55 protein-coding genes and 1 other annotated feature (2 of these 56 running past the window's edge) are annotated in these 57,671 nt (G+C 34.0%); of the genes, 14 read left to right on the top strand and 41 right to left on the bottom strand.

Translation table 11 applies throughout. The features are described 5' to 3' along the window. The 13 genes from C240_RS10340 to C240_RS10280 form a co-directional block, all read right to left on the bottom strand. A protein-coding gene (locus C240_RS10340) for an oligosaccharide flippase family protein (protein WP_271495150.1) crosses the window boundary here: on the bottom strand, positions 1-1,253 show its 5' portion. 211 nt of this gene lie to the left of the window's left edge; only the first 1,253 of its 1,464 coding nucleotides appear in the window; it begins with the start codon at positions 1,251-1,253; its stop codon lies off the left edge, out of view. Positions 1,254-1,266: 13 nt separating this feature from the next. Further along, a complete protein-coding gene (locus C240_RS10335) occupies positions 1,267-2,421 on the bottom strand; it encodes a hypothetical protein (protein WP_271495147.1) in 1,155 nt (384 codons plus the stop codon). Beyond that, a complete protein-coding gene (locus C240_RS10330; protein ID WP_271495144.1) occupies positions 2,405-3,565 on the bottom strand; it encodes a glycosyltransferase family 4 protein in 1,161 nt (386 codons plus the stop codon). Before C240_RS10330 ends, C240_RS10335 begins: the two co-directional genes overlap by 17 nt. A 13-nt stretch (positions 3,566-3,578) precedes the next feature. Beyond that, positions 3,579-4,514: a glycosyltransferase family 2 protein gene (locus C240_RS10325; RefSeq protein ID WP_271495141.1), complete on the bottom strand. Its 936-nt coding sequence runs from the start codon at positions 4,512-4,514 to the stop codon at positions 3,579-3,581. Between the two features lie 26 nt (positions 4,515-4,540). Then, a complete protein-coding gene (locus C240_RS10320; protein ID WP_271495139.1) occupies positions 4,541-5,617 on the bottom strand; it encodes a glycosyltransferase family 2 protein in 1,077 nt (358 codons plus the stop codon). Between the two features lie 13 nt (positions 5,618-5,630). After that, positions 5,631-6,416, bottom strand: a complete 786-nt coding sequence (locus tag C240_RS10315) for a DUF4422 domain-containing protein (protein ID WP_271495136.1) — start codon at positions 6,414-6,416, stop codon at positions 5,631-5,633. Positions 6,417-6,442: 26 nt separating this feature from the next. Further along, positions 6,443-7,153: a sugar transferase gene (locus C240_RS10310; protein ID WP_271495133.1), complete on the bottom strand. Its 711-nt coding sequence runs from the start codon at positions 7,151-7,153 to the stop codon at positions 6,443-6,445. A 125-nt stretch (positions 7,154-7,278) separates the two neighbouring features. After that, on the bottom strand, positions 7,279-8,046 hold the full coding sequence (locus C240_RS10305; RefSeq protein ID WP_271495220.1) for a tyrosine-protein phosphatase: 768 nt from the start codon (positions 8,044-8,046) through the stop codon (positions 7,279-7,281). A 19-nt stretch (positions 8,047-8,065) separates the two neighbouring features. Next, positions 8,066-8,767: a CpsD/CapB family tyrosine-protein kinase gene (locus C240_RS10300; RefSeq protein WP_271495130.1), complete on the bottom strand. Its 702-nt coding sequence runs from the start codon at positions 8,765-8,767 to the stop codon at positions 8,066-8,068. Positions 8,768-8,778: 11 nt separating this feature from the next. Further along, entirely contained in the window at positions 8,779-9,606 is an 828-nt protein-coding gene (locus C240_RS10295) for a YveK family protein (protein ID WP_271495127.1), read from the bottom strand. Between the two features lie 143 nt (positions 9,607-9,749). Beyond that, positions 9,750-10,580 (bottom strand): hypothetical protein, encoded by an 831-nt coding sequence (locus C240_RS10290; protein WP_271495124.1) that lies wholly within the window; start codon positions 10,578-10,580, stop codon positions 9,750-9,752. A 51-nt stretch (positions 10,581-10,631) separates the two neighbouring features. Beyond that, entirely contained in the window at positions 10,632-11,606 is a 975-nt protein-coding gene (gene dapF, locus C240_RS10285) for a diaminopimelate epimerase (RefSeq protein ID WP_271495121.1), read from the bottom strand. Positions 11,607-11,732: 126 nt separating this feature from the next. Further along, positions 11,733-12,341 carry a superoxide dismutase gene (locus C240_RS10280; protein WP_271495118.1) on the bottom strand — a complete coding sequence of 203 codons (609 nt, stop codon included), beginning with the start codon at positions 12,339-12,341 and terminating at the stop codon, positions 11,733-11,735. Positions 12,342-12,507: 166 nt separating this feature from the next. On the opposite strand from C240_RS10280, the gene C240_RS10275 reads away from it, so the two are divergent. The 3 genes from C240_RS10275 (at position 12,508) to C240_RS10265 (ending at position 15,621) form a co-directional block, all read left to right on the top strand. Continuing rightward, entirely contained in the window at positions 12,508-13,320 is an 813-nt protein-coding gene (locus C240_RS10275; RefSeq protein WP_271495114.1) for a DUF1189 domain-containing protein, read from the top strand. Between the two features lie 153 nt (positions 13,321-13,473). Then, positions 13,474-14,565 (top strand): flavodoxin-dependent (E)-4-hydroxy-3-methylbut-2-enyl-diphosphate synthase, encoded by a 1,092-nt coding sequence (gene ispG / locus C240_RS10270; RefSeq protein WP_271495111.1) that lies wholly within the window; start codon positions 13,474-13,476, stop codon positions 14,563-14,565. 93 nt (positions 14,566-14,658) lie between these two features. Then, positions 14,659-15,621, top strand: coding sequence for a phosphoglycerate dehydrogenase (locus C240_RS10265; RefSeq protein WP_271495108.1), 963 nt, complete (start codon positions 14,659-14,661; stop codon positions 15,619-15,621). A gap of 57 nt (positions 15,622-15,678) precedes the next feature. On the opposite strand, the gene C240_RS10260 is transcribed toward C240_RS10265, so the two are convergent. Further along, the gene (locus C240_RS10260) at positions 15,679-16,617 is read right to left on the bottom strand and encodes a glycosyltransferase family 2 protein (RefSeq protein WP_271495105.1); all 939 of its coding nucleotides are present in this window, start codon (positions 16,615-16,617) and stop codon (positions 15,679-15,681) included. A gap of 346 nt (positions 16,618-16,963) precedes the next feature. On the opposite strand from C240_RS10260, the gene C240_RS10255 reads away from it, so the two are divergent. Next, complete coding sequence (locus C240_RS10255) at positions 16,964-18,511, top strand: helix-turn-helix domain-containing protein (protein WP_271495103.1); 1,548 nt, start codon at positions 16,964-16,966, stop codon at positions 18,509-18,511. Between the two features lie 118 nt (positions 18,512-18,629). On the opposite strand, the gene C240_RS10250 is transcribed toward C240_RS10255, so the two are convergent. From C240_RS10250 to nox, 8 genes are all read right to left on the bottom strand, one after another. Beyond that, positions 18,630-18,941, bottom strand: a complete 312-nt coding sequence (locus C240_RS10250) for a HesB/YadR/YfhF family protein (RefSeq protein ID WP_271495100.1) — start codon at positions 18,939-18,941, stop codon at positions 18,630-18,632. 78 nt (positions 18,942-19,019) lie between these two features. Further along, positions 19,020-19,685 carry a potassium channel family protein gene (locus tag C240_RS10245; protein ID WP_271495097.1) on the bottom strand — a complete coding sequence of 222 codons (666 nt, stop codon included), beginning with the start codon at positions 19,683-19,685 and terminating at the stop codon, positions 19,020-19,022. Positions 19,686-19,914: 229 nt separating this feature from the next. After that, on the bottom strand, positions 19,915-20,547 hold the full coding sequence (locus tag C240_RS10240; protein ID WP_271495094.1) for a response regulator: 633 nt from the start codon (positions 20,545-20,547) through the stop codon (positions 19,915-19,917). Between the two features lie 48 nt (positions 20,548-20,595). Beyond that, on the bottom strand, positions 20,596-21,660 hold the full coding sequence (locus tag C240_RS10235) for a sensor histidine kinase (RefSeq protein ID WP_271495091.1): 1,065 nt from the start codon (positions 21,658-21,660) through the stop codon (positions 20,596-20,598). Then, a complete protein-coding gene (gene liaF, locus C240_RS10230; RefSeq protein ID WP_271495088.1) occupies positions 21,657-22,388 on the bottom strand; it encodes a cell wall-active antibiotics response protein LiaF in 732 nt (243 codons plus the stop codon). The genes C240_RS10235 and liaF overlap by 4 nt, the downstream gene beginning before the upstream one ends. Positions 22,389-22,554: 166 nt before the next feature. Then, positions 22,555-23,028, bottom strand: a complete 474-nt coding sequence (gene greA / locus C240_RS10225) for a transcription elongation factor GreA (protein WP_271495084.1) — start codon at positions 23,026-23,028, stop codon at positions 22,555-22,557. 248 nt (positions 23,029-23,276) lie between these two features. Further along, complete coding sequence (mltG, locus tag C240_RS10220; protein ID WP_271495081.1) at positions 23,277-24,713, bottom strand: endolytic transglycosylase MltG; 1,437 nt, start codon at positions 24,711-24,713, stop codon at positions 23,277-23,279. 202 nt (positions 24,714-24,915) lie between these two features. Beyond that, a complete protein-coding gene (gene nox, locus C240_RS10215; protein WP_271495078.1) occupies positions 24,916-26,253 on the bottom strand; it encodes a H2O-forming NADH oxidase in 1,338 nt (445 codons plus the stop codon). A 226-nt stretch (positions 26,254-26,479) separates the two neighbouring features. On the opposite strand from nox, the gene C240_RS10210 reads away from it, so the two are divergent. Then, positions 26,480-26,983 (top strand): cupin domain-containing protein, encoded by a 504-nt coding sequence (locus C240_RS10210; protein ID WP_271495075.1) that lies wholly within the window; start codon positions 26,480-26,482, stop codon positions 26,981-26,983. 67 nt (positions 26,984-27,050) lie between these two features. Here C240_RS10210 and C240_RS10205 read toward each other — a convergent pair whose 3' ends face one another. Both C240_RS10205 and C240_RS10200 read right to left on the bottom strand, forming a co-directional pair. Further along, positions 27,051-27,695: an HAD family hydrolase gene (locus tag C240_RS10205; RefSeq protein WP_271495216.1), complete on the bottom strand. Its 645-nt coding sequence runs from the start codon at positions 27,693-27,695 to the stop codon at positions 27,051-27,053. 98 nt (positions 27,696-27,793) lie between these two features. Beyond that, positions 27,794-28,663 carry an SPFH domain-containing protein gene (locus tag C240_RS10200; protein WP_271495072.1) on the bottom strand — a complete coding sequence of 290 codons (870 nt, stop codon included), beginning with the start codon at positions 28,661-28,663 and terminating at the stop codon, positions 27,794-27,796. A 168-nt stretch (positions 28,664-28,831) separates the two neighbouring features. Between C240_RS10200 and C240_RS10195 the strand changes: the two genes are divergently transcribed. Together C240_RS10195 and C240_RS10190 are read left to right on the top strand one after the other, a co-directional pair. Beyond that, the gene (locus tag C240_RS10195) at positions 28,832-29,803 is read left to right on the top strand and encodes a ring-cleaving dioxygenase (RefSeq protein WP_271495069.1); all 972 of its coding nucleotides are present in this window, start codon (positions 28,832-28,834) and stop codon (positions 29,801-29,803) included. Positions 29,804-29,826: 23 nt separating this feature from the next. After that, complete coding sequence (locus C240_RS10190) at positions 29,827-30,447, top strand: flavin reductase family protein (protein WP_271495066.1); 621 nt, start codon at positions 29,827-29,829, stop codon at positions 30,445-30,447. A 69-nt stretch (positions 30,448-30,516) separates the two neighbouring features. Here the strand turns inward: C240_RS10190 and C240_RS10185 are convergent, their stop codons facing one another. From C240_RS10185 to C240_RS10170, 4 genes are all read right to left on the bottom strand, one after another. Next, a complete protein-coding gene (locus C240_RS10185; RefSeq protein ID WP_271495063.1) occupies positions 30,517-30,867 on the bottom strand; it encodes an iron-sulfur cluster biosynthesis family protein in 351 nt (116 codons plus the stop codon). A gap of 47 nt (positions 30,868-30,914) precedes the next feature. Continuing rightward, positions 30,915-31,406, bottom strand: coding sequence for a gamma carbonic anhydrase family protein (locus C240_RS10180; RefSeq protein WP_271495060.1), 492 nt, complete (start codon positions 31,404-31,406; stop codon positions 30,915-30,917). Between the two features lie 146 nt (positions 31,407-31,552). Continuing rightward, the gene (gene efrB / locus C240_RS10175; protein ID WP_271495058.1) at positions 31,553-33,319 is read right to left on the bottom strand and encodes a multidrug efflux ABC transporter subunit EfrB; all 1,767 of its coding nucleotides are present in this window, start codon (positions 33,317-33,319) and stop codon (positions 31,553-31,555) included. Then, a complete protein-coding gene (locus tag C240_RS10170) occupies positions 33,316-35,046 on the bottom strand; it encodes an ABC transporter ATP-binding protein (RefSeq protein WP_271495055.1) in 1,731 nt (576 codons plus the stop codon). Before C240_RS10170 ends, efrB begins: the two co-directional genes overlap by 4 nt. A gap of 528 nt (positions 35,047-35,574) precedes the next feature. On the opposite strand from C240_RS10170, the gene C240_RS10165 reads away from it, so the two are divergent. Continuing rightward, a complete protein-coding gene (locus tag C240_RS10165; protein ID WP_025871555.1) occupies positions 35,575-35,787 on the top strand; it encodes a DNA-directed RNA polymerase subunit epsilon in 213 nt (70 codons plus the stop codon). Position 35,788: 1 nt separating this feature from the next. Continuing rightward, positions 35,789-37,459 (top strand): ribonuclease J1, encoded by a 1,671-nt coding sequence (rnjA, locus tag C240_RS10160; RefSeq protein WP_271495045.1) that lies wholly within the window; start codon positions 35,789-35,791, stop codon positions 37,457-37,459. A 55-nt stretch (positions 37,460-37,514) separates the two neighbouring features. On the opposite strand, the gene C240_RS10155 is transcribed toward rnjA, so the two are convergent. Continuing rightward, positions 37,515-40,235, bottom strand: a complete 2,721-nt coding sequence (locus C240_RS10155) for an FtsX-like permease family protein (RefSeq protein ID WP_271495042.1) — start codon at positions 40,233-40,235, stop codon at positions 37,515-37,517. Positions 40,236-40,246: 11 nt separating this feature from the next. Next, on the bottom strand, positions 40,247-40,948 hold the full coding sequence (locus tag C240_RS10150; protein WP_271495039.1) for an ABC transporter ATP-binding protein: 702 nt from the start codon (positions 40,946-40,948) through the stop codon (positions 40,247-40,249). 157 nt (positions 40,949-41,105) lie between these two features. Between C240_RS10150 and C240_RS10145 the strand changes: the two genes are divergently transcribed. Next, positions 41,106-41,660 carry a TetR/AcrR family transcriptional regulator gene (locus C240_RS10145; protein WP_271495036.1) on the top strand — a complete coding sequence of 185 codons (555 nt, stop codon included), beginning with the start codon at positions 41,106-41,108 and terminating at the stop codon, positions 41,658-41,660. Between the two features lie 97 nt (positions 41,661-41,757). On the opposite strand, the gene C240_RS10140 is transcribed toward C240_RS10145, so the two are convergent. Then, the gene (locus C240_RS10140; protein ID WP_271495033.1) at positions 41,758-42,210 is read right to left on the bottom strand and encodes a universal stress protein; all 453 of its coding nucleotides are present in this window, start codon (positions 42,208-42,210) and stop codon (positions 41,758-41,760) included. Positions 42,211-42,387: 177 nt separating this feature from the next. Between C240_RS10140 and C240_RS10135 the strand changes: the two genes are divergently transcribed. Continuing rightward, positions 42,388-42,537: a hypothetical protein gene (locus C240_RS10135; protein WP_271495030.1), complete on the top strand. Its 150-nt coding sequence runs from the start codon at positions 42,388-42,390 to the stop codon at positions 42,535-42,537. A 219-nt stretch (positions 42,538-42,756) separates the two neighbouring features. On the opposite strand, the gene C240_RS10130 is transcribed toward C240_RS10135, so the two are convergent. From C240_RS10130 to C240_RS10115, 4 genes are all read right to left on the bottom strand, one after another. Next, positions 42,757-42,957: a cold-shock protein gene (locus tag C240_RS10130; protein WP_069636133.1), complete on the bottom strand. Its 201-nt coding sequence runs from the start codon at positions 42,955-42,957 to the stop codon at positions 42,757-42,759. A 148-nt stretch (positions 42,958-43,105) separates the two neighbouring features. Continuing rightward, on the bottom strand, positions 43,106-43,774 hold the full coding sequence (radC, locus tag C240_RS10125; protein WP_442896591.1) for a RadC family protein: 669 nt from the start codon (positions 43,772-43,774) through the stop codon (positions 43,106-43,108). Positions 43,775-43,865: 91 nt separating this feature from the next. Beyond that, positions 43,866-44,528: an HAD family hydrolase gene (locus C240_RS10120; RefSeq protein WP_271495015.1), complete on the bottom strand. Its 663-nt coding sequence runs from the start codon at positions 44,526-44,528 to the stop codon at positions 43,866-43,868. Then, positions 44,512-45,834 (bottom strand): bifunctional folylpolyglutamate synthase/dihydrofolate synthase, encoded by a 1,323-nt coding sequence (locus C240_RS10115; protein WP_271495012.1) that lies wholly within the window; start codon positions 45,832-45,834, stop codon positions 44,512-44,514. Before C240_RS10115 ends, C240_RS10120 begins: the two co-directional genes overlap by 17 nt. Before the next feature lie 353 nt (positions 45,835-46,187). On the opposite strand from C240_RS10115, the gene C240_RS10110 reads away from it, so the two are divergent. Both C240_RS10110 and C240_RS10105 read left to right on the top strand, forming a co-directional pair. Next, a complete protein-coding gene (locus C240_RS10110; RefSeq protein ID WP_271495009.1) occupies positions 46,188-48,746 on the top strand; it encodes a YfhO family protein in 2,559 nt (852 codons plus the stop codon). A 21-nt stretch (positions 48,747-48,767) separates the two neighbouring features. Continuing rightward, on the top strand, positions 48,768-49,361 hold the full coding sequence (locus C240_RS10105; protein WP_271495006.1) for a TVP38/TMEM64 family protein: 594 nt from the start codon (positions 48,768-48,770) through the stop codon (positions 49,359-49,361). Positions 49,362-49,414: 53 nt separating this feature from the next. Here C240_RS10105 and C240_RS10100 read toward each other — a convergent pair whose 3' ends face one another. The 5 genes from C240_RS10100 to C240_RS10080 form a co-directional block, all read right to left on the bottom strand. After that, positions 49,415-52,060 (bottom strand): valine--tRNA ligase, encoded by a 2,646-nt coding sequence (locus C240_RS10100; RefSeq protein WP_271495003.1) that lies wholly within the window; start codon positions 52,058-52,060, stop codon positions 49,415-49,417. 83 nt (positions 52,061-52,143) lie between these two features. Beyond that, positions 52,144-52,362, bottom strand: a binding site (T-box leader). Positions 52,363-52,408: 46 nt separating this feature from the next. Further along, positions 52,409-52,900 carry a thiol peroxidase gene (gene tpx, locus C240_RS10095; protein WP_271495000.1) on the bottom strand — a complete coding sequence of 164 codons (492 nt, stop codon included), beginning with the start codon at positions 52,898-52,900 and terminating at the stop codon, positions 52,409-52,411. An 83-nt stretch (positions 52,901-52,983) separates the two neighbouring features. Next, positions 52,984-53,637 carry a redox-sensing transcriptional repressor Rex gene (locus tag C240_RS10090; RefSeq protein ID WP_271494996.1) on the bottom strand — a complete coding sequence of 218 codons (654 nt, stop codon included), beginning with the start codon at positions 53,635-53,637 and terminating at the stop codon, positions 52,984-52,986. A 152-nt stretch (positions 53,638-53,789) separates the two neighbouring features. Continuing rightward, the gene (gene thiI, locus C240_RS10085) at positions 53,790-54,995 is read right to left on the bottom strand and encodes a tRNA uracil 4-sulfurtransferase ThiI (protein ID WP_271494993.1); all 1,206 of its coding nucleotides are present in this window, start codon (positions 54,993-54,995) and stop codon (positions 53,790-53,792) included. Positions 54,996-54,999: 4 nt separating this feature from the next. Next, a complete protein-coding gene (locus C240_RS10080) occupies positions 55,000-56,148 on the bottom strand; it encodes a cysteine desulfurase family protein (RefSeq protein ID WP_271494991.1) in 1,149 nt (382 codons plus the stop codon). 274 nt (positions 56,149-56,422) lie between these two features. Between C240_RS10080 and C240_RS10075 the strand changes: the two genes are divergently transcribed. Then, positions 56,423-57,280, top strand: a complete 858-nt coding sequence (locus C240_RS10075; RefSeq protein WP_271494987.1) for a PhzF family phenazine biosynthesis protein — start codon at positions 56,423-56,425, stop codon at positions 57,278-57,280. Positions 57,281-57,337: 57 nt separating this feature from the next. Here the strand turns inward: C240_RS10075 and ezrA are convergent, their stop codons facing one another. Continuing rightward, positions 57,338-57,671 carry the final stretch of a septation ring formation regulator EzrA gene (ezrA, locus tag C240_RS10070; protein WP_271494984.1) on the bottom strand. 1,388 nt of this gene lie beyond the right edge of the window, so the window shows 334 of its 1,722 coding nt (coding positions 1,389-1,722); the start codon falls outside the window, past its right edge — the gene reads right to left on this strand; it ends in the stop codon at positions 57,338-57,340.

Raw genomic sequence — 57,671 nt, 5'->3', positions numbered from 1 at the left:
ACAGCAGGAATTAAGAATATGGAATTGTTTTTAATATACTCTTTAACTGGCAAATATTTTCTTACTGCATAGGTTTGATACGCACAGACAAAGAATTCTGTAAGAAGAGTGGCAGTTAACGAACCATAAATTCCAAAATAAGTAATCAATACAACATTACTAAGTAAATTAACACCCGCCCCTAACATTATTGAAACAATGTAATCTTTATCTTTCTCTAATGGAATCAGATACTGTGTCCGTAAAACACTTGCCCATGCAACAAATGGAATGGTCAGCCCTAAAAAAGGTAGGACATATTTTAGTTCTTTGAACTTTTCTCCAAAAAACCAAAGTGGGAAAGTACTAGACACACAAAATAACCCAGCAGAGATTCCTAATGATAATAGAAAAGTAATATTTAATGTGCGATGGGTTATCTTTTTTATTTTTTCCGTCTCACCATTTACTGCCATATTAGATAACCTTGGCAACATCACTGCTCCAACCGAAGTAATTAATCCAGTGATAATCATAACAATTTTGTCTGCATTCTCGAACAAACCCAAATCATACATTGAGCCCATACTACCTAAAAGTATTTTAGATAATAATTTGTAAATGCTAACTCCAATAACTGGAATGAATAATAATAAATTCGGTTTTAAATGCTTCAGAATACCATTCAAAGTCACCTTATGAACCATAACTTTTTTAAACAATACACTCCATAGAGATAACGAACTAATTAACATACTTAGAGACATTATAAGTATATATACATAAAAATCTTCACTACTTTTTACAAATAAAAATATGAATCCTACAGTTATTACCTTAATGATTGTATTTCTAAAAATTGTAAATTTAAATTGCTCAATACCGTAAAAAAACCAACTTATATCAAACAGGTAAGAAAATAGAACGATAACCTGAAGTAATGAGATAGTCGTATATTTCGAAGAAACAGTAAGAAAATAGCCTAGATAAACAATTAAAGTAATCAAAAAGCAAACGGATTGCAGAATATAGATTTCAAAAAAGGTTTTACTTAACTGTTCTTTATTATTTCTGGTCTGAGCGATAGCTCTATTACCGTAGTTTTTGAGTCCCAGCATAACAAATAACGAAAAGTAATTCACAATTGAAAACGTATAAGAGTACACCCCTTGCAACTCGGGACCAAAAATTCTAGAAATGTACGGTGCGGTTATTATTGGTAATATTGCCAATAATAATTGATAAACAAAATTGTAAATAATATTTTTTTTCATTGCTTTCCTCTACTTAAGAATCTTCAACCAAAGATTTTTTATTAATTTTTTGAATGATTAGGAAGAATAACAGTATTGTAAAATTGTATTGAAAATAAATATAGTAGGTTTCGAAAAAACCAAATATAATAAATAATATCAAGAATACACATTCATACAACATATTTTTTTCTTTTAAAATTTTTGATAGTAGCATGTTAGCGAACACAATGACAATAAATAAAACTAAACCAAACCTTAAAATAATGGAAATATAAGAATTGTCCAAAATTTCAGCCTTCACAAATTGATTAAGTGCCACCTCTTTCGAATTAACAAATAACAGCTTTTGTCCAAATGGTTTTATAGGATATAGATTCAAAAACCAATTAATAAAATAGAGGCGTCTAGAAAAAAGCCTATCCAACGCTAGAATCAATGTATTTTGTTTTCCATATAAAATTCCAAGATAGTAACTTATAAAAGTAGCTACTGGAAATGAAAATGCATAAATCATAAAAATTTTACGACTTATTTTAAAATTTTTGCTTATTTTAATTACTAATAGAACTGTAATACTGATAAATAAACAAACTGCACTAGTTCTTGAGCCAGTAATTTCACTGATTAGATAAACAAATAAGTAACTGGAGAATATCTCGACAAAGCTCAGTTTATTTCTTCTTAAATAAAAATATGCCATTGTCATAGAAAATAGCAACGTTCCTAGAACATTCGGATGAGTAAAGCCTAAAGAATGTCTAACTTTACTATCTCTAATCAACTGAAACTCTTCAATATAATTAAATGCATAAAGTAATATCACTACAAGTAGTGACTGGATTTGCCCAATTAACGAAACTTTAACCAATCGATTAAACTCTTTTAGATTAGCAATTGAAAAAATCATTGTTACTAGCAAAATAAAGTAATAAACATCTGATTTAAGATAGATTACCAGACCCAATGATATTAATAAGGCATAAAAAATATAGTTAAACACACTATTTTTACGAGATATAAATGACACTAGACAAGCCCCGCATAAAAATACTTCCGTAAATGTTGTTAATATTTTTACATTCCAAACCTCACTCAACATGCTAGAACCAAAAGTAAAATATACAACAATATATATGTACATTGCTATACATAGCAACCATTCTCTATAGCTAAGCTCTTTTTTCATCTTCTACGACTCTTTCATAAATTTTAAATACTTCATTTGCCGTTTTATTGGCTGAATAATTTTGATACGCATAACTTTGAATATCAGTTAATTTTTGTTTCACACTTTTTCTATTATCATAAACAAGCTTAATTTTTTTAGCTAAATCAGTAAATTCTCCTTGATTGTATAATGTTCCATATTTCCCATTATCAAGAATTTCCTTAGTCCCTTCTGTATTAGAACCTATAACAGGAATTCCCAGTATCATAGCTTCCACAGTTACCCTTCCAAATGCTTCTGCTTTTGAACAAATTAAGGCAATATCTGTTTGATCCCAAATAGCACTCAGATTATTTTTAACACCTGTAAATTCAACATATTGATCGAGTTTTTTGAGCTTTACTAACTCTTTCATTTCAGTAGCAAAAGTGCTCGTATCATCGCCTACGATCCTCAGCCTAAAATCAGTCTGTTGTTTGTTGTTCACCAATTCATCGATTGCTAAGATTGCCTCTTTTTGACCTTTATGTTCGGCTACAACTCCTGCAATAGTCAAAACGCATATTCTATTTTCTAAAGGATTAATGTTCATGTCTACTTGGTTATCTATAGCCAAACCATTGTAAATCATTTTCTTTCGACTATGATTAATTAAATTACTATAATAGCAATCAATTGAATGAGAAATAGTAATAAGAAAATCTGCATCTTCTAATTCTGCCAATGATTTTTGCTTATTCCAGAAGAGATTCCCTTGATCTTTTTCTACGAATTCTCTCAAATGCCAAATTACTGGAATTTTCCCCCACTTTGCAGCTTTATAGCCTAAATTTCCACCGAAACTATTAATATGAACGATGTCGAACTTTTGCGTTTTAAGTATGAAAAAAAGGGCGATTTCATGATAAAAATTCAGTACTTTTTTCAGAACCTTTTTCATTCTCATGATCTTACTTCGATTTCCTTTTTGATAGATCCATTGATAACCAATAATTTTGACAAAGTTTATCTGGTTTTGGATTAAGAAGTCTTTTAAGGGACCTTCACTTGGGACGACAACTAAAAATTCTATATCTTGATTTTTCAGTTGTTGAATTAGTGAAATCATGGATTGGTTTGCTCCAGTCATGTTTACATAAGTTGGTTCTAGTAATACCTTCATTTTGCCCTCCAATTTATTTCATCCTGTTATTAAAGATTCTCCGCAATTTGTAGTTAAACAGAAATGACCATAAGCCTTTTTGAATCACTAAAAATTTTGAAAATCTAAATTTTACTCGAGAAAATAAAATACTAATCGATTGAACAAAGAATGATCCCCACAACAAACATACTCCTATTTTTTTGTCATACGCTTTTCTGTTTAGTAGATTGTTCCTTACGAAATAAAAATATAATGGAATTCTATTTTTTAGTTCTTCATCTTTAATACTTAAAGCTTTAGCATTATATCGTTTATGTAGAACTTTGCTGTTCCCGCTAAAATAGCCAGGCCCAAAATACTTATTTAAGCGCTGTGTATACTCTTCGTCATCCCCCCAAATAAAATACTCTTTTAGAGGTAGCCCAACAGTATTAATCGCTTCCCGCTTAATTAACAACGAAACAAACGTAGCACTCTTAATTTCCACCAGCCCTTGATCAAGATATTTATACCAAAAAGGATAACCGTTTTGTTCCTTTCTATCAGAAATTTTAGGAACATTCATGGGCTCTCCTTCCACACCATAAACATAGCTGGCTAGAAAACTAGCTTTTTCTTTAATAGTTTGCATATCATCAACTAAGTTTTCTAACGAATCTTTATTGGGAATTGTATCATCGTCCATCAACCATAAAAAATCATAGTCATTTTCCAAAGACTTTTTGATTCCTTCATAAAAACCTCCTGCTCCACCGAGATTTTCATTTAATTTGAAATAATTTATTTTATCAACTTGCTCGCATAATTGAGTAACATACTCATCAGTTCCATCTGTGGAATCATTATCAATTACAATTATTTTGTCTAAACTGTAAGTTTGCTCTATTAATGCCGTTAAACACTCTTTGAGCAGTTCTTTTCTATTATATGTGACAACCAGAGCAGTCACTTTTTTTTCTAAATTCACCAACAAGACCTCTCATTATCTAAAATTTACTCTATTTCTTTTTTATTAAGCTTTTTTAAAGCTTTTTCCATTTGTTGTAGTAATTTCATCATTTTTAAACTCTTTGTTTTCAAAACAGAAACAAAAACTTTTTCTTTTAATGTCAAATTTGTATATTTAATCTTCTTAAGACATTGATGATAGTCATTCTTATTCAATAAGTTTCTGTATTCAGTAGCTTTTGTTTTAAACTCTGCTTTTGTCTGTACGTTAAGAAAGTATAAATTACAATATGAATTTATTCCCACTAACTTTTTCACAGTGAGAGCTTGATTAAAGTAGTCATCTTTTTTAAATTTCTCAATAAATATCTCGACTTCTTTATTAACACGTTCAAAATAGTCAATGACATTTTTATTTACTTTGTTTGTAGCACTGTTCACATTTTTATTATAATGATAGAATTTACTATCCGAATAACTCACACTCTCAGCGTATTCAAATAGGTACATGTTAAAAATATTATCTTGCATTCTAGTTAGTTTCACGTCAAAAAGAAGATTATTTTCTTCAATTGTATTTTTTTTATAGAGTTTTGCCCAAGGCACCCCTATTCCAATTTCAGCTGGAAAAAACTCGGACATTTTTTTCGACATTAACTGAATCTGTAATTTTTCTTTTTCCTTACCAACAAACTGCTTCTCTGTACTATTCCAAAAATCATTAATTACTTCTTTGTTTTTATAATTGACAAATGATGAAAAAATATATAGGTCAGCGTTCCTCTGGTAAACAGCTTTTGTCATCTGCTCAATCATATCTTCTTCAACCCAGTCATCCGGATCTACAAAACAAATATAATTGCCCTTTGATTCCTCCATACCTCTGTTTCTTGCAGCGGAAACACCACTATTTTCTTGATGTATTACTTTAATTTTATCTTCTGTCTCAGCAAATTCATCACAAATAGTGCCACAATAATCGCCATAATTGTTATCATCAACTAATAAAATTTCGTAATTTTCATAAGTTTGTTTGCATAGAGAATGTAAACATCGTCTCAAATCTTTCTCTTCTATTCCAAAAACCGGAACAATTATACTTATAAATAAATTCTCTATCATTCTAGACCTTTCATTAAAAGCTTCTGTCAAACTTTTTCTTTTGAAACTTAGCTCTTAAAAAGCTAATTCCTTTACTAAAAACTTTTACTTTTCCAAGATATAAGTACGGCAGCTCTTTTACCTCAATAGTATTTTCTTTTAACCAGACATTAAATAAAATTTCGCTAACTCTACCTAAATAACGTTTTTGAAAATCAGAATATTCACTAATATCTACAACGTTTTCTAATTCAAATAAAATATCGAATAGCCACTGACAGTATAAGTCTAAATTTTCCTTACTCATTATAAACATATTAAACATGTGCGCACTTGTCGATTTCATCACAGATTCAAAAGATGCTTCATATTTCGGATATTTTTTCTTGATAATTTCTAAACTCTTATCTAAATGTTCAGCATAATGGGTGTGCGCGTAATGAGAATAAATTGACTCTATATAATAATTTCTCTTTTTAGGGACAATTACTTTATTTTCTGCTAAAAAACTAGTGATATCAGAGTCTGAAATAATATGATCATATTTATTTTTTGCAAACATAGGAAAACTACTTTTAGAAAAATATCTACGGTAATGAACCAAACCTATATAGTCAGAATCTAAGTTTTTCCATGCCCAATAGAGTGCTGTTAGCTCGCAGTACAAACTATTTTTTTCAGATATGTTCTTCCCTGTATCATCTGTCTCATAGCCTAAATACTCTTTACCTGCCTTTCCTACTTGTAGTGGTAAATATAGTTGATTTTTAGGCATTTCGTATTTCTTGTGTGTAGCAACAATAACTTTTATTTCCTTCAATTTTTTAGCTCCCTTTTTTCTATCTTTTAGTGACCGTTTGAGTTATTTAAGCACAACACCACTGTAACTGTCTTTAATAAAATGACTATGTCCTGAGTCAAAGATTGATTTTTTATATAATATAAATCTAATTCAACCATCTCTTTAAATCCAATATTATTACGCCCACTTATTTGCCACAACCCAGTACACCCTGGCTTAACTAATAACCGCTGCATATCGTATTCTGTATACTCAGCGACTTCTCTTAATAATGGAGGTCTAGGACCGACTAAAGACATTTCTCCTTTTAATACATTTAAAAGTTGAGGCAACTCATCTATGCTTGTCCGACGGATTAGTTTTCCGATTTTAGTCACTCGAGGATCATCTTTCATTTTAAACATTGCACCTTCAATTTCGTTTAATTCAATCAAATCAGAAAGCTTATCTTCAGCATCCGGACACATTGAACGAAATTTATACATGGTAAAGAGACCCCCATTTTTTCCAACTCGCTGCTGAGAAAAAAATACGGAGCCTTTTTTATTTTCTTTCTTTATTAAAAAAGCTACAACTAAAAAGACTGGACTTAAAATAATCAGCCCAAATAGACTACAAAAAATATCGATTCCACGTTTGATTATTTGGAAAAACACTGACTTTTTTTGAGTCTCATAATTTACTACAGTTTCCAAATCATCATTCTCTGACTTAACAAGTTTATCTTTTGACCGCACACTTCTACCAACATCCATAAACTTACCCTCCAATTTTTTTCACTCCTTTTAACAATAAATAGTACTTACCAACAATTTAATACTATGTTATAACCAACAACTGTACTATGTAGTAAAGATACACCAACAAATACATCTTTACTTTAAAAAAATAAATTAAATTTCCGCGCTTTAATTGGACTAAAATTAGGGCGGTTTACATCATCACCATTCAAAATATCTTTAGCCATTTGCTGCATTGCATTAACCGATTCTTCTCCAACATCATGCGCAATAGCATCGTAAGCTTTTTTCATAAAAAAACCACGTTTTTCAACATTATGAGCATCAGATGCCATCATATAAACAAGATTATTCTCAACCATTTTTTTAGCTGTTTGTTCAATTTTTTTCCCAAAGACACCAACATAACTAGGAGCAGTTAATTGTGTCAACACACCCATTTCTAAAAACGGCAGCAGCTTATTCGGATCTTCGATAAACTTGCTGTTTCTTTCCGGATGAACAATAATAGGAACATGTCCTTGTTCAATAAATTTTTGAAACAGTGGTTGTGCATACGCAGGGATTTCATTTGTAGGAAACTCTATTAAAATATAACGGTTAGCTAAATCTACAAATAATATATCATTTGATTGAATCTGCTCTAAAAGATTTCCACCGATTCGTACTTCTTGTCCTTCAAAAAGTGTGAGCGGAATATTTCTTTGATCCAATTCCCCCTGTAATGCTGCAACACAAGAAATTACTTTTTCTGCTGAGTTATCGTACTTACCATTATTATGATGCGGGGTGCAAAGAATATGGGTAATTCCTTGCTTGACGGCCATCTTAGCCATGTCAATTGAATGATCAATTGTTTTGGCCCCATCATCAATTCCTGGTAAAATATGACAGTGCAAGTCTACGATTGTTTTGTCTTTTTCAGCTTTATGATCCATAATAGTAGCCTTGATCTGTAATATTTTTGGAACCATTGTAAACAACACCTAAAATATTAGCATCTACCAGCTCAAGTAAATTTTTTGCCTTCATTAACGAATCTCTTTTGGAAACATTTTCCCGAACTACCAGGATTGTTCCATCTGATTTTGATGAGACAATTTGTGCATCCGTAACAGCAACGACCGGAGGCATATCAAATACCACTAAATCATATTGATGTTTCAACTCCACCAAGAGTTCTTCCATTCTTCTAGAATCCAATAACTCAGATGGATTAGGCGGCTTTGGTCCACTAGTCATCAAGAATAAATTATCTACACCAGACGGTTGCACTACTTGATGTAAAACTGTTTCTCTGCTGCCCAACAAAGTACTTAAACCACGGACATTGTCGATTGAGAAAGTTTTCGCAACAGTCGGTTTACGCATATCCGCGTCCACCAACAAGACACGTTTACCTGAATTAGCAAAAACAATAGCTAGATTTGCAGAAGTAGTTGATTTCCCTTCACTTGGTCCAGATGAGGTAATTACCAGTGTTTTTAGATCTCGATCAACCATTGCATACTGAATATTCGTCCGAATCGTACGGTACTGTTCTGAAATTGGTGAAGATTTATCAGCCAAAGTAATTAAGCTGACTGCTTTTGTTTTTTGTTTTTTTTGATTTCTTATTTTTTCACTCATTTTATACTCCTTTAAACTCGCGGACGACTTCTACGGATAGGAGCAGAAGTATCTGTCTTAGCTTTTTCCTTTGTTGTAACTCTAGAAGACAAGTCCGGCGTTTTGTCTAATGGCTCAACTACTTTTGTAGAAGGTGTACGAATAACTTTGGCATTTAACTCTTTTAATGTCATATTAGGGACTATACCTAATACAGTAAATCCAAGTTCATCTTCTACGAAACTATCATCTTTAATTGTTTTATCAAACAGCTCTAAGATAAAGGCCGCTCCTATTCCTAATACTATTCCTAGCGCTATACCAATCACTAAGTTTATTTTATCATTAGGTGATACTGGCGTTACATTAGCTGTTGCAGAAGATATAATCGTAATCTTGTCTACATTAACCATATCTTTTGCCTGTTCTTGAAAGACCAAAGCAGTTTGATTGGCAATATTTTGAGCCACAATTGGATCTGTCATCTTAGATATGATGGAAAACATTTGAGAATTTGGCGACTGATTAACAGAAACACTTGCACTTAGAGCTTCTACTGACACATCACTGTCATACTCTGTTTTCAATCTTTGTTGTACTTCATTCATTACAGTGTCACTTTTGATTAAATCCTTATACGTATTAATCATCTGTAGATTACCATTGATATCGTTAACGTTTGTTGTTTCATTTTGAGGTAAACGAACAATTAATTGTGCCTGTGAACTGAATTTAGGGGTAATGACAAAAAATGTTACTATACCAGCAACTCCTAATCCTAAAAACATGCAGACAATAATTAAACCAATCCGTTTTTTTAATACTCCGATTAACTCTTGTAAACTGATAGTCTCTTCCATTTTTTCCTCCATTAATTACATATAAATAACTCTTAAATTGCAAATAAACATGTGTTACTTTCCTTTTAGAAAAATCCCTTTACAGTAAACTACTTACTTGTTATTAGTCAAATGGTGACTTAATTTACGATAACTTGCAGTAGTTACTCCGCAGGCAATACTTCTTCTGAAGGTATTTCTTCATGATTCATAGCTTGTTCATTCAAAAGCTGATCGATCGTTTCCAACTTGCTATTTAATCTATTTCTCAATGTTTCATTTTTAATAAGTTCAAGTTGGTTATAGCTTGAGATAAAGTTTTCAAGATTCGCTTCAGTTGTTAATTCTTCACCAACAATCATTGCATCAATAGATTGTTTCAAAGCATTATATTGCGTGACTTGCATTTCTATTTCTTTTAATAAAGCCATCATTGATACATTCCAAGATTTTTCAGATTTAGTAATTTTACCACTTATCGACGTGATTTTTTCTAAAGTTGTATCTTCACTAATGACAATATCTAAATTTTCCTTCGTCCACTTTGTAGGCGATTGGACAAGTAAGGCTGATATTTCCCCTTGAATAGCTTGCTTATTTTTAATATCACTGATTTTGTCTACCAAGGCTTTTTTTTCTTTACTAACTTCAGAATTATCTATCGAAAAATCCTCATCTTTTAAACCAAAATCTGAAGCTGTCGTTTTTAAGGACGCTATATCTTTTTCAACAGCTTCCACTGAAGACATATCTATGGGATCAATCAAAAATTCCTCTTGCCCATCCTGGTAGAAATGAATAATTTTCGTATCTAATCGTTTAATTTTTACAGCTTCATTTTCTATTGTTGCTTTAGCATATTCAATTTTTCGCTGCTGCCTTTGGTTTGCACTAGAATCTATACCAACAAAACAAATGCCTACCGAACCAACAATTACGGCTAAATAAATAACCTTTTTGACATTACTACTATTACTCCAACAACCTTTTATCACTTTTACACCCCTTTAAATCATTCCTTTTTATTTATTTTTTTCACCTTTGACTTACCGGATTGTTTCTAAAAAAGCTATGTACGCATTTTGTTCATTAGTCTGGTTGATTGTTATCGCATCAAAATTACCTGTAGAAAAATCAGCTAATTCACCTTGTAAATAATGGGTAATCGTAGCATTGCCAATCAATTCCATCCAATAACCATCTGCATCTTCTTCATGAACAACCGTTTTTACCATACCACCTGTATTTTTAACTGTGATTGTTTCACCAAAATTGCCATCATTCAATAACACATACATTAAACTGCTCGCACACATCGCTGTCCCACAAGCACTCGTAAAACCAACACCACGTTCAAATGTCCGGACAAACAATTGATTTTCCCCTAAAATTTCTACAAAACTTACATTGATTCCATCAGGAAAAATCGGATTAACTCCATTTACGTATGTTGCAATACGCTCAAATTCATCACTCATTAATGTTTCATGATCGACAAAAGTAATCAAATGAGGATTGGGCACTGCTACAGCTGAAAATTTTAAAGTTTCAGACAATTCTGGAATTGTCTCGTTAATGATTGTTTTGCTTGAAGTATTCATAGGAATTGCTTCTGCTTCAAACCGAACTGGTGAAATTTCAACCTGATAAGATGCTACATTATTTGCAAATTCTGCTGATCGACGCACTTTTAAGTCAGCAAACATAGTTTCCACAGTGAAAAAATCTTTTGTGTACTTTTCAGACAGGTATCGTGCAACAGTGCGTAGTCCATTACCGCACATGCTCGCTTCACTACCATCACTATTAATTACACGCATTTTTGCTACAGAATCACCTTTTGCTACATCTTCCACAAGTAAAAGACCGTCTGCTCCTTTAAGTAGTCCATGCTCTCTATTACATAAATGAATACGTAAATCATCTATTTCTTTACTAGTAAAGGGCCGCTCCAACTGTGTTTCATCTATTAAAAAGAAATCATTTTCTGATCCATGAACTTTTTGCATTGAGATATTCATTGTAAAAACTCCTTTACTTAAAAAAATTTTCTCCCTAACTATTAGTATGCCACAAACAAAAAGAGGAAAACAGTGTATTTTACTGTTTTCCTCAAAAAAGTTTAGAAAAATTCTAATTTTGTTTGATTATTTAGCTGCAGAGAAGCGTTTGTTCACTTCATCCCAGTTTACCAAATTCCAAAATGCTTCAATGTAATCTGGACGAACATTTTTGTATTTCAAGTAATAAGCGTGTTCCCAAACGTCTAGGCCTAAAACTGGTGTTTTGCCTTCCATTAAAGGAGAATCTTGGTTAGCTGTTGAAGTGATTTCTAATTTGCCATTATTCAAAACTAACCATGCCCAACCAGAACCAAAACGTCCAGTAGCAGCTGTTTTGAATTCTTCTTTCAATTTGTCAAAGCTGCCGAATGCTGCATCAATTGCATCTTTGATATCACCAGTTGGTGCGCCGCCAGCATTAGGAGCCATAATTTGCCAGAAGAATGAATGGTTAGCATGTCCGCCACCATTATTGCGTACAGCAGTACGGATATCTTCAGGAATACTATCCATATCAGCAATTAAATCTTCAACTGATTTTTCACCTAGTTCAGGGTGTTTCTCAATTGCTGCATTTAAGTTCGTCACATAAGTGTTGTGGTGTTTGTCATGGTGTAAGTGCATTGTTTCCACGTCAATATAAGGTTCTAATGCATTATATGCATATGGTAAATCTGGTAAAGTGTAAGTCATAAAAAATTCCCTCCAATTAAGTATATAATTTCATACAACCATAGCATACCAGAATAAGCAGCAATATTCAAAGTACTTGCTTAAGATCTTTTTCACTAAACTTGTGTTTCCATAGTAACTCATTTAAAATTACGAGTGTACTTACTTTCAAGTCAGGAGAGAAGCTATGAAGACTTTTACACTATTCAAATACTCACTTTTTAATTTTTCTGAATTACATACAGCAAAAAAAATGCCTTTTTGGAAAGTAATTTTTTATGTAATTTTTTTAAGCATTATTTTAGCCTTACCCATTACAAAGCAAATTTTTTCAGTCATGCAAGACGTAAAACATGATGGACAAATGATCGCTGAAAAACTACCTGATTTCAAAATCGCTGATGGGCAATTTCAAGTAGCTGAAAATACTGAAGGCTTTATTTATCAAACAAATTCAATTATTTTTACTTTTGATCCGGAAGGAAAACGCTCTTCTAATGATATTACTGCAGATTCTGTAGGAAATGCTGTTGCTGTAGGTTTTTTACAAAATGAATTTGTCGTGGCCCTCCCTAATTCTAGTACAGCAGATTCTTTATTTGGTACTAGTCAATTTGAAATTCCTTATTCTAAAGGTTCCTTAGATGGTCTAAACAGTCAAGATTTAAAACAAGGCTTGAATGAAGCCAGCGTACCATTTTGGATAAAATTAATCATTTTTGCTTTTACTCTGTACCCGATTTTCATTAATTTGATCATAAATATTTTTCTTATTACTATTGGGGCCAATCTTTACAGTAAAATTCGTTTATATGATTTGCGAATTTTCGATTGTTTAAAAATTGTAACCTACTGTACAACGCTACCTGTTATTTTAAGTGGAATCCTACATTTTATTAATCATTCTTTTGATGATAGCTTTTTAATTATTTTTCTATCACTAGTGATCTTTTTCTTTGCTGTTCGAAAAGAAAAGAAACGAGAACTGCCTTTAAACTAAGTATCACAAGCTAATCAAATATAAGAGTTACGGAATAGCTTTAACCTTTTCTTACATTCTCAGTTTTAATATTCTGTGTTAAGATAAGCATGAATTATACTTGCTAAAAAAATTAAGTTAATCAATCATACAACTATAAGGAGAGAGCTCATTATGGGAGAATTAACCCATCGTAAAAATACGCGTCCAGTGAAAATTGGCGATTTAACTATTGGTGGAAATGATGAATTAATTATTCAAAGTATGTGTACTACCAAAACACATGATGTTGAAGCAACAGTTGAACAAATTAAACGTTTAGAAGAAGCTGGCTGTCAAATCGTTCGTGTTGCTGTTCCAGATGATGCAGCGGCAGACGCTCTAGGTGCTATTAAAAAGCAAATTTCAATTCCGTTAGTTGCTGATATTCATTTTGATTACCGTTTAGCGCTAAAAGCGATCGAACAAGGCGTTGATAAAATTCGGATTAATCCTGGAAATATCGGTCGTAAGGATCGTGTAGAAAAAGTTGTAACAGCCTGCAAATCCAAAGACATCCCCATTCGAATTGGGGTAAATGCTGGTTCATTAGAAAAGAAATTTTTGCAGCAATATGGCTATCCAACGGCTGAAGCAATGGTTGCCAGTGCAGTTGAACATATAAAAATTCTTGAAGACTTGGACTTTTATGACATCATTGTTTCGCTAAAAGCTAGTGATGTAAATTTGGCAATTGAGGCTTATACTTTAGCCGCTCAAACATTTGATTACCCTCTACATCTAGGTATCACAGAAGCTGGAACAAAATTTTCTGGCGGACTGAAATCAGCTGCCGGACTTGGCGCATTGCTTTCCCGCGGTATCGGGAATACTTGTCGTGTATCGTTGTCTGCTGATCCTGTAGAAGAAATCAAAGTTGCAAAAGAGGTCTTAAAAGCATTTGGTTTAGCCAGTAATGCAGCAACATTGATTTCTTGCCCTACTTGCGGACGAATTGAAATTGATCTGATTCCAATCGCAAATGAAATCGAAGAATATATTGAAAAAATTAAAGCGCCGATCAAAGTTGCTGTTTTAGGGTGCGCAGTCAATGGACCTGGTGAAGCTAGAGAAGCCGATATTGGAATTGCTGGCGGCAATGGTAAAGGTATGCTGTTTAAAAAAGGGAAAATCATTCGAACTGTTCCAGAAGAAATTATGGTTGAAGAATTAAAAAAAGAAGTCGATATCCTTGCTGCTGCATATGCTGGCGGTGAACAAATTTAATCAGATATTTTAAAGGTTGAACCATACAACGGTTCAATCTTTTTTAGTTAATTGGCTTTTTTTGTTACAATTAATAAATAGGGGGAATTCAACATGGCAAAACCAATTATCTATCTTTATGAAGAAATGAAAGAGGATCAAGTTGCAACGATCAAACAAACAGCTTCTGAATACATTGTTTTTGATGCAGCAAGAACCAGTATGACTATAGACGAAAATGATATCGAAATCATGTTGGGCTGGAACAACGAATTAGGTCAACGTTTGCTAAATTCACCAACAAGTCGTTTAAAATGGGTGCAATCTATTTCAGCTGGAGTTGACACATATGATCTAAACCGTTTCTCAGAAAAAGGTATCTTACTCTCTAACGCTAGCGGTATCCATAGCATTTCCATTTCAGAACATGTTCTTGGTGTTTTATTGACTGAATTCCGTGGTATTCGAACGAGTATCAAAAACCAATCCAAAAAAGAATGGTCACGAAACAATATCTCCTACCAACAATTATCAACAAAAAAAATGTTAGTTGTTGGAACTGGCCATATTGGACAACAACTTGGAAAATTTGCCCAAGGTCTAGATATCCAAACCTACGGCGTGAACACTTCTGGACATGTTACTGATGGTTTTATAGAATGTTATGCACACAAAAATATGAGCAGGATAATTAATGAGATGGATATCGTTGTAAATATTCTTCCGTTAACAGACCAAACATATCATTTATACAATGAACAACTATTTAGCGCAATGAAACCCGGAACGGTCTTTATCAATGTTGGTCGCGGACCATCTGTTAACACAGCAGATTTAGTGCAAGCATTAGAAAATAAACAGCTAAGTTTCGCAGCTTTAGATGTATTTGAAGACGAACCTTTATCTGAAAATAGCCCATTATGGAATCTAGACAATGTTTTAATTACACCGCATATTTCTGGTTTAACACCGGAATTCAAAGGAAAATTACTAACTATATTTATCCAAAATCTTAGAAAGTTTTTAGTAGATGGTACTTTAGCTAAAAATGAAATATCTTTAGAACAAGGATATTAAACTATTCCTTATAATAAAAACGCCAAAGAACCTTTTCAGTTCCTTGACGTTTTTTTGTTAGTCCTTCTGATCTTTTTCAGTTTCTTTTACCAGATAAATCGGCCGTTTTTTTGTTTCCAAAAATATTTTCCCTATATATTTCCCTATAATTCCTAGGCAAAGTAATTGCAGTCCACCAACAAATAAAATAATACAAACCATCGATGGCCAACCACTAGTCGGATCACCTTTAATGATTGTTCTAAAGAAAATTATAAACATCGCAAGTACAGAGCCAATACATGAAAATGCGCCCACATAAGAAGCGATATTTAATGGTGCTTCTGAAAAGTTTACAATACCATCAATAGAATAACTAAGCAAGCTCCAAAAAGACCACGAAGTAGCTCCTGCCACGCGCTCTCGATTTTCGTAAGATAGATATTCGGTGTTAAAACCAACCCAACTAAAAATCCCTTTTGAAAAACGGTTATATTCTGTTAATTCTAAAATCCCATCAACCATTTGACGAGTCATTAGACGAAAATCTCTAGCTCCATCAACCATTTCAGTATCACCAATTTTATTAACCAAGCGATAAAACAGCTTAGCAAAAAAACTACGGATAGCTGGCTCTCCTTCACGATCGCCACGTCTTGTTCCAATACAATCTAAGTCTTTATTTTCCTCTAACATCTTAATCATTTTTGGTAATAATTCTGGAGGATCTTGTAAATCGACATCCATTACTGTTACTAAACTACCTTTGGCTTCTTTCAATCCGGCATACAGTCCAGCTTCTTTGCCAAAATTTCTTGAAAAAGAAAGATAACGAACTTTGTCAGGATGTTCTTTATAAAGTTTTCTTAAGGTATCTAAGGTACGGTCTTTCGATCCGTCATTAATAAAAATATACTCCACAGTATGTGAAATTTGTGAGCTTACTTTTTCCACTTCTTCAAAAAATAATGGAATTGACTCCTCTTCATTATAACAAGGAACAACAATTGATAACATAAAATTTCCTCCAAAAAGTATTCTTTCTGATTATAACACATAACCCTGACATAATAATAAAAATAGATATATTTCAATTAAAATATTTACAGGTTAGTTAATAAGTCAATAATAGCTACTTAAAGAAACTAAAGATATAAATAACATACGCAATTTTAAATAAAGAACATCTGTTACTAATTTTTAATTAGGCTAATTTATTTATTTTCCACGGAAAATTATAATTAACTAAACCACTAATTACAACAACAATTTTATTTTTATTTTAATTTGTAATTGAAATTAATCACAGAAATGGTTATTATAAATAAGTAAAATTAATTTAATAAATAACTTGTATCTATTTGTGAATATTTTTACTTTAATCAAAAAGAAATTTACATCTAACTATAGAAGGAGACTAAATATGCTAGAAGACATTTTGTTAGACGATCTTGCTCAACGTAAGCTCAGTGTTTTTAATCACTTGTTGACCACCTCAGAAGGGACTTATAGTATTCATTATTTTGAGCAATTTACAGATTTTTCTTATGCTCGCTTAAACTCATTATTCTCTGAGTTGAATGATGATCTTTTAGAATTACAAGGAATTGAACTATTGAATGAGCAAGGGAAAGTAGCGATTGATCCAGCAAAATTAAGAAATGTTCCTTATTTACAGTTTTTATTTCGAAAAAGTTTGCCTTACAAATTTTTGCTTGCAACAATTTTAGAAAGAAATTATAGGATAGACAAATTCTGTAAAGACCATTTTATTAGTCGAGCATCTATTATCAGACGGCTGCAACCACTGATTAACTATTTAAAAGATTTTGATATCCAGCTTAACTGCTCAAAGCTACAGCTTTCCGGTAAAGAAAATCTGATTCGTATTGCTTATTTGAATATTTTTTGGCTTGCCTCATATGGAGAAGATCTTTTTCTAGCTCTAGGTGAAACGAAACGAGGGGTGGACCTATTTGATTCAGAGTATCATCCTTGGATGACCTACATTGAGCCTAGGGAATGGTATTTATTAAAAACAATTTCTCGATTAAGAATCAAAAAGAAACATTATATTATCGAACCGCCATTTGAACAATTGGTTTTTCCAAAAGTTAATGATTCGTTTATTAAAGAACTGGAACAATCAAAACTGACTCAGTGTCATATAGATCGAGAAGCTGAATTTCTCTCTTTTATGATGTTTTATTGGAGTATTTATATTTACGCTGATGATCCAAGACTTACATATGTAGAAAACTATATGGAAAGTGAGCAACAACCTTTAGGTGACTTAATGAAGCATTTTGAAAATTTCTATTCACCTTTATTTGCAGAAAAAGCACTCACTTTAGATGAAAAAAAAGTTTTAAATATTAATCTGTTTACGACTTGTTTAAACCATTTTGTTACTGAAGATTCACTGCCTTTAGCGATTAATTTCATGGATACTCTTATAAAAGAACAAAAACCCCTATATGAACACCTTTCTTCAAAAGTTGGGGCATTCTTTAATGAGCTTACTTTGCATGCAGAATTTTCTTGGATAAAAAATTGTTTGGACGATCTTGTGCGCATTTGTTCATTTTTATTACTTCCCTTTTATGAAAGAAGTAATAGAAAATACCAGCTAAATGTAGGAATTATTTTATCATCCAACGCGATTTTTTTACAATCATTATTTAATTTTTTAGAACAGATTTCATTTATATCTGTTTCATTTGTCACTTCAACTTCTGATGAAAACTGTGATTTTTACATAGCTTCATCCAAGCTTTTAATACCGGAAAAAAGTTTAAAAAAGAAAAATTTCCAAATCATTCCACTATCACCAACACTGGATTATCAGATTAATCTTCTTGATATTTTACATAGCTGGTATACAAAAAAATCTTCTTCTTTTAGAATCTAGTCGAAAACCAGTTGGATTTTATTGATCTTCGACCGTGACGCAGATATAACGCTCTGAGTTATATCTGCGTCAGCGAAAATCCGAATAAACGATGTGCAGTTGATATCCTCACTATTCTTTACTGTTTTAAATCTTCTTTATTTCCTTCAAAAACATACTTTGGTTCGTCATTTTTTTTATCATAATCCACGACTAAATCATATCCTTTGAAGAACCAATCATCTGTTTCTTCAATAAAATATGTAATCCCATCGATTTTTTCTTCTACTAATGGTTGATCTGGCGATTCTACTGACATCGCAATGGAAAATCCATCATGTACATCTGTTTTACCGTAGATTTTACCATAAAAGCGAATACCACTTTCTGCAGTAACGCCGACTTCTGTTTTAAACCATTGTTGAGCTTGCGGTGTAATTGTTAATTTCATCTTTATTTTCCTCCCTACTCACACTTGTCATTTTAGCATAGAGTCTAATTTTCAGAGAATAAAGTGCTTATAGATAGATCATTCATTCATTTTTTCATCCAGTAAATCTACATCTGCTGTTTCTCCAACAACTAATAAACTATCATTTTCTCTAACCATTTCTTCTGCAGCTGGTGAAGTGATTACATCTGATTTCGAACGGCGAATTGCTACAACTGTTAAGCCAAAACGTTGACGGAAATTTAATTGACCCAATGTTTTTCCATAAAATTTAGGATTAGACACACGAACTTCAGCTATCGAAACTTCACTGGATAATTCAATATAATCCAATATATTTCTAGATACCATTTTATGAGCTACTCTAATCCCCATATCTCGTTCTGGATGTACTACTAAGTCCGCACCAATTTTATCTAATACTCTAGCATGGTATTCGTTCACAGCTTTTGCTAGTACGTTTGGCACACCCATTTCTTTAACCATTAATGTTACTAAAATACTGGCTTGAATATCCTCACCAATAGCTACCACAACATGGTCAAAATTACGGATACCTAATGAACGTAAAGTTGACTCATCCTGTGCATTTGCCACCACAGCGTGAGTTGCAATATTCATATATTCATTGACTCGATCTTCATTACTATCAATCGCTAAAACTTCTTGCCCCGACTCAATTAACGTCTGACAAATACTCCCGCCAAACCGACCTAAACCGATAATTGCAAAATTTTGTTTCATCACTACTTCTCCTACTCATTATTTAATCCAAGTATAACAAACACACAAGTTCTTGAACAAGAACAATAATCTTCTTTAAATAATTTTTCTTATAAATTAAAAAAAGAGTGGGATAAAACTAACGATCAGTTTTGCTCCACTCACTATATCTAGATAACCGGCGAGAAAAAAGTAACTCCCTCTTATTTCTCAGAGCTAAACACTTTTATCTCGACCTACTATTGATTTATTATTTAGCTAGACCATGCTGAAATGCGTAGATAGCTGCTTGCGTACGGTCTTCTACGTCTAATTTAGCAAGAATATTAGATACATGAGTTTTCACTGTTTTAAGCGTAATAAACAGCTCGTCAGCTATCTCTTGGTTACTGCGACCTTTTGCGATCAGCATCAAAATTTCATGTTCTCGATTTGTTAAGTCTTCATGAAGAACTGGTTCATGCTTTTTAGTTAAACGTTCCATCATTTTTGTTGTTACTTCAGGTTCTAAAACTCTTTCACCTCTAGAAGTAGCTCGAATTGCGTCTGCAATTTCATGGGCTGTTGATGTTTTTAAAAGATAACCTGCTGCTCCAGCTTCGATTGCCGGATAAACTTTTTCATCATCAATAAAACTTGTTACAATGATAATTCGCGCTTGCGGCCAATCTTTCAAGATTGCCTTTGTTGATTCAATCCCGTCCATTTCATCCATTACTAAATCCATTAAAATGACATCTGGACGCAAATCCAGCGCTTTTTCATAACCAATTCGGCCATTTTCCGCTTCTCCAACTACTTCAATATCTTCTTGAATTGATAGATACGAGGACACTCCTAATCGAACCATTTCATGGTCATCCACTAACATTACTTTGATCACTTGTCATTTCCTCCTTAACTTAAAAGCTAAACAAATTGGTATATGAAACTAAATTACAGGCACTTTGATTTCTACACTTGTTCCTTGCCCTTTAAAGCTGATAATCTTAACTGTACCGCCCATACCTGCCACTCGTTCACGGATATTTTTCAATCCATAGCTGCCGGCTTTATTATCGTTCTCACTCATATCAAAACCAACACCATCATCGACTAGACGAAGTAAAACATTTTTATCCACTTGGTGCAAATAAACTTCGAGTTCTTGTGCCTTAGCGTGACGTAGAGTATTGGAAAGCAGTTCTTGAACAATCCTAAATAAATGATCTTCTATACTATTGTTCAAATGAACATCTTCAACATCCCAAGTCAATTCAATCTTAATTTTTGTTTGTAACTCTTTTAATAATTGCTCAATTCCTTTACGTAAACTTTTTCCTTCTAAACTAACTGGACGTAAATGTAATAATAAAGCACGCATTTCAGATTGAGAAGCATTTATAATATCTGTTACGGTTACTAATTGTTTACGGAAAAGTTCAGGTGTTTCACTTTTTTGCGCTTGTTCATTTAGTGCTGACATCATCATCATTGCTGCAAATAATTGCTGACTAACTGAATCATGTAGTTCTCTAGCTAAACGATGTCGTTCAGCTTCTAAAATCTCTTCTTTGGTTTCCCCATCCATCATTTGTGGACGGCTGTTTAACAATTGAAGTTCTTTCGACATATCCAATAATTTCATTCTGATTTTCAAAATGTCCTGGTCTACTTCACCTATATACTGGTCATTGCTTGCATGAGGAACACTTTTGGCAATTACCGGATTGTCATAGCTGCCTCGAGCTAGTAAACGAAGTTTTTCTTCAATTTTACCATATTGTGCCCGTTGTACAATAGATACGAGTAAAAAGGTAGATAAACCAACTAAAAGTGAAATTAAAACCATATGGAAAATCAAAGGAATATAAAAAACTTTCCTTTGAATTAATTCTAAGAGCCAATTTTTTTGTTTAATCGAGTAAAAATATGAAAACAATGTTAGTAAGACGACAATAAATGTACTACAAGCCGCGTATAGAGACAGCATCTGTCGAGAAATCTTACCCATCATACGCGAATCACCTCAACGTCTCCCACCAATGTATTTGTGAGGATTTTCAATCGGCGATTATTTGTATCAAAGTCATTACTGTATATCTTTAATGATTCATTTTTCAAGTGATATTTTTCTTCTTCAAAGTTTACATTACCATAGAAAGTTGAATGTTCTAACGTTACGGCAACCCCAAGAGGGACTAAAATTCTCGTACGCCCAAAACCTTTTCGAATAATGATAATGCTGTCATCTTTAGGTAGTAGTGTATTACCTAAATCAACAATTGTATCACCAGAAAGAATGTCGATATTAATATCATCCCATTCGTAAACATTACTGCCGATACGCTCATTTGCAAACCAAGGTCGTTTATAACGTCGACCGCTTTTTGGTTCTGTATTGGTTGTTTCTACCATAATCATTTGCTTTTTGCGCCATGGTGCACGCTGGGTAATATCTACCCCAGCAACTTCTACGCCTTTCAAACCAATAAATACAACAGCGAAAACTATGATCAGCCAAAACGCCGGACTGTTCATTACGCCTATTAAAATTAGGATAATACCTAATACTAGTTGAAAATTATTAAAATTACTGCGCTGTGTTTTTTTCATTGCATATACCACGCTCAAAATACCCAACACTAGTAAAACTGCCAGTCCTGGGTTATGTAAAATTTGCCATAAGGCCAAAATAAATAATAATGCTTCTACTACAATAAAAAAACGCCATGGGTTATTCATAATAATCCCCCTTCCTATGAATTTAGTATACCTTGATGCCCCTATTAATGTTAGTTGCTAAAGCCTTATTTGACTATAGGACTTTAGCCCTAATTTTCAACAAAACGAGGACGGGACGCGTTTGTCCAATCCTCGTACATCATTTCACTGTCTAAAAAAACTGTTGTTAGCTAACTTTGGTAATCTTCACTTGCATGTCGCCGCCAGGTGTGGCGATAGCAACTTGATCGTTTAAATGCTTGCCAATTAATGCTTGAGCAATTGGTGAATCATTTGAAATCTTACCAGAAAAAGGATCTGCTTCCGCACTTCCCACAATCGTATATTCCTCTTCTTCACCGTCAGGCAATTCAATAAATGTTACTGTTTTTCCGATTGAAACCTCATCAGAATCAACCCCATCATTATCGATAATTTGCGCAAAACGAATCATGTTTTCTAATGTAGTGATTTTTCCTTCAACAAACGCTTGCTCGTCTTTAGCTGATTCGTACTCTGAGTTTTCCGACAAATCACCAAAGCTTCTTGCAATTTTTATACGTTCAACGATTTCTTTACGTTTAACCGTTTTTAGTTCTTCTAATTCTTGTTCTAATTTTTCTTTTCCTTCAAGTGTCATAGGAAATACTTTTTCTACCATGTTAATTTCTCCTTCTTAGCTTACTACAATGTATTATTTTATTTCATTGAAAAATTCCGCTTTCAATCCAGAAAAGAGTACCACTCTTTGAGCAAATTGTAAATAATATTCGCTCGATTTTTAAAAATCTGTAGAAAACTTGATTTTAAAAGTGGACTATTTTGTGTTGAAATTCACGTATTAACGTAAAGCGAAACGAGCCGCCTAAAGTTTAGGTTGGCTCGTAATAAGTTACGCAAAATAAAACATTATTCACTTTCTTCCGTTGTACTATTGTTGACATATTTGTCGACAAGCACTTGATGTTCCTCATATGTCTCAGCAAAATAAACATTGCCTGTTGAAATATCAGCTACAAAATAAAGATAGTTATTAGGTGTAGGATTTAATACTGCATTAATTGCTTGCTCACTAGGACTATCCATCGGACCTGGTCCATAACCAGCATTAGTGTAAAGATTATAAGGTGAATCTACTTCTAAATCTTTATAGCTAACTAATTCTTTATGTTCGCCTAACGCATACAGTATTGAAATATCAGATTGTAATGGCATATTAGCAACAATTCGATTAATAAAGACTTGTGCTATTTTTTTACGATCATCTTCTTTAATTCCTTCTTTTTCAACAAGAGAAGCTAAAGTCAATACTTGCTGAACGGTCATACCTTTTGCATGAACCATAGGCATATATGGTTCCATCACACTATTCATTTTTGTAATCATTTGTTCTACAAAGTCGTTTAATTTCATATCTTTGTAGTAATCATAGGTTGCTGGGAACAGATAACCTTCTAAGCGGTAACGAACGCCTTGGGCTTCAGCCGCACTTCCCAACAGTTCAGGATATTTTTGATTCATCGTATTGAAAAATTCTTCATTTTTCATTAACTCGATAAAATCAGCTTTTTTGAACTCAGTATTTTCCTCAATCGCATCACCAATTTTATCAATGTCATATCCTTCAGGAATAGTTACTTTTCCATCTGCAATTTTTGTTGGTTCTGCTGTACCGCCTTCTCTAAGCAATGCACCTATCTCATCCAATGTCATATTGGGCGACATTTGATAATAACCTGCTTGGAAATCAGTTAAGTTTTTAAATTTTATATAATAATTGAAAACCATTGCACTTTTAATCACCTTACTCTCTTCGAGTATATTGGCGATTTGTTTATTAGAAGAATCTTCTGGAACATGGACTTGTACTAAGTTTGTATCATTTTTATCCAAAGGCTGTAGACCAGAATTGACATAATTGTAAAAAGTAAAACCAAAAATTGCAATTACTAATAATAAAACCGATGCAACAATCAATACGATTCTACTGACAATACGATCTTCTTTTTTTCTGGTGCGTTTTTTTGACTCTTCATTTTCTGGTGACTGTGATTCATGATTCTCTTGTTTTTTTAATATTTGCTCTTCTAATTTTGAATGATGCTCTACACTTCGTGAACCAACGGATTCCATTTCTTTAAACGGTTCTATTTCATCTTGATTATTATACTCTGAATTGTTAGTTCTATTATAATCTGTCTCATTATGTTGTGATAAGTTCTGAGCGTCTTTTTCAAAGGAAGTCGAATCTTCATTACCAATTTCTTCTCCTCGCAAAGAACGCAAGACCTGATCTTTAAATGAAGACGTGGAATGATCTTGATTATTTTGGTTATCTTCTGCCAAAACAAATCCTCCTTACTTTCTATGTATCTTCTTTAACTTAAACTATTATACATGAAAGCTTTTTAAATTTAAACTTTTTTAGAGAAAAGTCACCAACTTGTAAGAATTCTTCTTGCCGTTTAATTTAAAAAGAGACCGTGATATCAACCATGGTCTCAAAGCGAAACATTCTTTTTTTAGTAATATTACAATACTGATCTCTCTATTCAGCACTAAGTGCAGCCATTGTAATGTAATTATACGGCTGATTGAAATGTGGTAAGAAGAAAATATCTAGTAATTTTAATTTATCGATAGTTACTTTTTCACCTATCGCTAGAGAAAACATATGAATTCCCATTGATACGTCTTCATAAGATGCCATTTGAGCACCTACAATCCGACGACTCTCTTCTTCATAGACGATTCTAATTTTCACTTGATTATTTTCTTTCATAAATCCAGGTTTTTGTAGATCTTCGAATTCGGTATGCTTAACTTTTAAACCTAATTTTTCTGACTCTTGTACAGTCAATCCTGTAGAGACCATATGATAACCAAAAATTGAGATACCGTTAGATCCTTGTACACCAATTGACTCTAAAACGGTACCGCCAATATTGTGGGCTGCAATGATTCCTGAACGTACTGCATTTGTTGCTAAAGCAATATAGGTGGTTTGTTGTACTGCATTTGAATAAATAGTTGAGCAATCACCTACTGCATAAACATCGGGATCGCTAGTTTGTTGGTGTAAGTCAACTAAATAAGCACCATTAGTGAATAATTTTAAATGGTCTTTTCCTAATTGATTATTTGGTCTAAAGCCAATTGCGTTAATAACTAAATCTACTGCATACTCTCCTTTATCTGTAACAATAGATTCTACTTTATCCGTTCCTTTGTACTCTTTCGCTAACTCACCATAATGTAATTCAATACCATTTTCCGCTAAAACCTTGTCCATATCATCCGTAAACCATTTATCATAGTAGTTCGGCAAACATCTTTCAGCTGCATCGAAAAGTAAAACATTTTTCCCCCGACGCTTAGCTGCTTCAGCGATTTCAACACCAATATAACCTGCACCAATTACGGCAACTGTTTTAATTTCAGCTTTTGCCATTGCAGCATCTACCGTTTGTCCATCTTGGAATAATTTCAGAAACTCAACATTTTTTAAATCTCTGCCAGGAATATCTGGGTTAATCGGAGCAGAACCTGTTGCTAAAATTAATTTATCATAGGTTTCTACGAATTCTTCACCGTTATTTTTCTTACAGTGAACCGACTTTTTATTGAAATCAATTTTCTCTACTGTAGTTTCCATATAGATTTGTGCACCTTTTGCTTCAAAGGCTTCTTTATTCGTATAAAATAAATTTTCATAGGATTCAATCTGACGACCTACCCATAGTGCTGTTCCACAACCTAAATAACTAAGATTCGTATTTCGATCGATCATTACAACTTCTTGATCAGGGTAAGTATCCAACAATGTGTTTGCAGCAGCGATTCCAGCATGATTAGCTCCAACGATAACTGTTTTTGTTTTGTTCATAAGATTCTCCTTCATGTGATTTAGTGAACTTAATTATACCTAAAGAAAGGGGTTTCTTTTCTCAATTTATGCAGTTTTTGTTAAAACATTTGAGAATTTCTCATTTTTTTCATCAAATAGCAATTTTTTTGGATCGTTCACTCTTTTTCTTTTACTTGGTGAGCGGTACAATAACGATAAACATTCACTTGCTTATTTTTCAACAATAAAATTTGGGAGGAACATCATGGAAAAAAATAAACAATACTGGATTGACCACTTAAAATTGGAACCACATCCTGAAGGTGGGTATTTTAAACAAGTTTTGCGATCCGATCAGTCCATTCAAACAGCACCTGCTATCACTCGGCCCTATTACTCTAGTATTTATTTTTTGCTAACTTATGGAAATCCTTCGCATTTTCATCGACTAAAATCTGATGAAGTCTGGTACTATCATGGTGGAGCATCATTAACCGTTCATTTACTGCATTCTGATGGTCACTATGAAAAAATTCACTTAGGTGACCAACTCGAAAAAGGACAGGTTTTACAAGCGGTTGTACCTAAAAATGTTATTTTTGGTTCTACTGTTGATGAATTAGATCAATTTGCTTTGGTTAGCTGTATGGTTTCACCTGGTTTTGATTTTGCAGACTTTGAGCTATTCACTAAGAATGAATTGGTTTCTCTTTATCCAGATCATCAAGAAATTATTACCAAATTAGCTTACGATCAATTACCAAAATAAAACTTAAATTCATGTAAAAAAGACCAAGCGAATTGGTCTTTTTTCATGCATCATAACAATATAAGCACTAAAGCAAGCTTATAATTTCTGTCGGTGTACTCACAATATAGGACGCCCCTGCTATTTCCAGCTCAGATTGGTTTCCAAAACCATATAATACTCCTATACTAGCCAAATCATTTTCTTTTGCTCCTAGGATATCATGGCTACGATCACCAATCATGATGGTTTCTTTTAAGTTAAGTATATTTGCCTCTTTTAAAGCGTACTGAATTACGTCACCTTTTTTCGAGCGTTTTCCATCAAGGCTAGCTCCATAGATCCCTTTAAAATAATGGGTTAGGTTAAAATGATTCAAGATTTGTTTAGCATAAATTTCTGGTTTAGAGGTTGCTAAATATAACTGACAGCCCTTTTCTTTTAGAGATGCTAAAACTTCTGGAATCCCTTTATATACATGGCTCTCAAAGATCCCTTTTTTTTGATAATATTCACGATAATAGGCAACAGCCTTTTCAACTTCTTGATCATTTAAACCATATAATTTTTCAAATGAGTCCGCTAACGGCGGGCCTATAAAAGAGTATAATTGTTCTTCATTTGGCGTCTTTAGCCCAAGTTGTTTTACCGCAAATAGTACCGCCTGAATAATCCCTTCAGCAGAATTTGTGATCGTACCATCTAAGTCAAATAGTATTGATTTATATAACACCACTATTCCACACTCCTTTTTATTGTTCTAGCATAAAATAGAGCGGAGTAGAAATTTAATTAGAAAGTTTCTACTCCTCAAAATAATTTTCTATGAGACTATCTTTCTTTTATATCACCAGTATTAATTACTGGCTGTGTTCCTTTGTCAGTAATAATTGAAACTAAAAGATTGTTGATTAGCTGCACTTTTCGATCATCAGTGAAATTGATTTCTTGACCATCTTCAATTTGTTCCAAAGCCATTTGGGTCATTGAAACAGCTCCTTCAACGATAATTTGTCTTGCTGAAAGAATTGCTTTAGCTTGCTGTCTTTGTAGCATTGCACTAGCAATTTCAGTAGCATAAGCCAAATGATTTAAACGTGTTTCGATAATTTCAACACCAGCCACGGATAGACGGTCTTGCAATTCTTTTGCTAATTCTTCAGATACTTCACTAGTATTTCCACGTAAAGTTAGGTCATCATCATTAAATGTATCATAAGGATATTGAGTTGCAATATGACGAATCGCAGTTTCACTTTGAATTTCTATAAATTCTTGATAACGATCTACGTCAAACAACGCTTTCGCTGTATCAACAACTTTAAATACCACAACAGCCGAAATTTCTATCGGATTTCCATCTGAATCATTGACCTTTAATAACGAACTATTAAAATTTCGAACTTTCAATGAGACATTAATTTTTTGTGTCAACGGTGTAGTAACAAATAAACCATTTTCTTTGATTGTGCCTAAATATTGACCGAAAAATAAAATAGCTTTAGCCTGATTCGGACTGACAATAGTTAAAGAACTTAAGAAAAGAGCAGAGACCACCCATAAAATTAAGCTAATCGTAATCATGACAAAACTTTCATCGACTACGCCAAAATAAAAACTATAACCTCCGATAATAATCAAAATAACTAATACCACTAAAGCAATGTACCCATTCACATGAAACGTTTTTTTCTCTTCCATCGTTTCCCCTTCTTTCCCAACTTAATAAGTCTTATCTTACTCTTATTTATTCTATCTATCAATAGTTAGGAAAAGTCAAAACAGTTGCTAAATTATTGAATCAGCTTTATACTTACTTTTAGTAAGTTAATTATTAAGTAACTATTATATATTTGGAGGGTTCAAATTATGGATACAGAAATTCGCGGCATTCATCATGTAACAGCAATGACATCAAGTGCAGAAAAAATTTACCGTTTTTTCACTGACACTTTAGGTTTGCGCTTAATAAAAAAAACAGTTAACCAAGACGATATTGAAACCTATCACCTTTTTTTCGCTGACGATCTTGGATCTGCCGGAACAGATATGACCTTTTTTGATTTTCCCGGAATCCCTAAAGGAACAAAAGGTACAAATACAATTTCCCGTACGTCTTTTCGGGTAAAAAATGATGCTTCTTTAGCTTATTGGGTGGATCGTTTCAATGAACATAATATTGATCACGGTGAAATTCAAGAACGTTTCGGTAAAAAATATTTGGAGTTTAAAGACTTTGACGATCAACAATATCAATTAATTTCAGATGAAAATAATCATGGGGTTTTAGCTGGAACTCCTTGGAAAAAAACGGATGTACCAGCAGAACATGCCTTAACTGGGTTAGGACCAGTGTTTGTAACAGTTGCAAACTATGAACATATGCAGCGTGTTTTAGTTGAAGTTTTAGGTTTTCATTTAGTAGATGCACAAGGAAGTTTTCATTTATTTGAAGTTGGTGCGGGCGGTAATGGAGCTAGCATCATTGTTGAACATCGAGATGATTTGCCTGATGCGCAAGAAGGTTTTGGAAATGTTCATCATTTAGCCCTTAGAGTAGCAGACCAAGACGCTTTACGTTTTTGGATTGAAAAAATTAATCAGCTACATTTCCCCAATTCTGGTTTTGTTGAACGTTTTTATTTTAAATCTGATTATTTCAGAGCAGCTCCGCATATTTTATTTGAATTAGCAACAGATGGTCCTGGTTTCTTGGAAGACGAAACTTATGAAGCAGCCGGTGAAAAGTTAGCATTACCGCCATTTTTAGAGCCAAAACGTAAAGAAATAGAAGAATTTGTGCGGCCTTTTGACACTTCTGATGCAAATAAAGCGCGTTAGTCAAAAAGAATTGGAGAGTTGTTATGCGACATTATGCGACAAAAGATCTTTCACAAAAACAAGCGTATAAATTTTTATCCGGCAGTATTATTCCAAGACCAATTGCTTGGATTACAACATTTAACAAAGATCAAACTGTTATTAATGCCGCTCCGTTTAGCTTTTTTAACGCTGCTGCTGCGGATATTCCACTAGTGACAGTTTCAATTCTAAGGCAAAATGGTGCTATCAAAGACACTGCCCGAAATATTTTAGATACAAAAGAAGTGGTCATTCATCTAGTAGATGAGCACGTTGTTGAAGCTATGAACCAAACAGCTGCTACTTTACCAAGTGAACAAAGTGAAATTGAATTAAATCAATTGGAAACAACGCCAAGTAAGTCAGTCCAAGTTCCTGGAATCAAAGCAGCTCGTATCCGAATGGAAGGTCGATTACATCAATATGTTCCTATCAAAAATCATAATGATGAAACAATCTCTGATTTATTTATCTTGGAAATAACTGATTTCTATTTTGCTGAAACACTCATTGACCAACAAAAAGAATATATTTTACCTGATCGCTTCAAACCAATTGCTCGTTTAGCAGGTCAGACTTATGCACAAATTGATGGATTATTTGATTTACAACGACCAAAATAATCCTGAGGTAAACAAAAAGATACGATCCAGCCCATTTAAGCAGCTGATCGTATCTTTTTTAATCTACTTCTATGTTCTTAAATCAATCAACGGTACATTTCCGTCTAAAACACCACTAGGACTTTTAAGTTTAAACGTCTGTAAACGCGGATCAATTTCCAGCATCATCTGTTCATCTAAATATCTTTTGGAATAGTCCTTAATAAAAATTTCACCAATCGTCGAATCCAATGTTAAATCAAAATCAGAGCGATCTTGCAAACGATTCAGAATTAGCAAACGAAAACTAGTATCTAGAGAACATACGCCCATTTTTGAATACTTCCCGACACCATCATCCAAATCTAAAATAACTACTGCATCACTTTCAAGAAAAGGCAGCAATTTAACTTGAGCTTCATCGCTTATTTTTAAGAACATTTTCTCCTTCGCCATCCTTTCATAATCATTTAAACAAACAATTCAACTTAGGTTAGCTTTTGGTAGTTTCCTGCAGCAAATTCTTTAGATAACTCAACATAATGCTGTGCATTTTCTTTATTTTTACGAATTTCTTCTCTCGTTAATGGACGAATCACGCGTGCCGGGCGACCAAAAGCTAAAACATTTGGCGGAATTTCAGTTCCTTCAGTTACAAGAGAACCAGCTCCTATTAAACTATTTTTGCCAATTTTTGCATGGTTTAAGATAGTCGAACTCATACCAATTAAGGCACCATCCTCAATAGTGCAGCCATGAAGCATACAAGCATGTCCAACCGTTACATTTTCTCCAATAAAAACTGGTGCATCGTGATCGACATGGATAACGCTACCATCTTGGATGTTCGTCCCTGCACTAATTGTGATTGAATTGCTATCTCCTCTAAGAACTGATTGAAACCAAATACTTGTGTCTTTGGCTAATTTTACATTTCCAAATACGTCGGCACTTGCTGCAATATAATATTCTTTTGTCAAATTCTTCACCTCTTTTAATACCCTTAGTATATCAAATTAGCAAAAATCTCCTGTATAATACGCACAGATCTATAGGAAATTTTATTATTTGAAAATAATACAAAAGAAAGAAGCAAGCCAAGTATCAGCCTACTTCTTTTTTGGTATTATTCGTAATCGCCATCCTCAGCAAATTGGCTATTATATAGTTTTTCATAAAAGCCGCCTTGATCCAAGAGTTCGTTATGCGTACCTTTTTCAATAATTTCACCTTGGTTCATAACTAAAATCAAGTCTGCTTCACGAATTGTTGATAGACGATGGGCAATCACAAAGCTTGTTCGCCCTTCCATCACTCGATCCATCGCTTTTTGAATTAATGCTTCTAAACGAGTATCAACTGAACTAGTTGCCTCATCTAAAATCAAAATTCTTGGATCGGAAATAACTGCTCTGGCAATCGTTAACAATTGTTTTTGTCCAAGCGAAACATTATCACCTTCAGAGTTAATTTCCATCTCATAACCATCCGGCATTGTCCGAATAAAATGGTCGACATTTGCCGTTTTAGCCGCATCTACAACTTCATAGTCAGTCGCATCTAACTTACCAAAACGAATATTATCTGCGATAGTTCCTTCATAGAGCCAAGCATCTTGCAATACCATACCAAATACTGAACGAACATCACTTCGATCCATTTTCTTCGTATCAATTCCGTCGATCTTAATTGCACCTTCATTAACGTCATAAAAACGCATCAATAAATTAATCAACGTTGTCTTTCCAGCTCCAGTCGGACCAACAATCGCTACAGTCTGACCTGCTTTAACTTCAAAATTCAAGTTTTTAATTAACGGTTTTTTAGGATCGTAACTAAAGCTAACGTTATCAAATACTACTGAACCATGAACTGTTTCAGGTAATGGAACATCTTGCTCATTTAACTCTTCTTCTGGCTCGTCTAAAATTTCAAAAACCCGTTTTGTCGCAGCTGATGCACTTTGCAAAGCAGCAGACAACTGCGTGATATTCCCCATTGGCTGACTAACTTGCCAAATATATTGGATAAAGGCTTGTAACTGACCGACAACGATTACACCCGTAATGACGTAATAACTTCCTAAAACAGCCATCCCGATATACGTACCATATGCAGTCATTTGTACTAACGGCAACATTAATCCTGAAATAAACGAAGCTTTAAAACCAAAGTTATTCAAGTTATGGTTTACGTTTTTAAAACCTTGTAGTGTCTCTTTCTCACGACCATATAGTTTTAATACACTGAAACCAGTCATGTTTTCCTGTACGTAGCCATTTAGATCACCCAAAGCATTTTGCATATTTTGGAAGTATTTTTGCGAGATTCCGACAATTGTTTTTGAAATAAATAAAGATAGTGGAATCATCACAAGTGAAATTAGTGCCATCAGCCAATTAATATAAAACATCATGGCCACAGCCATTACTATTCCCAAAACAGCTGAAACAATATTGATAAAACTTTGCTGCATCGCGTTACTTACAGCATCCACGTCATTAGTTACTCTGGATAAAATATTTCCTTGTTGATTTTTATCAAAATAAGAAACTGGCAAGCGATTAATTTTTTCATCGATATCCCGACGTAAGTCACGCATAGAATGCTGAACAACAGTCGTCATTAAAAATCCTGATAAAAATTGGGCTACACAATAACCTAATCCAACAATCAAAATCCAAATTAAGCACTTAATAATATATGGGAAATTTAATTCCTCACCAGCAGCAATATTTTTAGTGATCTCAGTCGTCGGTAGCCCTGAAACGTATGGCATTGCTGCGTTGAATGCTACGGTTAAAACAGTAAAGATAATTACTAGAATAAATGTTCCTCTGTAAGGATCAATATATTTACCTAAACGTCTAATAGAAGAAAGGGCGTTTTTCATGCTAGTTCCTCCTCTGACAATTGAGAAGCCGCAATATCATAATAAATTGGACAAGTCTCAAGTAATTCACGATGGGTGCCGATTCCGACAACATCTCCTTCGTTTAAAACAACAATTTTATCCGCCTGCATAATTGTACCGACACGTTGAGCGACAATTAATACCGTTGATTCCATTGTTTCTTTTTTCAAACGAGCGCGTAAATTGGCATCTGTTTGATAATCTAATGCAGAAAAACTATCATCAAAAATATAAACTTCCGGACGACGAATCACTGCTCTTGCAATAGCAAGACGTTGTTTTTGACCACCAGAGAAATTTGTTCCACCTTCTGATAAAAGTTCATCAAAACCATCTGGCTTTTGCGAAATAAAATCTGAAGCTTGTGCAATTTCAGCCGCTAATTCCATTTCTTCTACCGTCGCATCTTGTTTACCATATCGCATATTGTCAGCAATTGTTCCGGTAAATAATAATGCTTTTTGCGGAATATAACCGATTTTATTACGCAAAGCACTCAACTTGTAATCTCTAACGTCAACACCATCCAGCAAAACTTGACCTTCTGAAACGTCATAAAAACGCGGAATCAATTGAATCAAAGTAGATTTCCCACTACCTGTACTCCCGATAAACGCCACCGTTTCTCCAGGCGAAGCTGTAAAACTAACATTACGAATGACTGGACTCTCAGCATGTCCTGGATAAGCAAAAGTAACATTTTTAAATTCTAAGTAGCCTTTTGTTTTAGCTTCAGTTAGTCCAGTTTCATTTTCACGAATGACAGGTTCCATATCAAAGGCTTCTTGAATACGGCGGGCAGAAACAGCCGCACGTGGATACATCATAAAGACGCTGGCAAAAAGCATAAATGAAAACAGTGCATGGAAAATGTATTCAATAAATGCAATCAGGTCCCCAACTAATAAATTACCATCCTGAATTTGCAAAGAACCATTCCAAATAATTAAAACCATTACAATATTAAATAGGAAGAAAAATCCTGGTTGAGCCGCAGCCATTAAACGAAACAAGCTCTTTGAACTATTTGTATAGTCTTCATTAACTTTACTAAATCGTTTTTCTTCAAATTTTTCGTTAACAAAAGCACGGATTACACGCAATCCTGAAAGATTTTCTCTTAAAATTCCATTAATTCCATCTAAATTTTTCTGTTGCTTAGTTGATAATGGATCAGAAATTTTAGCAATTGCCACTACTGCAATCAGTAGAAACGGCAGTGCACCCAACACAAACCAACCTAAAGTTGGGCTTGTACGCATAACCATGTATAAACTGACAAAAAACATCATTGGTGTCATAAAACCGATTCTTAATAGATTTCCCATAAACAACATGATTTGATAGGCATCATTAGTCGTTCTAGTAATCAGTGAAGAAACGCCAATTGTTTCATACTCACGATGGGAAAAAGTCTGTACTTTTTCAAAAAGATCATCACGAATATCTCTTACAATATTTGTTGTTATACGGGCACCAAAATATCCAAGCATAATATTCATAATCACACCGATAACCGTAATCCCAATCATCAACAAACCTTGCTGCTTTACATAGTCAAAGTCATTATTTTTAATCCCAACATCAATCATCTTAGCTAGGATTGTCGGCAACCCCAGTTCTATTAATATAAATCCAAAAACACAAATAAAGTCCAAGAACAGTAATTTCTTGTATCTCATCGTGTAATGCCACATCAATTTCACGTTATCATCTCCTGTCCCATTTTTTAATCCAGTACTTCCACTATAGCATAAAAGCAACAGTCAGGTAAATTATATTTAAACGAAATTTTCGATATTTTTATTTCCTAAAAAACAATTTGTGTTCTTAATTATATTAAAGTTTTATTTATCTATATTTCACACAAATTTTCTCGAAACCAATGGTTAAAAGACGGCTTTTTACTTCTTTCGCTTGACCATTATTTTAATTTGTAACTTTCATATTTTCTTTAAAGCCGCAAGTCTGTTTCTATACTTATTCTCCATTCTATGATAAAATACTTTTAATTGTTGTTCTACACAACACAAGGGACGGTTGAACGTAAGTAAAGTTTCCATAAAACAAGGAACGTGAAGCAAAGTCGAGGCTTCATTTCATCATTAACTGCTGTTTTTGATGGCGATTGTTTTTAAGGTGGTCAGCCACCTCACTTTGTTGTGTTCAAAATTACAGTAAGATAATAAAAAAATAAATAACTAACTGCCTTGGCAGATGAAGGAGAAAAAACTATGATCTATAAAGTTTATTACCAAGAAACAAAAACAAGAAACCCAAAAAGAGAAGATACAAAATCGATTTACGTTGAAGCAGAAGACGATGTTATCGTACGTCAGCAAGTAGAAGAAAATACCCCATATAATATCGAATACATTCAAGCACTTGATGAAAATCATTTAGCTTATGAACAAGAACATGCGGAATTCTCTTTAACGGAGTTTTAACATGAAAGTAAATATAAAAAATAATGAAACCGGCGTTTTTGCGATAGGTGGATTAGGTGAAATCGGAAAGAACACTTATGGGGTTCAATTTCAAGATGAAATCATCATTATTGATGCTGGAATCAAGTTCCCAGAAGATGACCTACTTGGAATTGACTATGTTATTCCCGATTATAGCTATATTGTGCAAAATCTGCACAAAGTTAAAGCCTTAGTCATCACCCACGGACATGAAGATCACATCGGCGGCGTTCCTTACCTATTAAAACAAGCGAACATTCCGATTTATGCCGGACCTTTGGCATTGGCGCTCATTACCAATAAATTAGATGAACATGGACTTTTACGTGACGCACAATTACATGAAATCAATGAAGATACTGTGATTCGTTTCCGTAAAACTTCCGTTAGTTTCTTTAGAACGACACATAGTATTCCAGATGCGTTAGGTGTTGTTGTTAAGACTCCATCTGGTAATATTGTTGCAACTGGAGATTTCAAGTTTGACTTTACACCAGTTGGTGAACCTGCAAATTTACATCGTATGGCAAAACTAGGTGAAGAAGGTGTCTTATGCTTACTTTCTGATAGTACAAATGCTGAAATTCCAACATTTACCAAGTCAGAAAAAACTATTGGCTCTTCTATTTTGAAGATCTTTGAAAAAATTGAAGGTCGAATCATCTTTGCCAGCTTTGCATCTAATATTTTCCGTCTGCAGCAAGCCGCTGATGCTGCTGTCAAAACTGGGCGAAAAATTGCTGTTTTTGGTCGCAGTATGGAAAATGCAATTGTTAATGGCGAACAGCTTGGTTACATCAATGTGCCAAAAGGAACTTTTGTAGATGCATCTGAGTTAAATCAATTACCAGCAAATGAAACAATGATTTTATGTACAGGTTCTCAAGGTGAACCGATGGCAGCATTGAGCCGAATTGCCAATGGAACCCATCGCCAGATTTCAATTCAGCCAGGTGATACAGTAATCTTTTCAAGTTCACCAATTCCAGGAAACACAACGAGTGTCAATCGATTGATTAACTTGCTTTCCGAAGCAGGCGCTGAAGTTATTCATGGAAAAATCAACAATATTCATACTTCTGGTCATGGTGGTCAAGAAGAACAAAAATTAATGTTACGCTTAATGAAACCTAAATATTTCGTTCCTGTTCACGGGGAATTTAGAATGTTGAAAATACACGCATCACTTGCACAGGATGTCGGTGTTCCTGCTGAAAATTGTTTCATTATGGAAAATGGTGATGTCCTAGCTTTAACTGCTGATGATGCCCATATTGCTGGTCATTTCAAAGCCAATGATGTTTATGTTGATGGTAACGGTGTTGGTGATATTGGTAATGTCGTTTTACGGGATCGCCGGATTCTTTCAGAAGAAGGTTTGGTTCTTGCCGTAGCTACCGTTGATATAAAAAATAAAGAAATTTTAGCCGGTCCAGACATTTTATCTCGTGGTTTTGTTTACATGAGGGAATCTGGGGAAATGATCCATGAAGGACAACGCTTATTGTTTAATGCAATACGTGAAGCTCTACGCGATGACAATTGCACCGAAGCAAAATTATGCGATGCAATTTCAAGTGCATTACAACCATTTTTATTTGAGAAAACAGAACGTCATCCAATGATTTTACCAATGATTATGACGTCTTAAAATTTTAACAAAGCAAAAACCGAGATAGATAATTATCTCGGTTTTTGCTTTGTTTTTATTCATTTGATTTTAGAGCATCGATCATATCAATATGTTTCAATTTAAAATGAGTAACAGCCATCACAATAATTGTAAAGATTATCGTCATTCCTCCCGAAACTACGTAAGCTGGCCAATGAATAACTAGCGGAAAAATCACATTTTCCATGGAAGCTTGCTGTAAAATAAATTCCGTTAATACATAGCCTATCCCATAACCAAAAACAATTCCTAATAAAGTAAATACAATATTTTCACGGACAATATACATCGTCACTTCTTTATCAAAAAAGCCTAAAACTTTAATTGTTGATAGTTCTCTAATTCGTTCTGAAACATTGATATTAATTAAGTTATACAAAACAACGAATGCCAAAGCACCTGATAAGACAACAAAAATCACTACAATCGCATCCAAATTGGACATTGAATCTTCTTGCGCTTTAATTTGCGTAGACATAAAAGTTGTATTTGTTACTTTATCTGTCGCTAATAAACGCTCTGATAATTCTGTTTCAGCGGTTTCAGACATCTTACTCGTCTGAACTAATAGTGTATTTGGTTGAAACTCTTGCTGCGTTACTTCTTTATAATAGTCTTTAGAGAGGTATAAAAAGTTACCTAAATAGTTTTCAATTACATCTTGAATTTTTATTTTGATTGGTTCTTGGTCCTGATCGTAAATCGTCAGTTCGTCTCCCTTATTGATCCCATATAATTCTGCAGCTCTTTGCGTGATAAAAGCACCTTGATCGGATAACAGAACTGTTTTGCCATCTAAATTTGTCATATGAATATAGTTTTTAAATTCTGTTTTATTTTCTGGTACATTCATCGTTAAGTTTAGATTTGCTTTTCCTGAAGCTCTAAGTTCAACTGTTTCACTATGAATCATTAAATGATTTTTTATTGCCGATTCTGTATTTAACTCCGCGATAACTTTCTCCTGATCTTTTGTTGTATCAGCGTCATCATTTAATGTAACAATTGCCTGATAATCAATAATCGGTCCAAACTGCTGATCTGTAACTGAACTCAGCGAATCTTTTAAACCAAAACCAGCGACCATTAACCCCGCACAACCAGAAATTCCGATGATTGCCATAATCATTCTTGATTTATAACGGAAAATATTTCGGTAACTGACCTTTTGATTAAAATTCAGGCGTGACCAAATCGGTGTAATATACTCTAAGAAAATACGTTTTCCCGGTTTAGGTGCACGAGCCTGCAATAATTGTGCTGGCTTATCATGCAATTCTCTAAAGAGCACCAATAACGCTGAACCAAGTGCAGCAGCTAGAAAAGCTAATGTCGCTTGAATAATTGGCGTATAAACATAATAAATCTTCACTCCGCCTAATGTATAGCGATCACTGGATAACTCATAAATAATTCGAGGTAACAGCTCTGTTCCTGCAATCACACCGGTAATAATTCCGAGAGCGGATGCTAATAATGCATAAATAATATACTTTTTAGAAATTTCAAATTTGGTATAACCCAGTGCTTTTAATGTACCAATTTCGCGTCGGTTTTCTTCTACCATTCTGGTCATCGTAGTAAAGGTAATTAAAGCTGCGATGAAGAAAAAGAAGACTGGGAAAACATCAGCGATCGCTGCAATACGCTCGGAAAGATCTCCATATTCTTGAAAACCTGGATTATCCGCTCGAACATTAAAAAGATACGTCGGGACTTTCATTTGATTGATTTCAGCTTCATTAGTTGCAATTTCTTGTTGCGCTTTTTCTAGTTTAGTCTTGTTTGCATCAAGTTCAGCTTTTTGAGTCGCTAGTTCACTTTCAGCGCTTGTAAGTTGACTTAATAGCGTTGCTTGTTGACTTTCGGGAAGTTGTTGTAATGCTTGTTTTTGTTGAATAAGTTGATCTTGTGCTTGATTTAATTGGTTTTGCCCTGCTTCTAATTGAGCCAGACCATCAGCAAGATCAGTTTTTGCATCTGTCAGTTTTGTTTGAGCCTCATTTTGAATTTCTGTTAACCGTTCTTCCGGACGATTTTTGAAGATTTTTTTCACCGAATCCCGATTTTTCTCAATTTGATTTTTATACTCTTGGCTGTATGTTTCCAGCCCTTTGACATTATCAAATCGAATATATAAAACCGATTTAACATCCGCTTTAAAATTTGACTCCGGCACATACACAAAATAATCTACTGTTCCATTTCCAACATTTGAATAACCACGTTCTGTTGTAGAAATAAACAGTGGGGAATTGGCAAAACCTACAATGGTATATTCTTTATTTTTTAATTGCTCTTCATCGTTAATTGAAAAAGTATCGCCAATTTTGTAACCATCTTTTGCCGCGATATCATCTAAAACAATTTCTGTTTCACTTTTTGGCAAACGACCTTCTTTTAAGACTAACTGATTTTGCTGGTTCGTTTCATTATAAGAAAAAACTTGAACTACTTCATTTTTCTTGGCGTCTGCATAATAAAATTGATAACCTGATTCCACTTTAGCATCAGGAATTTCTTTAGCTAGCTTTTCATCATCTTCAGTAATTCCCAAAGTTGAAATAATCTGCATATCTGCTAAATTTTGGTTATCAACGTATTGACTAGCTGAGTGATTCAAAATTGGACCAGCAGCTTTAACACCGACAAAAAGTAAAGTACCCAAAAAGATAATTAGGCTAATTGCGATAAAACGTCCTTTTGATTGTGTGATTTCACGAAAACTTGCTTTCACATAGGTTCTATTTTTCATCTTCATCACTCCTACCAAATAATTTCATCAATTGAAATTGGATTTTCGTTTACTTCTACAGAACGAACTTTGGCATCATTGATTCGAATTACACGATCAGCGATTGGAGCAATTGCGGCATTATGAGTAATAATTAAAACTGTATTGCCATTTAGACGACTAGCATTTTGCAAAAGTTTCAGTACTTGTTTTCCGGTTTCGAAATCCAAAGCTCCTGTTGGTTCATCGCATAAAAGCAATTTAGGATTTTTTGCTAGTGCTCTAGCAATTGAAACACGTTGTTGCTCACCACCGGATAGTTGCGATGGAAAATTATTCAAGCGATCTTCTAGCCCAACTTGTGTCAAAACCTCAACTGGATCTAACGCATTAGGAGAAATTTCTGTTGCCAGTTCAACATTTTCTTTAGCCGTTAAATTAGGAACTAAATTGTAAAATTGAAAAACAAAACCAATCGCTTCTCGACGATACATCGTTAATTCTTTATCAGAAAACTTCGCAATATCAGTCTCATCAATAATAATTTGTCCTTCATCTGGCGTGTCCATACCGCCTAAAATATTCAGAACGGTTGATTTTCCAGCGCCACTTGGACCTAAAATAACTGCTAATTCACCTTTTTTTATGTTAAAAGAAATATCTTCATTTGCGGTGATCGTTGTTTCACCCATTTTATAGCGTTTAAATTCATTTTTGACTTCTACATAGTTCATACTGTTACCTCCATCTTTTGAACAGTCGTTGCTTTTATGACATGTTGTTAGTATAATAGTCTGGAAAAAAGAAATCAATCCTCAACTATCCATGCATTTGTTATAAAATCAACAGATTATCTTTTTTTGTTTATTTTCCTAAAGGAGGTCAATCATTATGAGCGGAATTCCAAACAATCGACGTACTCAGTATACTAAAAAAATTATTCGCGAAGAATTTCTAGAACTACTTCAACAAAAAGATATTACTAAAATTACCGTGACTGACATTGCTGACGCTGCAGATATCAACCGTGGTACTTTTTATAAATACTATAAAAATCCATATGATTTATTGCAGCATATTGAAAAGGAATTTATTAACGAAATTCTTGAAAATATTCAAATGGATAAACTTCCTCTAGATGTTTGGTTAGAAACCGTTTTGACTATTCTCAAAAAAAATAAACATATCAGCCAATTAATTCTGGCCAATACAAGTAGTAAACACTTGCTGACGGATTTATTAGAGATCGTCAAACCAGAGGCATTTCAACGATTTCAGCATTACTTTAATCAAACAACTGAAGAAGAACTTGAATTGTATTTTGCTTATTTTGTTAGCGGGTCTGTTGGCTTGATCGAACGCTGGTTAAAAGATTTTTCTACTATGTCTGCTCAAAAAGTAAGCCGATTATTAGTGGATGTGTTTGAAACAAATATCTACGAATGATACAAGTATTTAACTGAATAATTTCGTTCTTACAAGTCAAAAAACAGTTGTGAGCAACCTTTAAGGAATGCTGCTTACAACTGTTTTATTCTTCAAATTATTTTTTTGTGGTATTTACTACTAGGACATTTGCATCCGTATGGTTTACTACATAAGAAGTTGTTGAACCTACAATTGCTCTTTGGAAACCGTTCAACCCAGTTCTGCCAATAACAATCAGATCCATTGGTTCTTCTGCTTCAGTAAAATCCGCAATTAATGACTTAGGATAGCCATACATCACATAGGTATGAACATTTTCTACTCCTAATTCATGGGCTTTTACAGCTCTTTTTTTCATTTCTTCTTCTTCATTTTCCCGCAACTCTTCCATTACTGTGCCCATTGACATTGTTAATTCCCCAAAATAATTAGACATTTCTTCAATCACGTATAAGACATGTAATGCTGCACCATTACGTTTAGCAATTTTGATCGCTTCTTGAAAGGCTACTTCCGCCTGATCTGATCCATCCACAGCAACTAAAATATTTTTATATGTTTCTCCCATGAGAAAAACCTCCTTCTTATTATACCTTTATTGTACTACGAAAAAGCGTTTTCAACAAAGATTCTGTTAATTTTTAATTTTTATCTTTACAATTTAACAAAACCATGATATAGTGATTTTGGAATTTCGTTATCAGATCTCGTTGCCTTTCATATGAATCAAGAAAGGAGAATCATTATGACATTTGGTAATAAAGTATTAAAATACCGTGTAGCACTTGATACAGAGCGAAATTTGTTTATGGCTATCGATGCAAATAACCAAGCAAACGTGGCTTATGGTATCACGATTACACAAGCAGTAAAAGAATTGAAAAAATCTATTTAAGGAGTTATCAACCTAAATGAGCGATTCAAGTTCTAATACGATCTAAAGGCATCACATGAATGGATAAATCATGGATGCCTTTTTTGTTTGTCTTTATTTATTTTTGATTGCGATTTAGACAAAATATTTATTCTATATTTTTCCGATTTTATTTCATTTTTTTACATAATTAAACAAAAAAAACATCCGACAAATGTCAGATGTTTTTGAATGGACGAATTAGTTTTTTTCTACGTTAACTGCTTGAGGTCCGCGATCTGAATCTTCAACGTCGAAGCTTACAGATTGGCCTTCTTCTAAAGTTTTGAATCCGTCTCCTTGGATAGCTGAGAAATGTACGAATACATCGCTTCCATCTTCGCGAGAGATAAATCCAAATCCTTTTTCTGCGTTAAACCATTTCACTGTTCCTTGTTCCATTCCTGTTCCTCCTCGTGCTTAAGCACTAAATATTGTAACTTTGCCCGTACTACGATAGAGGGTTTTAATAACTAAAACTTCTATAATTTTCCAAACAAGATTACCCTTACATTGTACACGCGGACCCCTTTTTTTGCAAGAAATCTAGCTATTCTATACTGAAAAAATTTTCTTCTCTCATACTGATGTAAACTTGTTGACCAATGATAATATGATCTAAAACTTCAATACCCATCATTTTCCCACACTTCTGCATTCTACGTGTGAAATTAATGTCACTTTCTGACGGAGTTGGATTACCAGAAGGGTGATTATGAGCTAATATCAAACGTGCGGCAGAATATTTTACAGCACTGCGGAAGACTTCTCTTGGATGAGCAACGGATTGATTCAGTGAACCTTTAAAAACAGTTTCTTGTTTAATTACTTCATTTTTTGTATTTAAATATAAACAAACCAAATGTTCTTGCTGAAAATCCTGTAATTCATTCATTAGATTTTGAGCAATTTGATAGCTAGATGAAACTTTTCCTAGTTTTAACTGCGTACTTTGCTGAATCCGATAACCAAACTCGATCGCAGCACGTAATTCAATTGCTTTGATCCGACCAATTCCCTTGACGTCCATCATTTCTGTCAATGTTGCATTCTTCAATTCATAGAGGTGACTAAAATAATTTAAAAACTTTGAAGCAACCTCCATCACATGAGTATTCTTTGAACCCGTTCTTAATAAAATAGCTAATAATTCTTGATTAGACAAAGCTTTTTCTCCAACTTCTTCTAAACGTTCCCGAGGCAAACAGTCCTCCGGCATTTCTCGAATAAATAATTTCTCTTCTTTAAGCAAAAAATCACTCCTTTTACAGCTTCTAATAAAAGATACGCAAAGGAGTGAGAATTCTATTTTATTTTTGCAAATAAGTCGGAACTTGTTTCAGGCTTTCAAAGATTTCTAGCGTTTTCTCTTTGATTTCATCCGATGGTGCTAACAAGTCTGGTACCATAATTACTGGAATCCCTGCAGCATCAGCAGCTGTTACACCATGAAAGGAATCTTCAAATATTAATGTATCCGCAGCGTTAGTTCCTAAAACCGTTAAAGCTTTTTTGAATATCTCTGGATCTGGTTTTGCTCGAGTAACATCCTCTGATGAAACTATTCCAGAAAAACGCTCCTTGATTCCAGCACCATCCAACAATAGTTCGATTGCAGGGCGAACATTACTTGAAGCGACAATCCGCGGTATTTCCAGCTCATCAAGATAATCAAGTAATTCCAAAACACCTTCTTTTAAAGGAACTTTTCCAGATTCAAATACTTGATACGTATCTTCATATGAACGCTGAATAAATTCTTCCACTCGTTCTTTCCCAAAGTCCTGAAAAATACGATGATAATTTTCTTGTACCTCTTCATCAGAAACACCTAGAAACTGTAAATAAAGTTCTTTATCATATGGAAAATTCATTGCATCCGCAATCTTTTGTGTTGACTCATAATAAATTAACTCCGTATCAAATAACAAGCCATCCATATCAAAAATTACACCATCAATTTTCTTCATCATTTCCTCCTACATTCAATAATAATTCTCGTACTTGTGATACAAAATAAAGCGACCCTGTTACTACCAGTAGGTCATCTGCTGACATTTTTTCTAGGATTTCTCCCAAGCCAAACTGCCACAGTGAAACAATTTCCGTTTTTTCATCTTCAAAGTGTTCCATCTTAGTTAGATCAATCGCTCGAGGATAGTCAAAGGTGGTTAAATATAAATGAACATTAGGTACTTTCTTCAACATCCCAATCATTTGATCAACATTTTTTGTTGATAATGCTGAAAATAAAATATTGATTTCTCGATTAGGAAATTCTTTTTTTAGATTTTCTGCCAAACGACGCATCGCATGATCGTTATGAGCACCATCCAAAATAATAAACGGTTCATCGCTTATTTTTTCCATACGGCCAGGCCATTGAGCTTTACGTAAGCCTTGATAAACATCACGATCAGAAAAATTAATTTTTTGCTTAAGACAATAGAGATAAAATAGCTGAATAGCAACTGCGGCATTTTCAACTTGATGTCTACCTAATAATGATACTTTTATATTTGGCAGTTTGCCAGCTTCTCCATAAAAGTGAAAAACTTCGCCCCAATTTTTATCAGGATGTAAATATTCCGCTTTATAATCTACACCAAAACGATAAAGATGACTATGTTTTTTCTTAGCTATTTCATCAATAACGATAAAAGCTTCTTCTTCGATATTCCCTGTTACAACTGGTATGTTCTCTTTAATAATGCCAGCTTTTTGAAAGGCAATTTTTCCAAGGGTGTCTCCTAAGATTTCAGTGTGATCTTTACCGATAGTCGTAATTGCTGTCAGCATTGGTTTAACAACATTTGTACTATCTAACAAACCACCGAGACCAACTTCAATAATTGCAATATCTACTTTTTCATCCAAAAAATAATCAAAAGCCATTGCAGTAAGTGTTTCAAATTCTGTGATACCAGCACTCTTATCTTGCTGATCCATTTCACTAACAAGTGCCTGATATTTTTCCACATAATGAACTAACTGGCTATTAGAGATTCCACGACCATTTATCGCTATCCGTTCATTAAAATGTTCAATGTAGGGTGAAGTGAATGTTCCGACTTTTAAGCCTAACTCCTCAAGCATACAGCGCAAATAAGTAACCGTTGATCCTTTACCGTTTGTACCTGCAATATGGATTGTGGGAACTTTCTCTTCTGGATTGCCAACTCTTTTAAGTAATTCTTCAACCCGTTCAAGTCCCGGTCTGGAGCCAAATGGCAGTCTACTATGAATCCATTCAATTGCTTCTTCTATTGTTAATGACATCTTATCAACTCCTCGCACTTCTATTATAACGAAAGCTGCATTGCTTTTCACTAATTAATACTTTGAAACTTCAAGTCGTTTTTCTTAAAAAATCTAATTCATAAAAAAAGGTAAAAATAACTTTCTAAACAAAAAAAAGAACGTAAGTATGATAGAATAAACAAGACTCTATGTATGAAGTGAACATAGGTTTATTTTTTTGTCTTATTATTTAATTACATGATAGACTAATAAATAATAGTAACATCTCTTCGAAAGCTATTGTTGTAGGTAGTTCGTTTGATTTTTATAATTAATTGGACCTTTATCCTAAAACAGTTACAAATTATTAGAATAAAGGAGCAGTATACACAATGTTAAAACGTAAAAAAAATTTACTGATCGGCGGAAGTTTTTTGCTTCCATTTTTATTGTTGATCGTACTTTGGAGTATTTTGGGGTTAGCTCCATTTGGTAATAATAATCTTTTGGTTAGTGACTTAGGTACGCAATATATGCCGTTTTTAAGCGCATTTAAAGATTTTTTCCAAGGAGATTCGTCTTCTCTTTATTCCTTTTCTGATGCACTTGGAGGAACGATTTTACCATTAAGTGCTTATTATTTATTAAGTCCATTTAATTTTCTCGTCTTGCTATTCCCGTATGAACAATTACCTGTTGCGATCTTATTTATTATTACTTTAAAGATTGCTTTGATGGGTACTACGATGTTTTATTATTTACAAAAGACTTATCGGCAGGTTAATTGGCTTACATTACTATTTTCAACTTCTTATAGTTTGTGTGGTTTTGTGACAGTTTATTGTTTAAATTTTATGTGGCTAGACGCTTTGATTTTACTGCCTTTGCTTGTTTTAGGTATTCAATATCTATGGAATGATAAAAAGTATTGGCTTTATTGTACAACTCTATTCTTAGCAATTATTACAAATTATTATATGGGTTACATGCTTTGTATTTTCGCTGTATGTTACAGTATTTATTGGTATTATCTTAATTCTGAGTCAAGCCAGAAGAAATCATTTTTCGGATTTATTAAAGAAGGGCGCTTGTTTTTTGTTACTTCTTTTTTTACAGGAATCAGTACGAGTTTTATTTTAATTCCTGCGATTGAAGGAATGCTGGCTACTAAAAAAACGAGTTTCGATGCTTTTACTTTTTTACCAACACCAAGATTTGGTTTGAGCTTTTTTTCTCAATTTGGGATTGGAAGCATTAATTTTAATTTACGTTTAGAGCATTTACCAACTATTTTTTCTGGTACGTTAATGGTCTTATTGGTTATTGCTTATTTTCAATTAGCTGAAATTTCTAAGAAAGAAAAAATCGGTGCGGCTTGTTTATTAGGTGCTCTTTTTCTAAGTTTTTGGCTGGAATTAATCAATACAATTTGGCATATGTTCCAAAGTCCAGCTGGTTTTCCATACAGAAATACGTTTATTTTCAGTTTTTTGATTATAAAATTTGCTTACGAAGCAGCGCTGAAACTTAGACAAGGAGCAAAACTGAAGCTCATTGTTCCAAGCATTTTTTCAGCTTTTCTAATTATTGGTTACATCGCTTTAGCATTTTCAAAAGGGCAGAATAGTCTATTGTCTATACGCTATAGTTTCATTAGTTTCTTTTCAATTTGGATTATTTACGGTTTAATTTATTTAGTCCAAAAGCCATCTTTTAAATATAAAATACTTATTCAAGCTTTAATCGTATTTGTGGTCTGCTTTGAGTTAGTATTTAATTTCTGGACTAGCTTTAAAGTGATTCCGTTCGGAAACCAAGAATTATTCGCTAAAACTTATCAAGTACAGGACAAGATTATTTCTGATCTTAAAACTGAAAATCCAGATTTATTTAGAATAAAGCAAACAGTTGATGCTGAAGCTGCTGGTTATAAGGAAACACATAACGGCTATAACAATCCAATGCTTTATAGATATGCAGGGGTTTCAAGCTATACCTCAACCTTAGATTCGAAAACCCAAGATACTTTGAATGCCCTAGGCTTATATCAAAAAAATGATCGTCGAATTGCTTACGTGGATGAATCAAAAGTAATTAATTTTCTCTTAAACGTTAAATATCAGATTACACCAGAAGAAAAAACTGAGCAAAAAAATGAGTCTACTGAAGCCTCAACCAATGTTTACCAAAATTCAGAAGCACTCGGCATGGGCTTTTTAGTCCCAGAATCATTTGCTTCAATTAAATTAGCTGATAACACTCCTTTAGAAAATCAGGAATTAATTTTACAAGCCATTAAGGAAAATACTACTGGTTATTTCCAAGAAGCACAAAAAAATGCTTGGGAAAAAACAGAGGACAACCTATACTCTCTAACAGCAAAAACAACTGCTGACGGAGAATTGTACTTGTACATCCCTGATTTCAATTGGAAAAAAGTCACTTCCTTTAAAGTAAATGGGGAAACCATCAAGCCCTCTATTTATATTGTTACCAATCAATTATTTAATCTAGGACAGTTCACAAAAAATGAAACCGTTCAGCTGGAAATCGAATCTAAAACTAGCCTTGAGGAAAAAGATGTTGAGTTAAAAACATTACAACAAGACACTTTTGATTCTTTCATTGATGAACAAAAAAACCAGGCAATTCAATTAAACAAAGACAATACAGGCACACTTACTGGCGAAATAACAGTAGCGGATTCGGATGCTGATAACCTGCTCTATTTAGCTGTTCCTTATGATAAAAATTGGCAAATTAAAGTTGATGGAAAAGAAGTAACGACACAAAGAATTTTAGGTAACTTTATCGGAATTTCACTATCTTCTGGAAACCATCAAATAACAATGCACTACCAACAGAAAACCTTCTTTGTAGGGGTTATCATTAGCATTTCTGTATTATTTGGCGTATTATTTTATCAACTCGTAAAAAGAAGAATTAAGTAAACGGGAGAGGAAACTGCAGCCATGGGTAAAAAAATTGTTCAACGGATCATCTATGTACTGCCGATTATCGGACTTATTGGTTTCACAATTTTAGTTGCGTACGGATATTCTAAAGGGATTTTTCATTCCGTCCATTCACTTCAAACCTTTATCAAACAATTTGGTGAATATGCAATCTTGATTTTTATATTTTTACAAATTCTTCAAGTAATTGTGCCGATTCTTCCAGGCGGTATTTCTACAGTAGTTGGTATGCTAATGTTTGGCAGTATTCCCGGCATTATATACAGCTACATTGGTTTAGTCATCGGAGATATCCTTGCTTATTGGTTAGCCCGCCATTATGGTAGACCGTTTGCTCGTTTGATTCTACCTAAAAAACGGTATTTGAAATTTGAGAAAATGCTGGATCGACCAGAAAAAGGCATTAAAAAATTAATGATTGTTACTTTATTAATTCCTTTTGCACCAGATGATCTCGTTTGTCTAGTTGCTGGTCTTGCTGACTTACCATTTAAAGAATACATGAAAGTTTTACTCGTGTTTAAACTTTGGTCAGTTGCCACTTATGGTTATGTAATGTTATTCGTATTTGAACGATTTCTTTCGGTTTAAAGACAAAAAAGTAGGCAGTGTACGGAAATGTACACTACCTGCTTTTTTACTCTTTAATTGACTGTCCGTAATTGAGCAATTCGTTCTTTTACGATTACTTGTTTTTCTAAATAGTCTTTTTCTTTGGCTTTTTCTGCTTCAACAACATCTGCTGGCGCATTTGAAACAAAACGCTCATTAGATAATTTCCCTTGCACTCGTTTTACTTCTTGGTTCCATTTATCTAATTCTTTTTCTAAACGGATAATTTCTTCTTCTACGTTAATCAAACCAGCTAGAGGTAAATATAGCTCTGCTCCAGTTAAAACAGCTGACATTGCTAATTCCGGCGGGATGATATCACTACTGATTGTTAATTCTTCAGGGTTACAGAAGCGTTCAATATAGTTAGTATTTTCAATCAAGAATTTATCAATCGCGGTATCACTTGTTTTAATTAATAACGTAATTGGTTTAGAAAGAGGTGTATTTACTTCTGCACGAATATTACGAACCGCACGAATCACTTCTTTTAATACTTCCATTCCGCGCGCTGCTGTTTCATCAGAAAATTCAGCGTGAGCAACAGGATAATCAGCAACTACTAATGAGTCTCCCTGATGCGGAATACTTTCCCAAATTTCTTCCGTTACAAACGGCATAATTGGATGCAGCAAACGTAAGATTTGATCTAAGGTATAGACTAATATACTGCGTGTTGTCTGTTTAGCTGTTTCATTTTCACCATAAAGGATTTCTTTACTCATTTCAATATACCAGTCACAGAAATCATCCCAGATGAAGTTATACAGTTGACGACCCGCTTCACCGAATTCAAAACGGTCAAATAAATCAGTTACGCGCTCAATTGTTTCATTTAAACGTGTTAAAATCCAACGATCCGCTACCGTTTTTTCGCCACTAAAATCAATATCAGCATAGCTCATTCCTTCAACATTCATAATAACAAAACGGCTAGCATTCCAGATTTTATTGATAAAGTTCCATGAAGCATCCATTTTTTCGTAGCTGAAACGCATATCTTGACCCGGTGTTGAACCGTTTGACATAAACCAACGAAGCGCATCTGCTCCATATTTTTCAATTACTTCCATTGGATCAATACCATTACCAAGTGATTTACTCATTTTACGTCCATCTTCTGCTCTGATTAACCCATGCATCAAGACATTTTTAAATGGCGCTTTACCAGTAAATTCTAAACTTTGGAACATCATCCGGCTTACCCAGAAGAAAATAATATCGTAACCAGTAACTAATGTGCTAGTTGGGAAGTAACGTTGATAATCAGCTGCTTCTTCATCCGGCCAACCCATTGTAGAAAACGGCCATAGAGCAGAACTAAACCATGTATCCAGCACATCAGAGTCTTGAGTCCAATTTTCGATATCAGCTGGTGCTTCCATGCCAACGTACATTTCACCAGTTTCTTTATGATACCAAGCAGGAATTTGATGTCCCCACCATAGTTGACGAGAAATAACCCAATCATGAACATTTTCCATCCAACGCATAAAGGTTTGGTCAAAACGTGGTGGGAAGAATTCAACTGCATCCTCTGTGCCTTGATTTTTCATTGCTTGTTCAGCTAATGGCACCATTTTAACAAACCATTGTGTAGATAAACGCGGTTCGACAACCACACCAGTACGTTCGGAATGTCCAACGCTATGATTCATTGTTTCTATTTTGATTAAGCGACCGATTTCTTTTAGATCAGAAACAATCATTTTACGTGCAGCAAAGCGATCCATACCAGCATATTTTCCAGCAAGTTCGTTCATTGAACCATCTTCATGCATCACATTTACACGTGGTAAATCATGACGATTACCAACTTCAAAGTCATTTGGATCGTGAGCTGGCGTAATTTTTACAACACCTGTTCCAAATTCCATATCTACATATTCATCAGCAATAATTGGAATTTCCTTATCCACTAATGGTAATGTGACTGTTTTACCAATCAATGCTTGATAACGCTCATCTTCCGGGTGAACAGCAATCGCAGTATCTCCTAACATCGTTTCTGGACGAGTGGTTGCAATTTCTACCACACCTGTTCCATCAGATAACGGATAGCTCATATGATAAAAAGCACCTTCGATATCTTTATGAATAACTTCAATATCTGACAAAGCTGTTTTAGCTTTTGGATCCCAGTTGATGATATATTCTCCACGATAAATTAAGTCTTTTTCGTAAAGAGAAACAAAAACCTTACGAACTGCTTCTGATAAACCTTCATCTAAAGTAAAGCGTTCACGGCTATAATCCAAAGATAGTCCCATTTTTGCCCATTGTTCGCGAATATGAGAAGCGTATTCTTCTTTCCAATCCCAAACTTGTTCAACAAATTTTTCACGTCCTAAATCATAGCGGGAAATACCTTGTTCTGCTAATTTTTCTTCTACTTTAGCCTGTGTTGCAATTCCAGCATGATCCATTCCTGGTAACCATAATGTATCAAAACCCTGCATTCTTTTTTGACGAATAATCATATCTTGCAAGGTTGTATCCCACGCATGACCTAAGTGTAGTTTTCCAGTAACGTTTGGCGGTGGAATCACGATTGAATAAGGTTTGGCTTTTTGATCCCCACTTGGTTTAAATAAATCTTGATCTAACCATTTTTGGTAACGACCTTTTTCTACTTCATTTGGCTGGTACTTTGTCGGTAGATTTTTTTCTTCTGTCATAGATTTTCCTTCTTTCTCTTCTTATTTGAATGACTAGTAAGTCTTGCGTGAAAATAAAAAATAAGCCCTAAAATACTTTCGTATTCTAGGGCGTAATATCAATACGCGGTACCACCTAAATTGTGTTCGACTGCTCAAACACCGCTTCATTCGTGAGGTAACGATCACTACTCGAATCATTCTACTAACTTCAAATCATTGACTCCCAAGCTACATTCTTACTGGTTATGTGAAAATCTCCCACCAATTGATTTTCTCTCTAAAACGATGCCAGTAGTACTCCTCTTGTTCATAGTCTGTGCATGATTATTTTACATGTAAGTGCTAGATAAGTCAATTTGAAAAATACTAACGAGCCGATTTCGCTTGTTCCAAAGCCGCTGCATAATCAGGTTCTTCTGAAATTTCTGCAGAAATCGCTTCATAAATTAATTTTCCATCTTTATCGACCACAAAAATTGCACGAGCCAGATGCCCCATTTCCGGGATAAATAGACCATAAGCTTCACCAAATGTGCCCTCAGTGTCATGGAGAATTTCCATATCAACACCTTCAGCAGCGCACCAAGTTGCTTGTTCTTCTTTAGTATTATTTGAAATCGTAATAAATTTTACGCCTTCAACAGAAGCCGCTTCTTGATTAAATCGCTTCGTTTGTAAAGAACAAATGCGTGTATCAATATCTGGCACTACGCTGATTAACACTGGCTTTCCAGCAAAATCAGACAACTTTACTACTTTATCATTTAAATTTGCTAACGAAAATGCTGGTGCTGTTTCATTTACTTTGGGTTGTACGCCCACAATTTCTACTACTTGTCCTTTTCTTGTTACGTTCATCTTATCTTCCTCCTTAAACTTCTATCTCAATCTTAGTATAGAGGAAGAAATCAACGATGACAAAGTTCTTGCCTTAACTTAGGCTAAACTTTACTACTAGAAAAAGTTTCATCAAAATAAATCAAGGTCTGCAATTCTGTCGTTAAATCAATATATTGAACATTCACATTGTTAGGCACTGTAACTCGATCGGGCGCAAAATTCAAAATCGCAGTAATACCTGCATCGACAATTTTATCAATAGCTTCTTGAGCAAATTGGCTAGGTACAGTTGAAATAGCTACTGTTACCCCTGTTTTTTTGATTTCCTCTTCTAGTTTTTCCATTGGCTGAATCATAACATCGTCAATCGTAAGTCCCGTAAGTGCATCTGAAGAATCAAACGCACAAACGATATTTAAGTTTTCATTTCTACGAAAATTATTTTTAATCAATGCTTTGCCTAAGTTACCACAGCCAATTAAAGCAATTCTTTTTTCTTCTTGTGTGTTTAAGATATGGCTAAATACTTCAATTAAATACGGTACATCGTAACCATAACCACTTCGCCCAAGCTCACCTAAATGAGAAAAATCGCGACGAATGGTTGCTGGCGGAACTTGAATAACATCACTAAATTCTTTTGACTTAATCCTTGTTACACCTGAATCTCCAAGCATTTTCAAGTAGCGTAAATAAAGTGGTAAGCGCTTTGCTGTTGCTTTCGGCATTGTTTTTTCTGTATGTAATTCTTTCATTTTTCACCTCTCCTTGTTACTTAATTCACATATTAAGTTTAGCATGCTTCGATACGAGGAGCAACTAGTTTGTGAAAAGAAGATCATATATTAAAAAAAACTAATAAAAAGAACAAACTCGGTAACGTTACCAAGTCTGTTCCAGCAATTTTTTATAATAAATCGGCAAAATCTTCATTTTGCTCACTAGATTCTGTAATTTCACTAACTTTCAAGCCTGCCATAGCCCGCTCTATTAAACCTTCTACATCCAAACGAGCTTCATACGCCTGAGCTTTATCCAATTTGGGTCTAGTTTTCGGTTGTGGTGGTGCAAAAATTGTACAACAATCTTCAAAAGGCTGTATAGCTAATTCAAATGTATCAATTTTTTCTGCGATTTCAATAATTTCCCCTTTATCCATTGAAACAACTGGACGAATAATCGGTGTTGTGGTGACCTCATTGATTGCTACCATACTTTGTAATGTCTGAGAGGCTACTTGACCTAATGATTCACCATTGATAATTACTAAGCCTTTACGTAATTCGCGAATCGCATCTGTTATACGCAGCATCATTCGACGAGTAACTGTCATCAAATAACCTTCTGGTACAACTCGTTTGATTTCTTCTTGAATTTCTGTAAAAGGCACTTCAATAAATTGGATACTGCCAGCATATGGAGCAATTTTAGCAGCTAAGTCTTTGGCTTTTTGTAATGCTTGCTCACTTGTATACGGTGGACTGGCAAAATGAACAGCTTCTACTTCTACGCCGCGCTTCATAGATAAATAGCCTGCTACAGGTGAATCAATTCCTCCTGATAACATCAACATCCCGCGTCCGCCAGTTCCAACAGGCAAACCGCCAACACCTCGAATTGTTTCATAAGAAAGATATGCTCCTTCTTTACGAATTTCTACGCGAATATTGATATCCGGCTTTTTCATTTGAACCTTGATATTTGGAAAAACATCAAAAACAGCATTACCTAATTCTTGGTTCAATTCATTTGAGTCTAATTCAAATGAATGATCTGAACGTTTTGATGTGATTTTAAATGTTTGGTCAGCTGTATAAACATTTTTAATAATTGTTTGTACCATTTCACGAATAGCCGGCATTGTTTTTTCTACTCGAATACTCGGTGAAAAATTTTGAATCCCAAAAACTTTGGCTAATTTTGGCATGATTTGGGTACTGTCTTCTCCGTTTAACAGTAAATGCATACGGTCACGATCGGCATGAATTTTTACAGCAGGAAAATCGTTTAGAGTTCTTTTTACATTTTGCGCCAGTTGCGCGATAAACATTTTTCTATTTTTACCTTTAGTTGAAAGCTCGCCGTAGCGAACCATGATCTCTGTATAGTTCAATAACTTAGCTCCTTATAATAGAAAATTTTTTATATAGTTGGTTAAAAATTATCATAAACTGCTCTGCTTCGGCAATTGTATTACTTTCATCTAAGCTTACACGAATCGCTGAAGTTGCTAAAGAATCTGGTACTTTCATTCCATGCAGAGTACTGCTAGCTAATTTTTTCTTACTAGAACAAGCACTAGTTGTCGATGTGTAAATTTGTTTTTCTTCTAAAGCATGGACCAAAACCTCACCACGAATCCCTTTTAAAGCAAAACACAAAATATGCGGCGCAAAATCATCAGTTTCTTTTGAAAAAATTGTGACATTTGCATATTCTTGTAAAGCTTCGATTAGATAACGGCGGATGATCGCTGTATGTTCAGGCTTTTCACTTTTTTTATCCAGATATAAACGCAATGCTTTTGCCATCGAAACAATCCCGGCAACGTTTTCTGTGCTGCTTCGTTGATTTTTTTCTTGTCCACCACCGTTTAATAATGGAGCAAGTTTGCGCCCTTGCTTCCAGTAAATAAACCCCACACCTCTAGGTCCGTGAAATTTATGCGCTGAAAATGTAGCAAAATCTACGCGAGGAGTTAACCATTTTTCTTGTTTTACTTTTCCAATTGCTTGGACAGCGTCTACGTGAAAATGAATAGTCGGATACTGCTCTAAACATTCACTAATTTCTTGTATCGGTTGAATCGAGCCAATTTCATTATTCACAGCCATCACAGAGACTAGAATTGTGTCTTTGCGAATCAGCTTAACAAGCTCATCTACTTTGACAAAACCACGTTCATCAACAGGAGCTACCGAAACTTCAAAACCATTTTCCGCTAACTGATGAGCCGTTTCAGAAACCGCCGGATGTTCAATATTAGAAATTATGATCTGTCGTCCAAAATTTTTCTTTTCTATTGCAGTTCCTTTTAATATCCAGTTATCTCCTTCGGTTCCGCCGCTAGTAAAATATATTTCAGCTGATTCTACCTGAATCAAGTCTGCAATTTGTTTGCGTGCTTGTTCCAACAAACGATTTGCTTGGCTGCCTAAGTCGTGTAAACTTGAAGGATTCCCAATTATTCGCTGACTAGTTTTAACATATGTATCTAAGGCTTGAGGATAAATTGGAGTCGTTGCACTATTATCAAAATATATCATTTAAAAACCTTCTTCTCTTGAAATTCTTTCCTATTATATACTTTCTAATTTTGGAGTTCAACCAAACGAACTAATTTTGTTCTATTATTCTAGCTAATCAAATAAAAAGGAGCTCTAAATATCTTATCTCGAACTTTAGCGAAACGATCTTTTGAAAGATTAGATGCTAAAAAATGATTACTTTCTTGCACTGTACAACTAATTTATCCAATAATATTTATACACCATTCTTTCTATGCTACACTTTATAATAAGTGAAGAAAGCAGGTGCTAAATGAAAATATCCGTTTATGTTGCAAGTGCATTTAGTAAGGAAAATAAAGGTGGAAATAAAGCAGGTGTGGTATTTTTGGAACATACATTAACCGCTATACAAAAAATGGCAATAGCTAAACAATTAGGCTATGCGGAGACTGTATTTATATCAAAATCTGAAATTGCTGATTATAAATTTGAGTATTTTACGCCCAAAGAAGAAGTTGATTTGTGCGGTCATGCCACAATCGGTTCTTTTACAGTACTGAAACATTTAAATAAACTTTTCAAAAATTGCTATACTATTGAAACAAACAGTGGCATTCTAGCGATTACTATAACTGATGACATAATATTCATGGAGCAAACAAAACCAACATTCTATGATGTTTTATCTTCAAATAAGTTCAGCGACTGTTTTGACGTTACTATTATCGACAATAAATCCCCAATTCAAATGGTCTCCACAGGATTAAAAGATATTTTAATTCCTATAAATGACGAAACACAATTGCATGCCTTACATCCTAATTTTGAAAAAATTAAAGAACTCAGCCAGTATTATGATGTTGTCGGAATGCATTTGTTTACTTTTAACAATGATCGAATAATATGCAGAAATTTCGCTCCACTATACGATATTAACGAGGAATCAGCAACTGGGACATCAAATGCAGCATTAGCTTGCTATCTTTATACTCAGCTCCATTTACAAAAAGAAGTCTATCTATTTGAACAAGGTTATTCCCTGCATTCACCCTCTGAAATATTAGTTAAATTAGCAACCGATAGCAGCAATGAAATAGAAAAAGTTTATGTTGGCGGCAAAGGCTATTATTGTGAAACTAAGTATTTAAATATAGAAGACTTTGGATAAACTAAAAAACATCGAATAAAAAGGTTGAGAAAATATTTTCTCAACCTTTTTATCTGCTTAAACTGCATCTAAATTCTTAAAATATAAATCTTCAATTCGTCTGAATGCTCCCGGTTCTACTCTTTCAAGGGCAGTTCCGATTTCATCCAAAGCATCTTGATAGCGGTATTCTTTAGAAAATAGTTCTAAGCTATTTTCCATTGCTAAACGAATTGCTTCATGAGTATGACGATAGCGATTAGCATACTGCATCATTTGTTCTGTTAAAGCAGCAGAATTAACTAAATCATTGGTTTTTTTATCTAACATTTCTAAGTCTTCATTACAAAGATCAGAAAGTTTTTTGATTTCTTCCATATTAATTCTGATACGATTCAACGCTTTGCTTAAC

This window comes from Enterococcus sp. 5H, from assembly GCF_028128615.1.
Taxonomy (GTDB): domain Bacteria; phylum Bacillota; class Bacilli; order Lactobacillales; family Enterococcaceae; genus Enterococcus_L.
This window is presented reverse-complemented; position numbering and strand designations above follow the sequence as displayed.

Bases quoted from the DNA above. Each gene is read 5' to 3' on its own strand.
- C240_RS10335 (WP_271495147.1), bottom strand. From the start codon at position 2,421: ATGAAAAAAGAGCTTAGCTATAGAGAATGGTTGCTATGTATAGCAATG.
- C240_RS10330 (WP_271495144.1), bottom strand. From the start codon at position 3,565: ATGAAGGTATTACTAGAACCAACTTATGTAAACATGACTGGAGCAAAC.
- C240_RS10320 (WP_271495139.1), bottom strand. From the start codon at position 5,617: ATGATAGAGAATTTATTTATAAGTATAATTGTTCCGGTTTTTGGAATA.
- C240_RS10310 (WP_271495133.1), bottom strand. From the start codon at position 7,153: ATGGATGTTGGTAGAAGTGTGCGGTCAAAAGATAAACTTGTTAAGTCA.
- C240_RS10300 (WP_271495130.1), bottom strand. From the start codon at position 8,767: ATGAGTGAAAAAATAAGAAATCAAAAAAAACAAAAAACAAAAGCAGTC.
- C240_RS10295 (WP_271495127.1), bottom strand. From the start codon at position 9,606: ATGGAAGAGACTATCAGTTTACAAGAGTTAATCGGAGTATTAAAAAAA.
- dapF (WP_271495121.1), bottom strand. From the start codon at position 11,606: ATGAATATCTCAATGCAAAAAGTTCATGGATCAGAAAATGATTTCTTT.
- C240_RS10280 (WP_271495118.1), bottom strand. From the start codon at position 12,341: ATGACTTACACTTTACCAGATTTACCATATGCATATAATGCATTAGAA.
- C240_RS10275 (WP_271495114.1), top strand. From the start codon at position 12,508: ATGAAGACTTTTACACTATTCAAATACTCACTTTTTAATTTTTCTGAA.
- ispG (WP_271495111.1), top strand. From the start codon at position 13,474: ATGGGAGAATTAACCCATCGTAAAAATACGCGTCCAGTGAAAATTGGC.
- C240_RS10265 (WP_271495108.1), top strand. From the start codon at position 14,659: ATGGCAAAACCAATTATCTATCTTTATGAAGAAATGAAAGAGGATCAA.
- C240_RS10260 (WP_271495105.1), bottom strand. From the start codon at position 16,617: ATGTTATCAATTGTTGTTCCTTGTTATAATGAAGAGGAGTCAATTCCA.
- C240_RS10250 (WP_271495100.1), bottom strand. From the start codon at position 18,941: ATGAAATTAACAATTACACCGCAAGCTCAACAATGGTTTAAAACAGAA.
- C240_RS10245 (WP_271495097.1), bottom strand. From the start codon at position 19,685: ATGAAACAAAATTTTGCAATTATCGGTTTAGGTCGGTTTGGCGGGAGT.
- C240_RS10235 (WP_271495091.1), bottom strand. From the start codon at position 21,660: ATGATGGGTAAGATTTCTCGACAGATGCTGTCTCTATACGCGGCTTGT.
- liaF (WP_271495088.1), bottom strand. From the start codon at position 22,388: ATGAATAACCCATGGCGTTTTTTTATTGTAGTAGAAGCATTATTATTT.
- greA (WP_271495084.1), bottom strand. From the start codon at position 23,028: ATGGTAGAAAAAGTATTTCCTATGACACTTGAAGGAAAAGAAAAATTA.
- nox (WP_271495078.1), bottom strand. From the start codon at position 26,253: ATGAACAAAACAAAAACAGTTATCGTTGGAGCTAATCATGCTGGAATC.
- C240_RS10210 (WP_271495075.1), top strand. From the start codon at position 26,480: ATGGAAAAAAATAAACAATACTGGATTGACCACTTAAAATTGGAACCA.
- C240_RS10200 (WP_271495072.1), bottom strand. From the start codon at position 28,663: ATGGAAGAGAAAAAAACGTTTCATGTGAATGGGTACATTGCTTTAGTG.
- C240_RS10195 (WP_271495069.1), top strand. From the start codon at position 28,832: ATGGATACAGAAATTCGCGGCATTCATCATGTAACAGCAATGACATCA.
- C240_RS10190 (WP_271495066.1), top strand. From the start codon at position 29,827: ATGCGACATTATGCGACAAAAGATCTTTCACAAAAACAAGCGTATAAA.
- C240_RS10185 (WP_271495063.1), bottom strand. From the start codon at position 30,867: ATGTTCTTAAAAATAAGCGATGAAGCTCAAGTTAAATTGCTGCCTTTT.
- efrB (WP_271495058.1), bottom strand. From the start codon at position 33,319: ATGAAAAACGCCCTTTCTTCTATTAGACGTTTAGGTAAATATATTGAT.
- C240_RS10165 (WP_025871555.1), top strand. From the start codon at position 35,575: ATGATCTATAAAGTTTATTACCAAGAAACAAAAACAAGAAACCCAAAA.
- rnjA (WP_271495045.1), top strand. From the start codon at position 35,789: ATGAAAGTAAATATAAAAAATAATGAAACCGGCGTTTTTGCGATAGGT.
- C240_RS10155 (WP_271495042.1), bottom strand. From the start codon at position 40,235: ATGAAAAATAGAACCTATGTGAAAGCAAGTTTTCGTGAAATCACACAA.
- C240_RS10150 (WP_271495039.1), bottom strand. From the start codon at position 40,948: ATGAACTATGTAGAAGTCAAAAATGAATTTAAACGCTATAAAATGGGT.
- C240_RS10145 (WP_271495036.1), top strand. From the start codon at position 41,106: ATGAGCGGAATTCCAAACAATCGACGTACTCAGTATACTAAAAAAATT.
- C240_RS10140 (WP_271495033.1), bottom strand. From the start codon at position 42,210: ATGGGAGAAACATATAAAAATATTTTAGTTGCTGTGGATGGATCAGAT.
- C240_RS10135 (WP_271495030.1), top strand. From the start codon at position 42,388: ATGACATTTGGTAATAAAGTATTAAAATACCGTGTAGCACTTGATACA.
- C240_RS10130 (WP_069636133.1), bottom strand. From the start codon at position 42,957: ATGGAACAAGGAACAGTGAAATGGTTTAACGCAGAAAAAGGATTTGGA.
- radC (WP_442896591.1), bottom strand. From the start codon at position 43,774: ATGCCGGAGGACTGTTTGCCTCGGGAACGTTTAGAAGAAGTTGGAGAA.
- C240_RS10120 (WP_271495015.1), bottom strand. From the start codon at position 44,528: ATGATGAAGAAAATTGATGGTGTAATTTTTGATATGGATGGCTTGTTA.
- C240_RS10115 (WP_271495012.1), bottom strand. From the start codon at position 45,834: ATGTCATTAACAATAGAAGAAGCAATTGAATGGATTCATAGTAGACTG.
- C240_RS10110 (WP_271495009.1), top strand. From the start codon at position 46,188: ATGTTAAAACGTAAAAAAAATTTACTGATCGGCGGAAGTTTTTTGCTT.
- C240_RS10105 (WP_271495006.1), top strand. From the start codon at position 48,768: ATGGGTAAAAAAATTGTTCAACGGATCATCTATGTACTGCCGATTATC.
- C240_RS10100 (WP_271495003.1), bottom strand. From the start codon at position 52,060: ATGACAGAAGAAAAAAATCTACCGACAAAGTACCAGCCAAATGAAGTA.
- tpx (WP_271495000.1), bottom strand. From the start codon at position 52,900: ATGAACGTAACAAGAAAAGGACAAGTAGTAGAAATTGTGGGCGTACAA.
- C240_RS10090 (WP_271494996.1), bottom strand. From the start codon at position 53,637: ATGAAAGAATTACATACAGAAAAAACAATGCCGAAAGCAACAGCAAAG.
- C240_RS10080 (WP_271494991.1), bottom strand. From the start codon at position 56,148: ATGATATATTTTGATAATAGTGCAACGACTCCAATTTATCCTCAAGCC.
- C240_RS10075 (WP_271494987.1), top strand. From the start codon at position 56,423: ATGAAAATATCCGTTTATGTTGCAAGTGCATTTAGTAAGGAAAATAAA.